At 62.9% G+C, this 57,671-nt stretch carries 34 protein-coding genes (2 of these 34 running past the window's edge); 9 read left to right on the plus strand and 25 right to left on the minus strand.

Annotated features, from left to right (window positions below):
• Positions 1-1,042: the 5' portion of an efflux RND transporter periplasmic adaptor subunit gene (locus C4S68_RS21750; RefSeq protein ID WP_235011782.1), read on the minus strand. Its footprint begins 89 nt before the window's first position; 1,042 of the gene's 1,131 nt are visible here — the first part of the coding sequence; its start codon is at positions 1,040-1,042; the stop codon falls past the left edge of the window.
• A 62-nt stretch (positions 1,043-1,104) separates the two neighbouring features.
• Positions 1,105-2,367 (minus strand): TolC family protein, encoded by a 1,263-nt coding sequence (locus C4S68_RS21755; protein ID WP_235011783.1) that lies wholly within the window; start codon positions 2,365-2,367, stop codon positions 1,105-1,107.
• Positions 2,368-2,692: 325 nt separating this feature from the next.
• On the opposite strand from C4S68_RS21755, the gene C4S68_RS21760 reads away from it, so the two are divergent.
• The 3 genes from C4S68_RS21760 to C4S68_RS21765 are packed head-to-tail and all read left to right on the plus strand — an operon-like array spanning position 2,693 to position 5,207.
• Positions 2,693-3,823, plus strand: coding sequence for a sensor histidine kinase (locus C4S68_RS21760; RefSeq protein ID WP_103935229.1), 1,131 nt, complete (start codon positions 2,693-2,695; stop codon positions 3,821-3,823).
• Positions 3,820-4,050, plus strand: a complete 231-nt coding sequence (locus C4S68_RS23725) for a response regulator (protein WP_235011784.1) — start codon at positions 3,820-3,822, stop codon at positions 4,048-4,050. The genes C4S68_RS21760 and C4S68_RS23725 overlap by 4 nt, the downstream gene beginning before the upstream one ends.
• The gene (locus tag C4S68_RS21765) at positions 4,047-5,207 is read left to right on the plus strand and encodes a sigma-54 dependent transcriptional regulator (RefSeq protein WP_235011785.1); all 1,161 of its coding nucleotides are present in this window, start codon (positions 4,047-4,049) and stop codon (positions 5,205-5,207) included. Before C4S68_RS23725 ends, C4S68_RS21765 begins: the two co-directional genes overlap by 4 nt.
• 44 nt (positions 5,208-5,251) lie before the next feature.
• On the opposite strand, the gene C4S68_RS21770 is transcribed toward C4S68_RS21765, so the two are convergent.
• The 6 genes from C4S68_RS21770 to C4S68_RS21795 form a co-directional block, all read right to left on the minus strand.
• Positions 5,252-6,601 (minus strand): alpha-L-fucosidase, encoded by a 1,350-nt coding sequence (locus tag C4S68_RS21770; protein ID WP_103935230.1) that lies wholly within the window; start codon positions 6,599-6,601, stop codon positions 5,252-5,254.
• 296 nt (positions 6,602-6,897) lie between these two features.
• Positions 6,898-7,962 (minus strand): hydrogenase expression/formation protein HypE, encoded by a 1,065-nt coding sequence (hypE, locus tag C4S68_RS21775; protein ID WP_103935231.1) that lies wholly within the window; start codon positions 7,960-7,962, stop codon positions 6,898-6,900.
• The gene (hypD, locus tag C4S68_RS21780) at positions 7,947-9,065 is read right to left on the minus strand and encodes a hydrogenase formation protein HypD (protein ID WP_103935232.1); all 1,119 of its coding nucleotides are present in this window, start codon (positions 9,063-9,065) and stop codon (positions 7,947-7,949) included. The genes hypE and hypD overlap by 16 nt, the downstream gene beginning before the upstream one ends.
• Positions 9,066-9,110: 45 nt before the next feature.
• On the minus strand, positions 9,111-9,377 hold the full coding sequence (locus tag C4S68_RS21785) for a HypC/HybG/HupF family hydrogenase formation chaperone (protein WP_103935233.1): 267 nt from the start codon (positions 9,375-9,377) through the stop codon (positions 9,111-9,113).
• 27 nt (positions 9,378-9,404) lie between these two features.
• Positions 9,405-10,118 carry a hydrogenase nickel incorporation protein HypB gene (gene hypB / locus C4S68_RS21790; RefSeq protein ID WP_103935286.1) on the minus strand — a complete coding sequence of 238 codons (714 nt, stop codon included), beginning with the start codon at positions 10,116-10,118 and terminating at the stop codon, positions 9,405-9,407.
• A gap of 20 nt (positions 10,119-10,138) precedes the next feature.
• A complete protein-coding gene (locus tag C4S68_RS21795) occupies positions 10,139-10,510 on the minus strand; it encodes a hydrogenase maturation nickel metallochaperone HypA/HybF (RefSeq protein ID WP_103935234.1) in 372 nt (123 codons plus the stop codon).
• Between the two features lie 66 nt (positions 10,511-10,576).
• Here C4S68_RS21795 and C4S68_RS21800 point away from each other — a divergent pair, with 66 nt between their 5' ends.
• On the plus strand, positions 10,577-12,934 hold the full coding sequence (locus C4S68_RS21800) for an arylsulfatase (protein WP_103935235.1): 2,358 nt from the start codon (positions 10,577-10,579) through the stop codon (positions 12,932-12,934).
• A gap of 87 nt (positions 12,935-13,021) precedes the next feature.
• Here C4S68_RS21800 and C4S68_RS21805 read toward each other — a convergent pair whose 3' ends face one another.
• The 3 genes from C4S68_RS21805 to C4S68_RS21815 form a co-directional block, all read right to left on the minus strand.
• A complete protein-coding gene (locus C4S68_RS21805) occupies positions 13,022-14,689 on the minus strand; it encodes a glycoside hydrolase family 28 protein (RefSeq protein ID WP_160115281.1) in 1,668 nt (555 codons plus the stop codon).
• A gap of 19 nt (positions 14,690-14,708) precedes the next feature.
• Positions 14,709-18,575 (minus strand): TonB-dependent receptor domain-containing protein, encoded by a 3,867-nt coding sequence (locus C4S68_RS21810; RefSeq protein ID WP_103935237.1) that lies wholly within the window; start codon positions 18,573-18,575, stop codon positions 14,709-14,711.
• Between the two features lie 167 nt (positions 18,576-18,742).
• Positions 18,743-21,004, minus strand: a complete 2,262-nt coding sequence (locus C4S68_RS21815; RefSeq protein WP_235011786.1) for a GH92 family glycosyl hydrolase — start codon at positions 21,002-21,004, stop codon at positions 18,743-18,745.
• Positions 21,005-21,192: 188 nt separating this feature from the next.
• Here C4S68_RS21815 and C4S68_RS21820 point away from each other — a divergent pair, with 188 nt between their 5' ends.
• The 4 genes from C4S68_RS21820 (at position 21,193) to C4S68_RS21835 (ending at position 28,410) form a co-directional block, all read left to right on the plus strand.
• Positions 21,193-22,584 carry a hypothetical protein gene (locus C4S68_RS21820; RefSeq protein ID WP_146072270.1) on the plus strand — a complete coding sequence of 464 codons (1,392 nt, stop codon included), beginning with the start codon at positions 21,193-21,195 and terminating at the stop codon, positions 22,582-22,584.
• A gap of 289 nt (positions 22,585-22,873) precedes the next feature.
• Positions 22,874-24,607: a zinc-binding metallopeptidase family protein gene (locus C4S68_RS21825; protein WP_200821617.1), complete on the plus strand. Its 1,734-nt coding sequence runs from the start codon at positions 22,874-22,876 to the stop codon at positions 24,605-24,607.
• Between the two features lie 160 nt (positions 24,608-24,767).
• Complete coding sequence (locus C4S68_RS21830; RefSeq protein ID WP_235011787.1) at positions 24,768-26,042, plus strand: dipeptidase; 1,275 nt, start codon at positions 24,768-24,770, stop codon at positions 26,040-26,042.
• Positions 26,043-26,148: 106 nt separating this feature from the next.
• Positions 26,149-28,410, plus strand: a complete 2,262-nt coding sequence (locus C4S68_RS21835; RefSeq protein ID WP_103935289.1) for a GH92 family glycosyl hydrolase — start codon at positions 26,149-26,151, stop codon at positions 28,408-28,410.
• 9 nt (positions 28,411-28,419) lie between these two features.
• Here the strand turns inward: C4S68_RS21835 and C4S68_RS21840 are convergent, their stop codons facing one another.
• From C4S68_RS21840 to C4S68_RS21880, 9 genes are all read right to left on the minus strand, one after another.
• On the minus strand, positions 28,420-29,439 hold the full coding sequence (locus C4S68_RS21840) for an acetamidase/formamidase family protein (RefSeq protein WP_103935239.1): 1,020 nt from the start codon (positions 29,437-29,439) through the stop codon (positions 28,420-28,422).
• Positions 29,440-29,523: 84 nt separating this feature from the next.
• Positions 29,524-30,171 carry a 7-carboxy-7-deazaguanine synthase gene (gene queE / locus C4S68_RS21845; protein ID WP_103935240.1) on the minus strand — a complete coding sequence of 216 codons (648 nt, stop codon included), beginning with the start codon at positions 30,169-30,171 and terminating at the stop codon, positions 29,524-29,526.
• 2 nt (positions 30,172-30,173) lie between these two features.
• Complete coding sequence (gene queC / locus C4S68_RS21850; RefSeq protein WP_103935241.1) at positions 30,174-30,881, minus strand: 7-cyano-7-deazaguanine synthase QueC; 708 nt, start codon at positions 30,879-30,881, stop codon at positions 30,174-30,176.
• Positions 30,882-30,978: 97 nt separating this feature from the next.
• The gene (locus C4S68_RS21855; RefSeq protein WP_103935242.1) at positions 30,979-32,478 is read right to left on the minus strand and encodes an alginate export family protein; all 1,500 of its coding nucleotides are present in this window, start codon (positions 32,476-32,478) and stop codon (positions 30,979-30,981) included.
• A gap of 107 nt (positions 32,479-32,585) precedes the next feature.
• Positions 32,586-33,854, minus strand: coding sequence for an MFS transporter (locus C4S68_RS21860; RefSeq protein WP_103935243.1), 1,269 nt, complete (start codon positions 33,852-33,854; stop codon positions 32,586-32,588).
• Between the two features lie 131 nt (positions 33,855-33,985).
• Entirely contained in the window at positions 33,986-36,238 is a 2,253-nt protein-coding gene (locus tag C4S68_RS21865) for a molybdopterin oxidoreductase family protein (protein WP_103935244.1), read from the minus strand.
• On the minus strand, positions 36,235-37,857 hold the full coding sequence (locus C4S68_RS21870; protein WP_103935245.1) for a DmsC/YnfH family molybdoenzyme membrane anchor subunit: 1,623 nt from the start codon (positions 37,855-37,857) through the stop codon (positions 36,235-36,237). Before C4S68_RS21870 ends, C4S68_RS21865 begins: the two co-directional genes overlap by 4 nt.
• Before the next feature lie 71 nt (positions 37,858-37,928).
• Complete coding sequence (locus C4S68_RS21875; RefSeq protein WP_103935246.1) at positions 37,929-39,704, minus strand: diflavin oxidoreductase; 1,776 nt, start codon at positions 39,702-39,704, stop codon at positions 37,929-37,931.
• Complete coding sequence (locus tag C4S68_RS21880) at positions 39,701-41,539, minus strand: NirA family protein (protein ID WP_235011788.1); 1,839 nt, start codon at positions 41,537-41,539, stop codon at positions 39,701-39,703. The genes C4S68_RS21875 and C4S68_RS21880 overlap by 4 nt, the downstream gene beginning before the upstream one ends.
• Positions 41,540-41,979: 440 nt before the next feature.
• On the opposite strand from C4S68_RS21880, the gene C4S68_RS21885 reads away from it, so the two are divergent.
• Positions 41,980-43,665 carry a uroporphyrinogen-III synthase gene (locus C4S68_RS21885; RefSeq protein WP_103935247.1) on the plus strand — a complete coding sequence of 562 codons (1,686 nt, stop codon included), beginning with the start codon at positions 41,980-41,982 and terminating at the stop codon, positions 43,663-43,665.
• Positions 43,666-43,692: 27 nt separating this feature from the next.
• Here the strand turns inward: C4S68_RS21885 and C4S68_RS21890 are convergent, their stop codons facing one another.
• The 5 genes from C4S68_RS21890 to C4S68_RS21910 form a co-directional block, all read right to left on the minus strand.
• A complete protein-coding gene (locus tag C4S68_RS21890; RefSeq protein WP_146072271.1) occupies positions 43,693-45,573 on the minus strand; it encodes a hypothetical protein in 1,881 nt (626 codons plus the stop codon).
• Positions 45,570-52,976 carry a tetratricopeptide repeat protein gene (locus tag C4S68_RS21895; RefSeq protein WP_103935249.1) on the minus strand — a complete coding sequence of 2,469 codons (7,407 nt, stop codon included), beginning with the start codon at positions 52,974-52,976 and terminating at the stop codon, positions 45,570-45,572. The genes C4S68_RS21890 and C4S68_RS21895 overlap by 4 nt, the downstream gene beginning before the upstream one ends.
• Entirely contained in the window at positions 52,963-55,362 is a 2,400-nt protein-coding gene (locus tag C4S68_RS21900) for a VIT domain-containing protein (protein WP_103935250.1), read from the minus strand. Before C4S68_RS21900 ends, C4S68_RS21895 begins: the two co-directional genes overlap by 14 nt.
• Positions 55,359-57,269: a two-component regulator propeller domain-containing protein gene (locus tag C4S68_RS21905; protein ID WP_103935251.1), complete on the minus strand. Its 1,911-nt coding sequence runs from the start codon at positions 57,267-57,269 to the stop codon at positions 55,359-55,361. Before C4S68_RS21905 ends, C4S68_RS21900 begins: the two co-directional genes overlap by 4 nt.
• Positions 57,270-57,588: 319 nt before the next feature.
• Positions 57,589-57,671, minus strand: the 3' end of a protein-coding gene (locus C4S68_RS21910; RefSeq protein WP_103935252.1) for a YceI family protein. 451 nt of this gene lie beyond the right edge of the window; only the last 83 of its 534 coding nucleotides appear in the window; the start codon falls outside the window, past its right edge — the gene reads right to left on this strand; it ends in the stop codon at positions 57,589-57,591.

Here is a 57,671-nt window from a genome sequence, read left to right on the forward strand (position 1 = left end):
CACCAAGGACGACGCGATGATCGTCCTGATCTTCACCAAGCGAGACCTCCCGCATGATGTACCTGTTCTGCCCTTCCGCGACGAAGATGTAGTCCTTGTTGGTCTCGCGAACGACCGCAGCATCGGGCACGGTGAGCTTGCGTTCCTTGTGGCCGGTGAAGGTCATATTGGCGAGTTGGTCTGGCTTAAGACTGCCGCGACTGTTGTTGTAGTCCATGCGAACCTCGACGGTACGTGTGGCCGGATCCACGATGGGGGAGACGTAAGATAACGTCCCGTGGATTTTCAGATCAGGCAGAGCTGGGATGAGTACATCTACGGCCATTCCCTTGTGCAGCACGCCCGCCTCTTCTTCCGGAACATTGGCTGTAATCCATACGGTGGAGAGGTTGGCGATCGTGAAGGCCGGGTCCGCGGGCTGCACTACCTGGCCGATGGTGACCTCGCGCTTGAGCAATGTGCCGGTCTTCGGCGCAATCACGGGATAGTCGGCGCTGAGTTTGCCGCTGACTTCAAGTTGGTGGATCTGGGTTTCGCTCATGCCGAGACCAAGCAACTGCGTGCGATAGGATGCGGCCTCGGTGGATGCCTGGACAAGCTCTGCTCGGCGTCGCTCCACCTCCGCTTTGCCGATCACATCGGCGCTGACGAGCTGACCGGCGCGAGACACGGCTGCTTCCGCGAGGTTGCACAGTGAGCTTGCCTTGACAAAGGCGAACTGCGTGTCCGAGAGGTCCGTGGTGTGGAGGACTGCAAGCGTGGCGCCGGCTCGGACCTGCTGCCCTTCAAAGACCAGCAGACGCATGATGCGACCTGTGACCGGTGAGCCAACGCGGGCGATGTTGCGGGCGTCGGTCTCGACGTGAGCCGCGACGTCGAGCATTCCGTGAACCTCACGGTACTCTGGGGTACCAACGCTGAGGTTTCCTGCGATTTCATTCGTCACGGTGACTTCATTGGGGTCCCAACTTTCGGCAACGGGCTTCACCGCGAGCTTCGATTTGCAGCCTGTCGCGATCAGGACCGAGAGGAGAGCGAGCATCGGCAGACTCGCGATGCGAGAGGCAGACGACGGGAATCGTCTGGATTGCAACGGGTGTTTCATCAGGGCCTCGCTTTGGGCGGCAGTGCGCCAAGTTCTTCAAGATCGACAAGCGCGGACTGTCTCGCGAACTGCGCATCGACAAGATCGCCACGCACGCTTTGCAGGACTCGCTGTGCGTCGAGGACCTCGACGATGCCACGCTCGCCGAAGCGATAGGCAGCCTTGGCGGCCTCGACTGCACTCTGCGCGGCGTGCAACGATCCAGACTCCAGCGCCGCGACCTGTTGGTCAGCAAGCTGGTACTGCTCCGCGGCACGTTCGAGTGCTCCGAGAAGCTCGAGGCGGCTCTGATCGAGACCAGCGTCAGCCCGTGTGACTGCAGCCTTCGCCGCTTCGATCTGGCCGCGTCTACGATCGAAGAGCGGGAGGGGCACAGTGACGCCGGCACGCCAGTAACGCAGGTCAGGTTGGTTCTCGAACTCGGCGAAGACGGTGGGCTGCGGGATGCGGGCGGCGCGCTCGCGTTCGAGCGAAGACTTTGCGGCGTCGATCTCTGCCTGCGATTGCGCGACTGCCGGATGGGTTCGCAACACATCGGCGCGGAGCTGCCCGGCGGGAGGCAGATCGATGCGTGCCTCAAGCGCCCCTTCCGGATCGAGCAGAGCATCGGGAGGCGCGGCGATCGCTACACGTAGCGCAGCAATCGCAGTGGCATACTCCAGTTCGGCGCTTCGCACATCAAAGTGGGCGCGAGCGAGTTCTGCTTCCGCGCGTGTGAGCTCGAGCCTGCCCTTTTCTCCGACGTTGACCTCGACTTCGACGCGACGTCGAAGATCCTCGACCAGGACAAGGTTCTCGCGAGCTTGCTGGATCTCTTCACGACGTCGAAGAGCGTCATAGAAGGCGTGACTGACGCGCGCAGTGACGGCCAGGGCCGTTCCCTGCTCCGCGAACCTTGCACTGGCGGCCAGTTGCTGCGCTCCATGCAGACGTGCTCTCCGTTCGGAGGGGATCTCGATGGGCTGATAGCCAGCGTAGTGCTGCAGAAGGCCCGGCACGGCGGGCGTCGAGATGGGCCGTGCATACTGATGGCCCTCGTAGATCTCTAGACTTGGATTGCTATACGCGCGTGCCGTCTGGATGCCGGCCTCATACTGCTGCACGAGCGCTTGTGACTGCTTGATGCGCGGGCTATTCCGCTCGGCCATGACGATGGCAACGTCCAGCGTCAGGGGCTGCAACGTTGGCCGCATGCGGAACTCAGCGGCACGAGGAATGGGAGACTGCGCGATGAGCACCAGGGGAGCGAGCGCAGAGCTCACAAGAAGAGAACACAGTATGGGAATTCGTCTCACGCCTTGGCATAGGCAATCGCAACGCCAAACGCGAATCGTGACGAATCCCGCTTATCCTGGCGATTCTCGTTGTTCGCGGACCATACAGGTGTTCCATATGGGACAGTGACTGCTGCAAAACGTGCAGTCGCGGTCACGCAGACCGGCAACTTCGATCGCAAGGACCACAGACGCGTGAATGGAAGGCTGATTGCTCTTCCTATGCGTGATGTCGCGGAGCCTGCCCAACACGAGTCCAACCAGCTACCTTATGCGAACACTTGCCACGAGACGAACGTGGGAGAATGAAGCGATGGTTGCCGTGCCCGTCAGTCTGCGCTCGCAGCGCGCCAAGGCCACAAGTGTGGTGCTGCTGGTGTTCCTGCTTGCGGGACTCACGTGGCTGACGCCGCCACGCGATGAGGTGCTGCACAATATCCTGCATCACCTGAACATCCTCCCCTTCATGCTGGCGGGACTCTTTTTTGGATGGAGGGGTGCAGCACGCACGCTGCTACTGGCGGCACTGCTGCAGACGCCTTCGATCTATCGCCACTGGCATGTGGACCGGCTGGATGCCGACGATCAGCTCGTGGAGCTGAGCATCTTTGGCGCAGCGGGCATCATCGCTGGACTACTTGCCGATCGCGAACGCATGCAGCGACTACAGGTCGAGGAGACCAAGGCTGAGCTCGAGCACGTGTACACGGAGCTGCGACAGAATATTGAACAGATGAAAAAGACGGAACGACTTACTGCAGCAGGCCAGCTCTCCGCGAGCCTAGCGCATGAGATTCGTAATCCTTTGGCGAGCATCAGCGGAGCTGCCGGGATCCTTGCGCGCGGGCAGGCTTCCGCTGAGTCACGGGGAGAGTGCCTGGAGATTCTGACCAAGGAGTCGCAGCGACTGAATAACCTGCTGACCAACTTCCTCGAGTTCGCGAGGCCTCGGCTGCCGAGGCCTCAGCCTACCGACCCTGCCGACCTGATCTATGCCGTAGCGGCACTGGCGCAGCACGTGGCGAGCGCGCGGCATGTCGCTGTGCGGATCGAGGCCGATCCCCGAGCACCTGAGATGCAATGCGATCCCGAGCAGATCAAGCAGCTTCTGCTGAACCTGTTGCTGAATGCCGTGCAGGCGACGCCGGAGCATGGCTCCGTAGTTGTGCGTTGCATCACGTTACCGAACGCAGTCACCATCGAGGTGCTGGATGAAGGGATGGGTGTCGCAGTGCAGGACCGCGAGCGTATCTTTGAACCCTTCTTCACAACGAAAGAGACCGGCACGGGGCTGGGGCTGGCTATCGCGGCAAACATTGCGGAACAGCATGGCGGAAGGCTTCAATGCATCGAAGGCGATGGCGGTGGTGCGGTGTTTCGCCTCGAGCTGCCGCGTCATACTGTCGCGATGCGGTGCCGTGGAACGGGGCAGGTGCTGGCATGAAGCGCAATCACATCCTGGTAGTCGATGACGACAGCAGCCTGCGGCGCGTGATGAAGATGCAGCTGGAAGAGGCAGGCTATGCTGTGTCCCTGGCCTCTGATGGCGAAGAGGGATGGAAGCTGCTGCGGTCGCTGGACCCGCATCTGGTCATCACCGATCTGCGTATGCCGACGACAGGGCTGCAGCTGCTGGAGCGCGTTTCGCACGAGGCCTGCAGACGACGGTGATCGTCGTGACCGCCTTTGGCACCGTCGAGAGCGCGGTGGAAGCGATGAAGATGGGGGCCTATGACTATGTCACGAAGCCGCTGGACTTCGAAGCACTGCTGCTGGTTGTCCATCGCGCCATGGAGCGACAAAACCTCATCGAGGAAGTTCGGGAGCTACGCACGGCGCTCGATGAGCGGTATGGGTTTGAGGGCATCGTCGGGCGGTCGAAGAGTCTGTTGCGGGTTCTTGATCAGGCCGCGCGTGTGGCGCAGCGTGACACCACCGTGTTGATTCAGGGCGAGACAGGCACGGGCAAAGAGCTGATCGCGCGCGCGATCCATCACAGCAGCCGTCGAAAGACGAAGCCCTTCGTGGCAATCAACTGCGGAGCGATTCCGGCAGAGCTCGTCGAGTCGGAGCTGTTTGGGTATGCACGCGGAGCGTTTACGGGAGCGGTCGCTCATCGGCAGGGGCGCATTGAAGCCGCGGATGGTGGCACGTTGTTTCTCGACGAGGTGGGCGAGCTACCGCTCGACGCGCAGGTAAAGCTGTTGCGCTTCCTGCAGGAGGGCGAGATCTCGAAGATTGGTGCGAATGAGCCACTGCATGTCGACGTACGGATCATCGCAGCGACGCACCGAAACCTTACGGCGATGGTGGAGGATGGATCGTTTCGCGAGGACTTGTACTACAGGCTGTCCGTGGTGCCTCTGCTGATCCCGCCGCTGCGGGAGCGGCGCGAGGATATTCCGGAGCTGATCGACACGCTGTTCCGCAGGGCCAAAGAACGTCATGGGATGCCGGAGTTGAAGCTTGCGCCGGCGGTGCTGCAACGGCTTGTGGCGTATCGCTGGCCAGGCAACGTGCGACAGATGGAGAATGTGCTTGAGAGGCTGGTGGTGCTCTCAAGTTCCGACGTGGTGATCGTCGACGATCTCCCCCTCGAATTGACGCCTGCGACGCCACAACAGCCGGCGTCACTCTGGGCGGAGCTTCCTGAAGACGGGATCAGCCTGGAGGCTGTGGAGCGCGAGTTGATTTCGCGCGCGCTGGAGCGGTTTCACGGCAACCAGACGCGGGCTGCGAGCTTCCTGGACATCAGCCGGCGAACGCTCATCTATCGGATGGAGAAGCATGGCCTGCTGCCGTCGGATGCGACACCACCAACAGACTGAGCCGCTGATGTCAGCGGCTCAGTCCTTACGATGGTCGGTTCCACTTAGATATTGACGCTGGGCCTGAGGCGATTCTTGCGGACAAAGTCCGTGTCCTGAGTCGGCTCTCCATCACATTCGATCGCGATGGTCGTGACGGGGGTATCGGGCGCGTCCATCGGGAGACCCGTGAGATGCAGACGGAACTCGTCCTGCGTGAATGTCACGGATTGACCGGTCTTGAGGAGCTTCGCGGACTTTGCCTTCACCATGAGACCCGCAATCGAGACATCTTCTCCGGGCCAGAAGTGTACGTGCATGAAGAGCGTGTTGCCGGTGCGCGTGAAGCTGGCGTAGTTGGAGCGACGCGGCAGACAGATATCGCTGGCGTAGATGGTGTGGCCGTTGGTGTCCATCCAGCGACCTACCTCGCTGAGCACACGAATGGTTTCGGGAGGGATGCCGCCGTCGGGCTGCGGCCCGATGTTGAGCAGGTAGTTGCCGCCATCGTGCGCGCAGGTGATGAGGTTGCGGACGATGGTCTTCGACGACTTCCAGTTATCGTCCGCGCGTTGAAAGCCCCAGCTGTCGTTGAGCGTCATGCAGCTCTCCCAGGCGCGTCCACCCTTTTCCGCGGTGATGTGCTGCTCCGGTGTGGAGAAGTCTCCCAGCAGGCCATTGCGGTTGTTGACGATGATGTCGGGCTGCAGCGAGAAGACCATCTTGTTCATCTTCTCGGACTCCCAGCCATCGGCTTTGAGGGGCCAGCTCACGTCGTACCAGAGCACGTCGATCTTGCCGTAGTTGGTGAGCAGCTCGCGGATGAGGCCGTGCGTGTAGTCGACGAAGCGGCGGCGTGCTGCCTCGTCGGTCGCGCACTTTGCGCCATCCGGATGGTGCCAGTCCATGAGCGAGTAGTAGAAGCCAACACGCAGGCCTTCGGCGCGTGCCGCGTCGACGTATTCGCGCACGAGATCGCGCTTCGGACCCTGCTTGACGGCGTTGTAGTTGGTGAGCTTCGTATCGAAGTTACAGAAGCCTTCATGATGCTTGGTGGTCATCACCATGTACTTCATGCCGGCAGCCTTGGCGAGCTTCGCCCACTGACGCTGCGAGCCGGGCGCAGGGTTGAAGACGGGCGCGAGCTTCTGGTACTCGGGAATGGGGATGGCCTCGTCTTCCATGGCCCACTCATGCCGCGCGTGCTGACTGTAGAGGCCGAAGTGGATGAACATGCCGAACTTGGCTTCATGCCACCACTTCATGCGACGCAGCTGGTCGGGCGTGGAGGCTGGCGGCGCATCGGGCTGCGCGCCCGGGGTCTGCGCGAGTGCTGTCCCGGCTACTCCCAACGAGGCCATGGCGGCGCCTCCTCCAAGAAGTACATCACGGCGGCTGAGCATTTTGGGATCCATCGAGTCTTTCCTTTGAGCGAGGTTTAGAGGAGCTGAAGAGGTCCGGGGCGATGAGTCTAAGGTGGCGCGGTGCGGGGGCACAGCGCTGCAGACCGGGACAACGCGTGACGAATCAGAGGCGCGAATCGGTGCCGACTATTTTTATCAGCAAAAGGTGTGTTTTAGATAGAGGCGGATGCAAATCGACCCGACAAGGGGAACGATCCCGGTGGGACCCGGGGCAGAAGTTGGGTTGCGTCCTGAATCAGGCTACGGATTGTGGGGTGTTTCCCGTGAGTCGCCTGGCACCCATCGACCTAGCAGATGCGCGGAAGCTGCTCGCCAATCTGGAGCGGAAGGATGCGCGTGGCGCCAAAGCGGGTGCGTTCGACCAGCGTGCCGCGATGGTCCGCGACGACCTCGCCGATGATTGCGGCAGCGTGTCCCAGAGGGTTCGCACGCATCACCTGGAGAACGCGCTCGGCGTCTTCGGGAGCGACGATCGCGACCAGCTTGCCCTCGTTCGCAATATAGACAGGATCCATACCAAGGATCTCGCAGGCGGACGCAACAGCGGGCCGCACCGGCAGCGCGGTCTCGTCGATGCGAATGCCGACGCGCGATGACTGGGCGATCTCATTGAGCGACGTAGCAAGGCCACCCCGCGTGGGATCGCGGAGCACATGCACCTGGCCGGAGGCTGCGAGCATCGCCTCGACCAAGGGATGGAGTGCTGCGGAGTCGCTCTCGAGCACTGTCTCGAAGGAGAGGTTTTCGCGGCGGCTCATCACGGTCATACCGTGGTCACCTAGTGTTCCGCTGACGAGAACGACATCGCCGACCTTGGCCTTCGAGGGGGCCGGCGGGTGATCCGTCATGACGACGCCGATGCCAGCGGTGGTGATATAACAGCCATCGGCGTGGCCACGTTCCACGACCTTGGTGTCGCCGGTAACGATGCGCACGCCCGCGTCACGCGCGGCCTGCGCCATGCGATCTACGATGGCGGCCAGGGTCTTCATCTCGAGACCTTCTTCGAGGATGAAGGACGCACTGAGGTAAAGAGGCCTGGCGCCGCTCATGGAGAGATCGTTGCAGGTACCGTGGACGGCGAGTTCGCCGATGCTGCCGCCGGGAAAGAAGAGCGGATGCACAACGTAGGCGTCGGTGGAGAAGGCGATGCGGCCGGCGGGAAGAGTCAGCACGGTGGAGTCGGCCATCGCTTCGAGATCGTCGTTGCGGAAGGCGGGGACAAAGAGATTCTCGATGAGCTCGGCCGAGAGGCTACCGCCGCCGCCGTGGCCCATGACGATGCGCGGATAGTCGCGCAGCGGGAGCGGGCAGCTCCATTGTTCGATCACAAACTCTACTTCGCTGAGCATAAGAGTTCCTCTGCGGCGATCAGCCGGCCGTAGTTGTAATAGGCGGAGCATGCGCCTTCATTGGAGACCATGGTCGCGCCGAGGGGTGTGCGTGGCGTGCACTGTTTCCCAAAGGCGGGGCACTGGTTGGGCTTGAGCAGGCCTTGCAGGACCTCGCCACTGTGGCAGAGCGGGGACTCGTTGGCGACGATGCCTCCGACGCTGAAGCGATGCTCGGCGTCGAAGTCGCGGTAGGCGTCACTCAGGGCCCAGCCGCTGCGAGGGATGACACCTATTCCTCGCCAGGCGCGATCGATGGTGGTGAAGACGCGCGAAAGCAGTGCCTGCGCTGGGAGGTTGCCCTGTTCGCTGACAGCCCGTTCGTAGGCATTCTCGACGCGAGCTTCGCCGCGCTCCAGCTGGCGCACGCAGGCGAGGATGCCGGCGAGCAGGTCGTAGGGCTCGAAGCCGGTAACGACGATGGGGACGTGGTACTTCTCGGCGAGCGGGGGGTACTCCCACGTGCCCATGACGCTGCATACATGGCCTGCAGCGAGGAAGGCATTGACGCGGGTTGCGGGCGAAGACAGGATGGCCTCGATGGCCGGTGGCACGAGGACATGCGAGACGAGTGCGGAGAAGTTGCGGATGCTCTGCTGGCGCGCGACCTCGATGGCCATGGCGTTCGCGGGCGCGGTGGTCTCGAAGCCGATGGCGAAGAAGACGACCTCTCGGCCGGGGTTCTCGCGGGCGATCTTCACGGCATCGAGCGGCGAGTAGACGATGCGGACGTCGCCACCTTCGCTCTTGATGCGGAAGAGATCCTTGTCCGAGCCGGGAACGCGGAGCATGTCGCCGAAGGAGCAGAAGATGACGCCGGGACGCGCGGCGATGGCCAGGGCGCGATCGATGGCGACGAGCGGCGTGACGCAGACCGGGCAGCCGGGGCCGTGGATGAGACGGATCTCCTTCGGGAGGAGTTGATCGAGGCCGTTGCGGAGGATGGAGTGTGTCTGGCCGCCGCAGACCTCCATGAGGCTCCACGGGCGGGTGACGGTCTCGCGTATCTCCGCGAGCAGCCGCTGCACGGCTCCCGAGTTACGAAACTCTTCCTGGTACTTCATACGAGCTGATCTCCTGCTGAACGCTGCGTCTCATGCCTCGCGGGCTTACGAGCTTTCGAATGCGCCGAGCTCGCCGAACTCTTCTTCAAAGAGCCCGAGGTCCTTGAAGGTGCGGATGCTCTTCATCGCGGCAGCTTCATCGAGCTTGTTGATGGCAAAGCCGACGTGGACGACGACGTACTCGCCGACGGCGATCTCCGGCAGGTAGGCCAGGCAGACCTCCTTGACGATGCCACCGAAGTTGACGCGGCCCATCTGCATGCCGTTCTCGCCGTAGATCTCTTTTACCTGTCCTGGTACAGCAAGGCACATCTCGAGCTCCTTATCCTTTGCCGCAAATTACGAGATCACAGCACGTCTGCCCGCGTCTGCGATGGCCATCACATACCTGGACTGAGGGCTTTGCAGCTCCAGAAGGAACGCCAGCCACTCCTCCATACCCACGCCACGCTTGGCGGAGACGGCGAAGATGGTCATACCGGGGCGTACTTCGTGGATGTTGGCCTCCGCCACCTCGCGGTCGAACTCGCACGCTTCCGCGATGTCCATCTTGGTGATGACGGCGACGTCCGCACTGTTGAAGATGCCGGGATACTTCAGCGGCTTGTCTTCGCCTTCTGTGACGGAGAGCAGAGCGACGCGAACCGCCTCGCCGAGATCGTAGTTGGACGGGCAGACGAGGTTGCCGACGTTTTCGATGAAGAGGATGTCCAGATCTTCGAGCGCCCAGCCTTCGAGGTGACGCTCGATCATGCCCGCGTCGAGATGGCAGCAGCCATGCGTGGTGATCTGGCGGACGGGAGCGCCACTCTCCATGAGGCGGTGAGCGTCGTTGTCGGTCTCGAGATCTCCGACGAGAGCGGCGACGCGGAGCCCATGTTCGCGCAGGGCAGTGAGGGTCTTCTTGAGGAACTCCGTCTTGCCGGTTCCGGGGCTGGAGACGAGGTTGAGCACCAGTAATTCTGCCTGCTGGAAGCGGGCGCGCAGGTTGCGGGCTAGTTCATCGTTCTTGTTGAGCACGTTCCTTCGCAGCTCAAGTACTCGCGTTTCCATGTGCGTCTCCTCCTGCCGCATCAGCACGGCGCCTGCTCTGACTGCGGTGTTTCGATCTCGACCGATTCAATTGCCAGCTCGCGGCCGCTGCGGAAGTCACCGCTGGGCCTGCCACAGACCGGGCAACGAAAGCTCTGGACTCCCACGAGCGTCTGCTCGCACGCGCAGGAGCTGCAGTAGATGCGGACGGGGACGTCTTCAATCTCCAGCACACTGCCGGCGAGCGGCGTTCCCTGGGTCGCGAGATCGTAGCCAAAGAGGAGCGAGTCGCGCTCCACCCCTGCGAGGGCGCCGACGCGCAGGCGGACGGAGATGACCTGCCCACCGCCCTGGTCGGCGACGGCCTTCGTTACGGTGCTGACGACGCTGTAGATGATCGAGAGCTCGTGCATATCGTTGTAGCGGAAGGGTCGGGTATCGTACTACCTGACAGCCACGTGTTCCAGACAGGAGTTGCCATGTCCCATTGCAGGCGTGCGAAGCGCGCAACGTATCAGCTTCTTCCGGCCCTTTGCTCGGTGGCTTCTTCCGTCCTCTTCGCACCAGTACACGCTCAGGAACCGGATCGGACGGTGTTGCCCGTCACACCACCTGCGTTCCGCGGGAAGATCGCTCCCGGAATTGCAGAGGCTGTTCCAGGTCGTCCGTGGCAGGTGCGGGCGCCGCAGGGCGCGCCGAACGTGCTGCTGGTGCTGATCGACGATGCGGGCTATGGCCAGTGCGGTACGTTCGGTGGGCTGATTCCCACGCCGACGCTGGACGCGCTGGCGGCGAACGGGCTGCGCTACAACCGATTTCACGTGGCGGCGCTGTGCTCGCCGACGCGCGCGGCGCTGCTGACCGGACGGAACAATCATGCGGTGGGTATGGGGACCATCACCAATCTTGCGACGGACTTTCCGGGCTACAACGCGAGCATTCCGAAGTCGGCAGCGCTGCTGCCGCAGGTACTGCAGATGAATGGATACGCGACCGCGGCGTTCGGGAAGTGGCACCTGATTCCTGAGGCCGAGGCGAAGGTGTCGGGGCCGTTCGACCACTGGCCGACGCATCAGGGGTTCGATCGCTTCTATGGCTTTCTGAACGGCGAGACGGACCAGTGGTATCCCGAACTGACCGACGGCACCAAGCCGGTGGAGATGGTAGCTCCGCAAGGGCGCAAGGCGGACTACACACTGAATGAGGACCTGGCCGACCACGCCATCCAGTGGATCAAGGAAGAAAAGTCGCTCGCGCCGGACAAGCCCTTCTTCGTCTACTTCGCGCCGGGTGCAACACACGAGCCGCTTCAGGCTCCGAAGGCTTACATCGAGCGCTTCCGCGGGAAGTTCGACATGGGCTGGGACCGCTACCGGGAGATCGTCTTCGAGCAGCAGAAGAAGCTGGGCGTGATTCCGGCGGATGCGAAGCTGACGCCCAGGCCGAAGGAGATTCCGGCGTGGGACTCGCTGACACCGGAGCAGAAGAAGGTGGAGGCGCGGCTGATGGAGGTCTTCGCCGGCTTCATGGCTCAGGCCGACCACGAGATCGGGAGAGTCATCACCGCGATTCACGACACGGGCCAGATGGACAACACGATGATCGTCTTTATCGCGGGCGATAACGGGGCGAGTCTTGAAGGCGGTGTGCAGGGAACGTCGAATGCGATGGCTTCGATCAACGGCGTTGGGCCGACGGCGGCCGAGATGCTGAAGGAGATCGATGAGCTGGGTGGACCCCACACCACACCGCACTATCCGGTGGGCTGGGCGTGGGCAGGCAACACTCCCTTTCAGTGGGGCAAGCGGATCGGATCGCATCTCGGAGGGACGCGCGACCCGATGGTGGTGACGTGGCCGGCGGGGATCAACGATCACGGGGGGTTGCGCACGCAGTTTGAGGACGTGACGGACGTTGCACCGACGATCCTGGATGCGGCGCACATCCCTGTTCCGACCGAGGTGAACGGCGTGAAGCAGCAGCGCATGGATGGCAGGAGCATGCTGGCGACGTTTGCCTCTGCGAGCGCTCCGGGGCTGCGGACGACGCAATACTTTGAGATGCTGGGCAACCGCGCGATCTACCACGATGGCTGGATGGCAGCGTCGCGCAGTGGCTCGCTGCCGTGGGTGTACTCGAGCGAACCGCCGGCGGATCCGAACAAGCTGCCATGGGAGCTCTATCACCTGAGCGAGGATTACTCCGAGGCAGACAACGTTGCGGCCGAACATCCGGAGAAGGTTACGGAGCTGGCGAAGGTCTTCGACGAACAGGCGCGCGAGAACAATGTCTACCCGATCGATCCGCGCTTCGGCGGGCGACAGCCGCGGCCCGAAGGTCATCACTTTACGTACTACACCGGCACCGGGCATCTGTATCTGTCACTAACGCCTGCATACGAAAACCACTCGCACACGATCACGGCTTACGTGGACATACCGAAGGGCGGAGCGAATGGCGTGCTGATGGCCGATGGCGGCGAAGGCGGTGGCTTCAGCCTTTTTCTGAAGGACGGCAAGCCGAGCTACACCTACAACTACTTCAAGCGGAAGATCACAACGGTCTCTGCGCAGGATGCCTTGCCGCCGGGACCAGCTAAGATCACGTTGCGTTTCGTGGAGGCCAGTAAGAGCGTCGGAGGTCCTGCGGACGTGGTGCTTGAGGTGAACGACAAGCGAGTGGCGTCGGCACATCTTCCTGACACAGTGCGCGTGGCGTTCTCCTTCGAAGAGACCTTCGATGTGGGAGAGGACAGTGCCTCAGCGGTGGGGCCTTATGAGAGCCCGTTTCCGTTCACCGGAACGATCGATCACATCGATCTCGACGTTGAGCCTTGAGCCTTGAGCGAGAAGACGGCTGGCGAAAAAAATGCGTGTCGCAGCAGGAAGCTACGACACGCCCGGAGAGTTCACCTGTAACGTCAGCTACGGAATGTTGTTCTGCAGCGTGACCACCGCCTTGTCGCTGCCGGGATCAAGCGCCTGCTTCGCCTTTCGCAAGTCGCAGCCGGAGAGCAGTACGTCGCTCGTACCTTCGCCACTCGCACGCAGGAAGCTCGCACAGTTCGCGGGCGCCTGCGTATCGCGGACCCACACGGCGGAGCTTGCATGCAGGGAGATTACCGGCTCTGCACCTCGGATCGGTGTTGTGCGAAGGTTTGAGATGCCGACCTCATGCACATCATCGAGCACGAAGGTGGGCCGCATCTCGGCTTCGGGGTTGCGGAACTCGATATCGCGCAGTTGTATGTTGCGTGCGTGACGGAGATACATACCTGAGGCAGGCAACATACCGAACATGCGCGCCTCGGGGTACTTGTCTTCCTTCTCGGGCACCTTGAGGTCAACCCACTCGGGCTTTGGCTCCAGCACGTTTTCGATGCGCACGTTGGAGATGGTGACATTCTCGACGAAGTGGCCGGGAATACCGACGATGGAGCCCGCGAGCAAAGCCTCCGAAGCTTCGATGTTGCTGATGGTTACATTGCGCACACCGTTCTGCGGGTAGTGATGCTTGTTCGCGCGATTCCCCAGGCGAAGGAAGATGGGCGTGCGGGTGCGCTGCATGCGGATGTTGGTGATGGTGACACCGTCGATCCAGCCACCATCCACCGTCTCCAGTGCAATACCGGCGATAACACGGTCCTTGTAGGGTCCGGGGGAGTTATAGATGACCGAGTTAGAGAATACGATGTTCTCGAAGCCGCCCTCTGTCGCTGTTCCAATCTTGAAGCCATTGCAGCAGGTCGTCAGCGTGCAGTTGGTCACGGTGACGTTGCTGGTCAGCCGCGGGGCCGTGCCGTAAGGATTCTCACTCTTGAAGCAGATCGCATCGTCTCCTGTGTCGATCGCACAGTCCGAGATGAAGACGTTCTGGCAACCGCAGATATCCATGCCATCTGTGTTGGAGCCGTAGTTCGGGTTCTTGATGTTGAGCCCATGGAGGACGACGTTGTCACAGTTGATAGGCCGCATCGTCCAGCCTGAGGCGTTTTCGATGCGGAGCCCTTCGATGCGCAGCCAGCGGCAGCTGACGAACTCGAGCATCGGACTGGGACGGCCGTTCGGATTCTTCTTGTAGGCGTGTGCGGTCACCTCGGCCCATTGGTCGTCCTCAGGGAGCGGCTTGCGTCCTGAAGGAAGCCAGAAGCTGGGGCCCTGGCCATCGATCCTTCCCGGGCCTGCAAGCGTCACGTTCTCCGCATCGCGAGCAAAGATGAGATGAAACTGATTGGCATCGCCCTTGAGCGAGGGACCCTTCATCCCTGTGTAATCGCTCATCTCGGTGCTGCCGAGGATGGTCGCGCCGGCCTCGACGTAGAGCGTGACGTTGCTCTTCAGTTCGACGGTGCCGGAGCGGTAGACGCCGGGCGGGAGGTAGACGATGCCACCGCCTGCCGCGGTGCAGGCATCGATGGCTTTGTTGATGGCAGGCGAATCGAGCGCCTTGCCATCGCCGCGTGCTCCGAACGCACGAGGATCGAAGAAAGTGGGCCGCTGACCATGCGCCGTCTCCTGCCCGGCGAAGGGCAGAGAGACGGCGGCAGCACCCGCTGCGGTCAACGAACGAAGGACACTGCGGCGATCAATCACGAACGAGGCTCCTGCAAGGTTAGAAGACAAACTCAGCGCCGATACGAATCACGCGCGAAAGGTTGGCGGTGTTGGGATTGAGCTTGCCGAAGGTCGTTGCCGCCGGCGTGGGCGTGATGATTGGCGTCGTGCCGTTTACGGTGTACGTCTCGCCGCTGGTCAGCGGATCATTGGCCGTGCTGTTCGCCGCGAAGTACACGGGATGGTTGAAGACGTTGTTGAAGGTACCGATGAGGTTGAGCTGGTAGCGCTCCTTGATGTAGAAGCCCTTCTTCACGCGCATATCGAAGAGGAACTCGCGCGGCGAGCGGGCGCCAGTGAGGGTACGAGGTGCGTTACCCAGCGTTGGGGCTCCGACCGTTCCGGGCGGCGTGCAGCTTACCGGCGTGCCCGTGGAGTTGACGGTGCAGCCAAAGGCTGCGGCGTTGAGATACGGCGTGAAGGTACCACCGTTCAGGCCGAAGGGATTGTCCTTCCAGTGCGGGTTGATGAGCGGCACACCCGGAATGAGGTTGGGCCGAAGGACGTAACCGCTGGGCAGCGCAGCACTGCTGCAGAAGTTCTTGGTGGTGCAGCCATTCGTTCCGTTCGGCGTAAACGACACGAAGTTACCGTTCGCACCTGAACTGTTGCCGAAGATGACGAAGTTGGGGTAGCCCGAAGCCACGGTCGCGATGCCGGCAGTGGAGATGTTGCCAACGATCTGGTTCAACAAGGTGTGGTGCAGATCGAAGCGCTCCCCTTTGCCGAAGGGAAGGTTGGCGTTATAGCCCACCTTGAGGCGGCTGGGCTGATCGTAGCTGGAGACGGCCCATTCGCCGAAGGCATTGCTCGGGTCCTGCGGTGCTGTCGTACCGAAGTTGCCGAGGCTGCCCGCGTTGGTGTCTGGCACGTTGTCCATCGACTTCGACCAGCTGTAATAGACAAGCGCCGTGAGGTTGTGGCCGATGCGCTCGATCGCCTTGAGATACAGCGCGTTGTACTCGTTGGTGCCGCGCCGGGCGTAGCTTTCGGTGATGCTCTGGTTGAAGAAGTTCTGGTACGGATTCAAGCGCTGCAGGTTGGTTTCGGAGACCAGCGAGCTGGTTCCCGGGGTCACGATGCCGTAGGTGTTCGTCGAAGAGGCCGCGAGGTTCTGGTGCTGGCTGATCGCATTGTCGATGGTGTTCAGCGAGGGCACATTGATAGCGCCGGCAAAGCTGCCAACCAGGTGCACGCCGTGCAGGCCCTGGTAGGTGCCTTCGAGCAGCGTATTGTGCAGCTCGTACTGCAGGGTGACGTTGTAGTTCTGCATGTAGGGCACAGCGGAGGTCTGCTGGATATACGTGGGCGTGAAGCCCTGCGCGGTGGAGATAGCCGTGCCGCGCTGTGCATTCAGGGCTGCATAGGCTCCGGTAAGCGGGCCAACTCCGTTGGTGATGTAGTCGGTGATGTTCGGCGCATTCACCGAGCCCACGTTGTACGTCACCTGCTGCGCCGAGATGTTGAAGTTAGGATCGGGCAGGTTCTCGTAGCCGGTAAGCGGAAGACGCATCATGCCATAAGCAGCACGCGCGGAAAGGTGCGGCGTGGGGGCATACTCCAGACCGATGCGAGGCTCAAACCCATGCCAGTTCGTGGGCCAGAGATTGCGGCCCAGGCCGCAGGTGCCGGAGAAGCAGAACGCTGCAGGTGAGTTGAGGGTGCCTACGGTGATGTTCTGATTCAGCAGGATCGTTCCCTGGTTGTTGTACTTCTCGGTGCGGGGCGTCTCCACCTCATAGCGCAGGCCGAGGTTGAGGGTCATGTGCGGCGTCACCCGCCAATCGTCCTGAAAGTAGCCGGCGTTGTAGTGCCAGCGATAGTAGCCAGGGACGTTCGTCGGTGCGGCGCTGTAGGTGTTGATCTCACCGAGGATGAAGGTTGCTTCCGCGTTGCCGCCGGTTCCGGCCGAGGTGCCGGTGGTGTTGGTCAGGGTCTGCGAGAAGTTGTAGGCTCCGCCGTAGGTCTTGGAGTAGTCATACTCGTTGGACTGGATCCAGCGCAGGTCCACGCCAAACTGGAAGAGGTGGCTGCCGTGGGTCCAGGTGAAGTCGCCGCCGCCGATGAAGTTCTGGTCGACATCGGTGTAGGGGGTGGAGGCGCCGAGCTGCAGCGTGGAGGTGCCAAGGGTGCCCAGCGCAGGGAAACCAACCCCAGCGGCCGCAGGCGTCAACCCGTACTTCGCGCCGAAGTCCTCGGTGAGCGCACCCGCCGGCGGGGTGCGCTTCTCGTTCACGCGCAGGAAGGAGTAGCGCAGCACGCCCACCAGGCTGGAGCTGAAGGTGTGCGTGTAGCCGATGGCGAGGTCGTTCGTGGCGATCACGTCCGTGGGAACCTGATTGATCGGGCTCGATTGGGACAGCGCGAAGAAGCGTGGTCCGGAGATGGGGACATCCGCATAGCGCACGTAGATCTGGTTGGAGTTGTTGAACTGATGGTCGATGCGGAAGCTCCAGCGGTTGTCAACGTCCGAGACACCACGCTTGTAGTTCGCATTGTTGCCCGAGTTGTCGTAGGTCCCGTCTGCGTGGTCGAAGGTGACATACGGCCCAGGATTGGAGGGCGTGGGGAGAAGCGACAGCACGTACTTCGCAAACGGATTAGCCGCAAGCTGGTTGGAGACATCATCCACGCCGTGGGGGCCCGTCGCCTGCGTGTGTGCCGAGCCGAGCGTGCTGATGGGGAAGCCCTGCGCGTTGGCGGTGCTGTTGATGTAGATGCCGCCGATGCGCGCGGCGTTAAGGGCCGCTGCGTAGCCGCTGGTCTTCAACACGGTCGGGTCCAGCAGTGTCAGCGAGTCATGCAGATAGCCGGTCAGGTCCTCTGGCGTGTTGAACGAGCCGCGATAGGACTGCGCATTCTGGATGCGGGCCGGCTCGCCGGCGGCGTAGAAGAAGGTCCTGTCCCTGCCGTTGTACAGCCCGGGGATGCGCACCGGGCCGCCGATGTAGAAGCCGTAGTAGTTCTCATGCTGGGCGTTGGGCGCCGTGTTTCCCAGCGGGAAGGCGTTGAAGAAGGGATCGGTGTGCCGCCAGGTGATGCGTCCGTGGTAGGCATTGGTGCCGCTGCGGGTGGCCTGTACGATGACGCCGCCGCCGGTGCGGCCGTAGCGCGCCGAGAGGCCGGAGGTGATGACTGTCGTCTCCTGCACGACCTCGTTGGAGAGATTGAGGCCGGTGCGGGCGTAGCTGGCCTGGGTGACGTCGGAGCCATCGACGAGGATCGACCCGGTTCCCGGAGGCGCGCCGGCGATGGAGATGCTTGCGCCGGGGACGACGGGGCCGGTGGTGATGACCGGGTTCTCGCCGAAGACACCGCCGGGGACCGAAGGATCGCCCGTGACGCCGGGGACGAGCAGCGCAGCGCCGAGGGAACTGCGGTCGGGATAGGGCAGGGCCTCGACGATCTGGTGGTCGACGGTGGTTGCGACGTCGGGGCTGGTGGTGGCTACCTGCAGTGCGTCTTCGGTGACGGTGACGGTCTCATTGACGCTACCGACCTTGAGCACGGGGTTGACCGTCGCGGTCTGGTCCGCGCTGACGACGATGTTGTGGACGATCTCGTTCTCGAAGCCGGTTCCGTTGACGGTCATGGTGTAGCTGCCGGGGTTCAGCGAACGGACGCTAAAGACACCGGACTGGTCGGAGCGGGTGGTGAGGCGAACCCCGGTCTCGTCGCCGACGATCGTCAGCTGCACGCCCGGAATGGCGGCGCCGTGGCCGTCCTTGATGACGCCGGAGAGAGCGCCCTGGCCGGTCTGAGCGAGAAGAGAGACAGAGTGCAGCGGGGGCAGCAGAAGGGCGGCGGCCAGAGCGAACCGCCACGCCGGGCGAGAGCAGGTGTTGCGAAACGAGAGTAGTGCCATGGGACTCCTGAAGGGACTTGCGGTATCGCCTGGAGCTTCCGCGACGCCTTTCGAGACGCGCTACGGTGCTCTTTTGCGGACCCCGAAGCATCCCCCAGGAACCCCATGCACTCGCAAGTCAATTCACTGGAAAGACCCACGTAAGGAGTTGTAAGGAGCTTTCCAGATCAATGCGAAGTGGCTTGTGGCCATGTAGTTACAGGCGTTGCGGACATGCGGAAGCGAAGCTCGCCTCCGGCGAGGATCTCGGCGTGAGAGATCCACGCTCGGGTGAGAGGCTTGCCGTTCAACGTCGCCGCAGCAATATATGGATGGCCCGGACCTGCGTTGTCGGCCACGATGCGGAAGGTTCCGCCGCCAGGCAGATGCAGCGTGACCGACGGGAAGAGCGGCGTACCGATGGCATAGCGTGGCAGCCCCGGCGTAACCGGATAGAAGCCCATGGCGCTGAAGACATACCAGGCCGACATCTGGCCGGAGTCGTCGTTGCCGATGAGCCCGTCGGGGCGATCGGTGTAGGAAGCGAAGAGGCCGGCGAGGTGCCGCTGCGCCTTCCAGGGAGCGCCCGCCTCGTCGTACAGGTAGGCGATGTGGTGGCTGGGCTCGTTGCTCTGATCGTAGGCGCCGTCGGCAAAGAGCTTGTCGAGCTTTGCGACGAAGGCCTCGCGACCGCCCTCCGCGGCGATCAGGCCGGGGACATCCTGCATGACGAAGAAGGTCTGCTGCGAGGCGAGGGCTTCGGTGAGCCAGCGGAACTGCTTGTTGGGGTCGAAGGGCGTCACCCAGGAGCCGTCTTCGTGGCGTCCACGAGCGTAGCCGGTGGAGGGGTCGAGGACGTTGCGCCAGTTCCCTGCCCGTTTCGCGAAGAGCTCGGCGTCGGTGGTGTGGCCGAGGTCGGCGGCGAAGCGCGAGACGAGGCCATCGTCGAAGGCGTACTCCATGGTGCGCGAGACCTGCTCCTCCTGGTGGGGCGAGAAAGCGTCGAGGACGTGGTCCTCGAGCGGGATGTAGCCAAACTTCAGGTAGGAGGCGAGGCCCCGGCGGCCCCGGCCATCGGCGGACTCGGCGGCGTTGGGAACGTCAGCGGCGTTGTGGCGCACGAGGCGGTAGGCCTCGGAGACGTCGAAGCCGCGAATGCCCTTGGCGAAGGCGTCGTAGATGATGGCGATGGCGTGGTCGCCGACCATCTCCGAGGTGTAGTTGTTCCAGGCCGGGAAGATGGGCAGGAACCCGCCTTGCTGCCCCTTGGCGACCAGCGAACGGACCATGTCCCGGTCGCGGTCAGGCGCGAGCAGGGTGAAGAGCGGATGCACGGCGCGGAAGGTATCCCAGGCGGAGAAGTCGTCGTAGTAGGTGAAGCCTTCGGCATGCATCAGCTTCGAGGGGTCGGCGAAGCGGGGATAGGCACCATCGGAGTCGGAGACGGTGCGAGGGTGCGCAAAGGAGTGATAAAGCGAGGTATAGAAGACCTCACGCTGGTCTTTGGGGGCGTCGGGATCGATTTCGACCTGCCCGAGGAGCTCGTTCCAGCGGGCGGCGGTATCGCGCTCGACGGCGGCGGCGTCCCAGCCCGGAATCTCGGCGACGAGGTTGCGCCGGGCCTCCTCGACGCTGACGAAGCTGGTGCCGATGCGGGCGAGGAGGGTCTCGCCGGGCCGAAGCTCGAAGCGGAGGTAAGCGCCGGTCTGGGCCGCTACGCCCTCCAGCGTGGGCTGATTCGCTGAGCCATCGTGCCTCCCGGTGGTATCCCAGGTGCCGCTGGATTTGATCGGGTGATCGAACTGGACGACGAAGTAGCCGGAGAACCCGGCGGGCTCCCCGGCTCGGGCGTACAGCCGGCGGGCAGGGTTGGAGCCGCTGATCTCGTTGTGGGCACGGTCGATGGTGGTAGATCCGCCGGCGGCCCAGGCATTGTTCTGAAGCACGACCCAGGCCGGTGCGTCGTGGCGGAAGGTGAAGCTCATGAGGCCGGAGCGGGTTCGCCCGGTCGCGACGATACCGATTCCCTGCTCGGGCAGGTCGAGCCGGTAGGCGGCGGGCGAAAGGTGCTCGTGGGCGTGGTCGAAGGGGACGGCGCGCGCCGCGGATTCGAGGCGGAGGTTGCCCGACTCGGGCATCAGGGTGAAGCTGCCGTAGTCTCGCACGCAGGAGCCCGAGATCCAGTGCGTCCCCCGGATGCCGCTGAAGGTCCGGTCGGTATCGTAGTAGGGTGCGATGCACTTGACCTCGCCGGCGCGGGTCTCGGGGCTCCAATAGGTCATGGCAAAGGGAGCGCCCACCCACGGAACGATCTGGCCCTGGCCAGCGGTGCCGATGCGAAGATTCAGGCTCTCCAGCGGGGAAAGCCTGGGGTGGGTGGAAGGTGTTTCCGACGGGTGCGGGGAGCTTTGGGAGGGTGCCGCGAAAGGAAAAGCCAGAGAGAGAGCCAAGGGTAGCAGTGCTATAGTGGACGCCGATGCCATCTGCATAGCGTCCCGATCCGGGGGGCGATGTGCAAGCAAATTAGCCGTAAAACGTGAGTCCTTACGTAAGAACTCACAGTGAAAACGTAGAGAATCCGGCAACTTTGGAGTTTTTTGACGAAGGCCCGGCATAGGCTTGTGAGGTTGGATTCGAAGTGTCAGTGACCCTGCAGCGCGAGACGAAGGGCCTTCGCGAGTCGCCGGGAACAGCTCGCTCGTCTGCGCCACTGGATCCTGAAGCTTGCCGGAGGGTGGTGGAGCGGATCTGTGAGTCTGCGGAGGTGCGTCGCGCGGCGCGGCTGCGCGACTTCCTCCACTACGTGAGCCGACGCACCCTTGAACAGCCGGAGGTTCCGGTCAGCGAGCAGGAGATCGGCGTTCATGTCTTCGAACGGCCGGCGGACTACGACACGGGCGTGGACAACATCGTCCGCGTCAATGCCTCGGAGCTTCGCAAGCGCATCACGGCGTACTTCGCGGCAGAGGGCGCACGCGAGCCGGTGTGGTTCGACATCCCGCGCGGCAGCTACGCGCCAAGGTTCTTCATTCCGGAGACGAGCGCACCCCCGACGCCGCCAACTACCGGCGTCTCGGTCCCCATCGAGCATGCGGTCATGGCCATCCAGGCGGACACGGCTCGAATCGAAGCGCATCCTCTGCCTGCATCGACCTCAAGCCCCAGCGGCGTTGAGAGAAGGTTGCTGTTCGCGCTCATCGGGGTGCTGCTTTGTGCCTGCATCGCACTCGCCATCGCGTGGCGCAGCGCGGCGGGTGCTGCAGCAGTTGGGCGCGGCGGGCCCACAGTACGTGCTTTCTGGTCACCCGTTCTCGAAAGCTCGCGGACTACGGACGTGGTGCTGGCGGACACCTCGTTTACCCAGGCCGAAGATGTGCTTGGGCACCAGATCCCGCTCGACCAGTACCTGAAGCACACCTATGTGACAGAGCTGAACCAGTCGCAGCTGGCGCCTGAGTTCAAGTCAGCGATCACCGCGCTGGTGGACAGGAACTATGGCAGCTTCGGCGACTTCCAGGTAGCGCGTCGGATCCTGTCGCTCGCACCGCGCTCGCCGAACCTCAACCTTGTGTACGCTCGCACGCTCGAACCACCGACGCTGAAGACGGACAACCTGGTGCTGATCGGCAGCAGCTACTCCAACCCATGGAGTTCGTTGTTCGAATCGCGGCTGAACTTCCTGGTCGTATCGAACGGCTTCCACCAGCTGATGTCGGTGACGAATCGGCAGCCGGGGAGTGGAGAACAGGCGAGTTATGAAGCTCCAGCGCAGGCGGGAGCCTCGGTGGGCTACAGCGTCGTCGCCTCGCTGCCGAGTGAGGATGGGCACGGTGAGGTGATCCTGCTCGAAGGGACCTCGGCCGAAGCCACGGAGGCAGCGGGTGAGTTCCTCACCTCCGAAGATCAGTTGCGTCACCTTCAAAGCGTGATGCATGAGCCTTCGCTGCGGCACTTTGAGGTGCTGCTTCGGACGACGAGGCTGGCAGCGACGCCGCTCTCGGCGGAGATCGTGGCCTGGCGCAAGCGCTAGGCGGTGTTCGGTCCCGCGGCTTGGGCTGCAGCTTTCTCCCCTGTTACACTTCCGCCAACACCCCTTTGTCTGGCCGCTGTTCCGGGCCATCTATGAAACGCCGCGGCCCTCGTCTCCGCAGCACGCTCGCTCTCGATCCAACGCCATACAACGGCGGGTCGTGAGTCGCCGCATCTGTTCCGGGACTTGATGAGCGCTGCATACCCTGCAATGTCTCCGGGCGAAACCGGAACGCCTCTCCTTTTCTCTGCTGCGCCCTTTCAACCTGCAATCACCAAGGAGCGAATCGATGTCCCCGAACAACTCACGCCGCCACAGAAGCTCTCCGGCACGACGCTGGGCTGCACTTGGCGCTGCCGCTGTACTGCTTGTCCCTTCTGCGATGGTCGCGCAGAGCAAAGCGATGTCCGCAGCGAAATCCACGACAGCCGCTGCCACGAAGCCTGACAGCAACGCAGCTCGCAAGCAGGCGTTGATTGCAGCGATCGACAAGCAGGCCAAGCAGGCGCAGGTGATGAACGACATGATCTTCAGCTTTGGCGAGCTGGGGTTCCAGGAGTTCGAGACGTCGAAGTATCTCGTCGACGTGCTGGAGAAGAACGGCTTCACGGTCGAGCGCGGGATCGACGGCATCCCCACGGCGTTCATGGCGACCTGGACCAACGGCACAGGTGGGCCAGTGATTGCGCTGGGATCGGACATCGACTGCATCCCGCAGGCCTCGCAGAAGCCTGGTGTGGCGTATCACGATCCCATCGTGCCGGGGGCTCCGGGGCATGGCGAGGGCCATAACTCGGGCAACGTGGTGAACATCCTCGCGGCGCTGGCCGTGAAGCAGATGATGATCGACCAGAAGATTCCGGGCACGCTGAAGATCTGGCCGGGCGTTGCTGAAGAGCTGCTGGGATCGAAGGCCTACTACGTGCGCGATGGCTACTTCAAGGGCGTCGATGCGGTGCTGTTCGCGCATGTGGGCGACAACCTCGGCACAGGCTGGGGTGGGCCTTCGTCGAACGGGCTGATCTCGGTGCTGTACAAGTTCCACGGCGAGAGCGCGCACTCGGCTGCAGCGCCATGGCGTGGGCGTTCGGCGCTCGATGCCGTCGAGCTGATGGATGTGGGCTGGAACTTCAAGCGCGAACACCTGCGCCTGCAGCAGCGTTCGCACAACGTGATCCCCGATGGCGCGGACCAGCCCAACGTGGTGCCGCAGCATGCGAGCGACTGGTACTACTTCCGCGAGGCTGACTACGAGCACATCAAGGGCCTGTGGGACACGGGCGACAAGATGGCGACCGGAGCGTCGATCATGACCGGCACCACGTGGGATAGCGAAGTGCTGGGCGCCGCATGGCCAGGCCACTTCAACAAGGCCATGGCGGAGGACTCTACCGAGAACGCGAAGCTCGTTGGGCTGCCGGTGTGGAGCGACGACGATCAGAAGCTCGCGAAGGCGATCCAGACGGAGCTGAAGCAGGAGCCGAAGGGCCTTGCGACCAAGCTCGATGAGCTGCGGCCTCCGCGGCCTGCAGAGCAGTTCACCGGCGGCGGATCGGATGACATCGGCGATGTGAGCTGGGTAGTGCCGACGATCGTGCTGCGGTATCCCTCGAACATTCCCGAGATGCCAGGCCACAACTGGGCCAACGCAATCTCGATGGCAACGCCCATCGCGCATAAGGGCATCATCGCGGGCGCCAAGGTGCAGGCGATGACGCTGCTGGACCTGCTGACCAAGCCTGACCTGATGGCCGCGGCGAAGGACTACTTCGTCAACGTGCAGACCAAGGACCAGAAGTACATTCCGTTGCTGCGTCCGGGCGATAAGCCTGCGATCTGGCTCAACGAGAAGACGATGGCGACTTACCGCGAGCAGATGAAGAAGTTCTACTACGACCCGAGTAAGTACGGGACGTACCTGGAGCAGCTCGGCATCAAGTACCCGACGGTGCGCACGGCTTCCACTCCCAAAGGCCCAGCCGCAGCCAGCGACGACGAGGATGACGACAGCTCGATCCAGTAGGCAACAGCGGTAAAACGCGGCCGGCCAATGCTTTCTTGCGTGGCCGGCCGTTGCCTTTGCTTTGGGCCGGTACTCCACGCAGATGCTACAAAAGAAGAGTCCGCACCTCAACAGAAGCCATACCCAGCCAGAAGCCACATCCGCCCTGAAAGGTTTGCCTGTGTCCCCGTCCGCACGTTCTGTTCTCTCCGCCATTGCAGTTACGCTCACGATTGCATCGCCACTGATGGCGCAGACGCCGCGCACCAAGCCTGTTACGCAGGCCGAGGTCGACAAGATCACGCGCGAAGCGATCCTGATCGACACGCACGATGATGTGACCTCGCAGACCGTGGAGGGCTATGACATCGCCACGCCCAACAAGCGCGGGCAGACGGATCTTCCGCGCATGAAGGGCTTCCTGGGTGCGGAGTTCTTCGCGGTGTTCGTTGATGCGAGCTATGACAAGGATCATCATTCGGCGAACCGCACACTGGAGATGATCGACACGGTGCGGACCGATGTGGTCCTGAAGCATCCGAATGACTTTGTCTTCTCGACGACCGCAGCGGACATCGAGCGAGCGCACAAGGAGAAGAAGATCGCCGCGCTGATGGGCATCGAAGGCGGCCATGCGATTGAGGATTCGCTGCGCCTGCTGCGCGACTACTACGCGCTGGGTATTCGCTACATGACGCTGACGCACTTCAACACCAACAACTGGGCGGACGCGCAGGGCGACATCACGAATGAGAGCGTAAAGCATCATGGCGGACTGACGCCTTTCGGTGTGGATGTGGTCCACGAGATGAATCGCCTGGGCATGATGGTGGACATCTCGCACACCGCCGACGACACATTCTATGCAGCGATCAAAGCTTCGAGCGCACCCATCATCGCTTCGCACTCGTCGTGCCGCGCGATCTCGTCGAACACGCGCAATATGACGGATGACATGATCGTTGCGCTGGCGAAGAATGGCGGCACGATGCAGATCAACTTCGATTGCGGCTACCTGTCGCAGCGTTACGATGACGAATCCAAGCCGCTGCAGACCGCGATGCGCGCGCAGTATGGCGAGATCATGAAGATCCAGGACCCCGCCGCGAAGGAGGCAGCGATCGAGAAGATGCGCGCCGAGTTCGCCAGCAAAGTTCCGCCACCGACGCTGCAGGATGTCGTCGCGCAGATCGACCATGCGGTGAAGATCGGTGGCATCGACCATGTGGGCATCGGCACCGACTTCGATGGCGTAGCGTGCGTGCCATCGGACCTCGACTCCTACAACAAGTTCCCTGCGCTGACCCGCGCGTTGCTGGAGAAGGGATACAGCGCCGAGGACATCAAGAAGATCTACGGCGGCAACCTGCTGCGCGTGATGCGGGCGGTGGAGAAGCGGGCGGAGGAGCTGAAGAACGAGGCGCCGATCGAGACAACGATCGCTACTGCAAAGTAAATTCGCGGCTGTCAGGCGAGGCCCGCTCCTGGAGCGGGCCTTTTCTGTTTGCGCTATCAGAAATCGCTTGCCTTCGTCTCATGGGAGGCTCGTATACTTGGCGGCTGTGAAGACTGCTGCCCTCTCGCTCGCGCTCTGCTCTCTCCTCGCACCGGCGATTTCCGCCCAGCGTGGCGATGCCGTCTCTTACGTGAACCCACTGGTTGGTACGCAGCGAAGCGCGATTGGCTACGGAGGCACGATGCCGTTCGTTGCGCCTCCGTTCGCGATGACGGACTGGACGCCGCAGACGCGGCAGAACAAGATCAGCGTGACGAGTTACAACTATGACGATCCGCAGATCACGGGATTCATGGGCACGCATCAGCCTGCGATCTGGATGGGGGACTACGGCTACGTCACGCTGATGCCGCAGACTGGCCCCTTGCGCGTGTTGCCGCAGGAGCGCGGGCTTGCGTACGACCATCGCGAAGAAGAGGCGAGCCCGGACCGCTACAGTGTGTGGCTGCGCACACCTGATGGCCAGCGCATTCACGCCGAGATGACGGCAACCGATCGCTGCGCTCTCTTGCGCTTCACCTTCCCCAAAGGCGTAGCTGGGCGTGTGCTCGTGGAGACGGCGCGGGCAGGCATCGAGGGGCATGTTGCCATCGATGGCACAACGCATGACATCGTCGGCGACAATCCCGACCGCATGGACAAACACCTTGGGCCGCTGGCCCTGCCGAACTTTCGTGGTTACTCCGTTGTGGAGTTTGAGCAGGCGCCAACGAACGAGAGGACTTTCGACGGCGAAGACAAGACGTTGCCGCACGGTGCGTATGCGGAGTTCGCTGCCGGCGAGACGGTACTTGTGCGCGTGGGCACATCCTTCCTGAGCGCAGAACAGGCGCGTGACAATCTTCGACGGGAGCTTCCCGACTGGGACTTTGAACGTGCGCGGGCGAAGCTGCATGCGACGTGGGAGGAGAAGCTTGGGCGGTTGAAGATCGATGGTGCGACGGATGCGGAAAAGACGCGGCTCTATACGGCGCTCTATCACTCGCTGCTGTATCCGCGCGAGTTCTCCGAATATGGCCGCTACTACAGCGCCTATGACGACGCTGTGCACAATGGAGCGAGCTACACCTCGTTCTCTATCTGGGATACGTTTCGTGCCGAGAACAGCCTGCTGACGCTGGTGGCTCCAGAGCGCGTGGATGGCATGATCACCGCGCTGCTGCAGGACTTTCGCGAAGGCGGATGGATGCCGAAGTGGCCGAACCCGAGTTACACGAACATCATGATTGCGACGCATGCGGACTCGCTGGTTGCCGAGGCCGTACGCAAGGGCTTCCATGGCTTCGATCGCGAGACGGCCTGGGCTGCGGTGTACAAGGATGCGATGACGCCGCCGGACGGCGACCTCACGAGGCGATGGTCCGACCGCGAACCGCACACACCCTACGAAGCCCGGGCAGGCCTGACGCTATACAAGCAGCTCGGATACATCCCGGTGGACAAGACCGATGAGGCCGCGTCTTCGACACTGGAGGACAGCTACGACGACTGGTGCGTAGCGCAGATTGCGAAGGCTTTTGGCCGCACGAAGGACTACGGGTTCTTCCTGAGCCGCTCGCTGAACGATCGCAACCTCTACAACCCGAAGTATGGGCTGATGGACGGACGCAGGTCCGATGGCAGCTGGGCGCCGATTGGCGGCGAGCGCGATAACCCGGGCAACCGGTCGGAGTCGGGATGGACCGAGGGCAGCTCGTGGGTGTACACGTGGGCTCCGTTCCATGATCAGGCTGGGATACTCGACCTGATGGGCGGTGCGGACAACTACGCCGCGAAGCTCGACCAGCACTTCGCCGGCGGTCACAACGTGCACTCCAACGAGCCCAGCCATCACTACCCATACCTCTATGACTTCGCGGGCCAACCGTGGAAGACGCAGGCCAAGGTGCGCGAGATCGCGGCGAAGGAGTATGGCTTCGGCCCGGGTGGCCTGGATGGCGATGACGACTGCGGACAGATGTCCGCGTGGTTGCTGTTCACGGCCTTCGGCTTCTATTCCGTGAACCCGGCGAGCGGCGAATATATGATCGGAAGCCCGATGTACGGCCGCATGTCGCTGAAGCTGGCTAACGGGAAGACATTCAGCGTGGATGCGGAGAACAACTCCGCTGAGAACATGTATATCCAGAGCGCGACGATCAACGGCAGGCCGCTGAACATCCCGGTGATTACATGGGAGCAGATCCAGGCGGGATCGCATCTACGATTTGTGATGGGCGCGAAGCCCTCGCAGTGGGCCGCGCAGTGGAGGCCTACGCCGATTGCCGCGAAGCCGCTGATTGCGGTGCGTTCGTCCACACCGCAATGAGCGACTGGCCTACTTAAAGAGACTCTTCGCGCAGGTGACGTGAACTCCATCGTTGGTGTCCACGAGCTGCGTGATGCTGAGATTGCAGGCCACGCTGATCAACATGTAGGAGTCGGCTTCGGTCATGTGCTTGTTCTCGACGAGGAACTTGATCATGTTGCGAGTCGCCATCTCGGCGGCTGTCTTCAGGTCAGGCGAGAAGCCCATGGCGATATAAGACGTTGGCGTCTCTGCACGCGGCCAGCGCAAGTGCATGTCCTTGTGCACGATGAAGCGGAAGGTGCCGGTGAGGTTCGTCTCGAGCGCGGTGATGTCGACCTCGCCATCGCCCTGGCCTGCGTGCCCGTCGCCTGCTTCGAAGAGTGCGCCCTTCGAGAGCACGGGATAGTAGATGGTGGTGCCCGCGACGAGATCCTTGTTGTCCATGTTGCCGCCGTGCATCCACGGAGGAGCGCTGCTGATGCGCATGCGACCGGGCGCGACTCCCATGCTGCCAAAGAAGGGATGCAGCGGGATATCGATATTGGGCGCGAAGTGGCCAATCATCTTCTCGCGATCGAGGGGGATGATCTTGTCTCCGGAGTAGGGGAAGTCGTCCTGCAGAAAGCCGGCGCCGGGGCGAAAGTGGTTGCAGGCCCACGGTGTATCGATGTTGATCTTGACGACCTGCACCTCGAGCACATCGCCAATCTCCGCGCCTTCAATCGCGACAGGGCCGGTGAGGATGTGGCCTCCGGGGCCCTTGTCCTTGACCTCATCGTAGATCGGCTTCACGTAGGCGGGGATCTGATCTTCCGGCACGCCATCTCGCTTCAGAGCATCGACGTTGCCGCAGGTGGAGAGCGTCTGCATGATGACGGTGTCGCCAGAGTGAACTGTGAGAGCAGGCTTGGCCGAGCCGGAGTAGTAGCCCCAGGCGACGGTCGATGGCGTGGCGAGCAGGGTCTGCGGCGCGGACTGCGCGGTGGATGTCGAGACGACAAACAGTGGAAGGCCCAGTACAGCGGCGATGGCTGCAAGGCGATGCATTCTCACACGGAGCTCCGGGGAAGCTGAGATATCAGTTGCGGTGAGTTCATCCTACCGCAGCATCTCGCAGTTGCCTCGGGATAGTTAGCGAATGCCGATGATCTTATGCGTCTGCAGGCTCAGCCGCCAGGCAGGATGAGCTCGGCAGTAGTCTATGGTCGCGGCGAGGGAAGCTGCGGCGTCTGGACCATCCTTGGGCTGGAGGTAGAAGTTCTCGAAGTCGAGCTTGAGGAAGTCATCAGGATCAACCTCTTGTGGGTACACGAGCTTGAGCTCCTGACCGCGCTCGACGATGAACTTCGACCCGATCTTGGGGCTGACGCAGACCCAGTCGATGCCGTCGGGCACGGCGACGGTGCCGTTGGTCTCGACGGCGATGACGAAGCCTTCTTCGTGAAGCGCGGCGATGAGGGCGGCATCGAGTTGCAGCAGCGGCTCGCCGCCGGTGCAGACGACGAAGCGCTGAGACTTTCCGCGTTGGCTCTCTGTACTTGCGGGCCACCTGGCTGCGACGGCCTGCGCGAGCTCGCGTGCTGTGGCGAACTTGCCGCCGCCATCGCCATCGGTGCCGATGAAGTCGGTATCGCAGAACTTACAGATTGCGGAGGCGCGGTCCTCTTCGCGACCGGTCCACAGGTTGCAGCCAGCGAAGCGGCAGAAGACGGAGGGACGACCAGCGTTCGCGCCTTCGCCCTGCAGCGTGTAGAAGATCTCTTTGACGGAGTAGGCCATGGCTATTCCGTAAGCCCGCGGTAGAGCGTGGGGTCGGCGATGCCGCCCTCTTCGAAGCCGCGCCGGCGCAGGAGGCAGGCATCGCAGGAACCGCAGGCCGCGCCATCATCGGAGGCGTCGTAGCAGGTCGTGGTGATGCTGTAGTCCACGCCGAGCGCGATGCCCGCCTGCACGATCTGCGCCTTGGTCATCGAGATGAGGGGCGTGTGGATGGTGATGCGCTGGCCGTCGGTGCCGATCTTTGTAGCGAGGTTCGCCATGGTCTCGAAGGCGTGGATGAACTCAGGGCGGCAGTCGGGATAGCCGGAGTAGTCGAGCGCATTGACTCCGATGAAGATGTCGGTGGCTCCGAGGCTTTCTGCCCATGCGAGTGCGAGGGACAGGAAGACCGTGTTGCGCGCGGGCACGTAGGTGACGGGCACACCTTCGCCAATCTCTTCCAGCGAACGATCCTTGGGCACGTCGCCTTTGCCGGTGAGCGCCGAGTGAGCAAGCGCCGCGAGGTCGAGCTTGATGATCGCGTGCTGCGCCACGTTCTGGCTCTTTGCGACACGCGCCGCGGCATGAAGCTCGGCCTTGTGGACCTGGCCGTAGTCAAAGCTTAGAGCGTAGACCGCATAGCCCTGGGCGTGCGCCATCGCCACGACGGTGGTGGAATCAAGACCGCCGCTGAGCAGCACGATCGCCTTTTTGCCGGTTCCTTCAGACATCTCCTTAAGTCTAGCTGATTGGCCGCCACAAACGACGAATCCCCGCCCGGCATGATGCCTGGCGGGGATTCGTCATGTAGCACCTGCGGGATTAGGACTAAAGCTTCTTCTGCAGCTTGTAGGTCAGCTCGAAGTAGCCATAGTTGGCGTTGCGGTTGGTGGTGTAGATGTTGCCGACGACCGTCTTGCCGAAGGCGTGCGCGTAGTACATGCCGAGCGACAGCTGCGAGGTCATGGCGTAGTCGCCGCTGATGTCATACAGCGAGCTGAAGCTACCCGAGGTGCCGACACCGCTGCCTGGCCGTCCGGTGAAGCCGAAGACCTTGTTATCGAAGGCGCCGCCGCCCTGGTACCAGAAGTCGCCCGGCGCGGTGAGCTTGAGGAAGTGCATGTCGGTACGGAGATCGAGCTTCTTCGATGGCTTGTCGACGATCTGCACGAAGGAGTCGGTGGAGTTCATGAGGTTGTAGAACGGGAAGCGAGCGTAAACGCGCGGCGTGGGAGCGATCTGGAAGAAGGTGTTGTGCACGCCATCGGTGTTGTTGTTGTCGCCGGTGGAGCGCCAGTAGCCGCCGCGCAGCCAGGGACTGGTGCGGATCGTATCCATACGCAGACCGCCTTCAACAGCAACCGCTCCGGCGCGGTGGTCGATGAGTCCCCAGGTACCGAACTGCCCTGCGCCCCAGACGACGAAGTCGATGGTGTTGCCGCCTGCGGGAAGAGCGGCCACGAGATCTCCGCCATAGGTGCCGATGCGGATGTTCTTGTGGTCGAGCGCGCGGGCTGCGGCAGTGCGGTTGTCGGTCTTGGTGAGGCCGGTGCGGCCGTCGTGATACCCAATGCCAAAGCCACGCACGATGATCCGCTGCTTCGCGAGCATCCGCGTGTAGCCAAGGTACTGGACATCCACGTTGAGTTCGGGGTTGGCATTCATGTTGAAGACGCCCTGCACGGCGCGGCCACCGAATGCAGTGAGGTTCCAGTCTTTGCCGCCGAGGCGGCCCTCGATGCCATCGAAGGAGCGTTGCCCGTTCGAGAAGCCGAAGTTGCCGACGAGCCGCTGTGCGACGCGGTTGGTCTGCAGCCAGGCGAGGGCTGAGTTCTTCTGCGTCATCTCCTGCCCTTCGAAGAACTCAAAGCGGCCGATGCGGAGCGTGTCTGCATCGCCCTTAAAGTGGTAGCGCGCATAGCCCTGGCGGAAAGACGCTGCGGCGGGGTACTGGTTGTTGCTGTTGGAGGCGTAGTAGGTGCCGCCCAGCCCTAGCTGTCCCTGGGCGGAGACGATGGATACAGCATCGGTGGGGAGGCCAAGCTCAGCACTCTGTCCAAGCTCGAGCATGTAGTCCCAGGCTTTGATCTTCTGGGCGATGCCGAGGCGAAGCATGGAGTCCTGGTGGCCGTAGGTCTCGGGGTTCGGAGTCGCGGCGAACCACTCGGTGGCATTGGTGCGCTCACGAAGGAAGAGGCTGAAGGTGACGGGATTGGAAGCGGCGGGGGCGGACGAAAGAGTGGACGAAGGGGTGGAAACGGGCGCTGTCTGCGCAGCAAGACCCGAAGCACACACCAATGCGGTGAGTGCAAGCAATGCACTTCTCATGAGGCTCTCCTAAATTTTGAAAACACCCAGCCCGGCTGCGACGGAATGCCGCAGCCGTGGCGAACGAACCGGATCAGTGCGAGTGTCCGGCTTCTATGTGGCGAGACCTACGCGGCGTCGGGAATCTGCTCCGGCAACACGTCGGCATCGGTGCGCACCACACTATCCGATGCAGAGAGCACACGTCCACCAGCGCCGATCCACGTGCCCGCCCACTTGCGCGAGACGGCGGCCAGCATCACGACAACGCACGCCGCGAAGGCTGCATAGGCGGCGAAGCCAGGGCCGAAGGAACCCAGGTGCTGCTTGCTCTGCCCAAGGATGTTTGGGAGGATGCCGCCACCGAGCGCGCCGATCTCACCGATCATGCTGCCGGCGATGGCCGTGGTGAGCGGCCAGCGATGGGGCACGAGCTGGAAGGTCGCGCCGTTCCCTGCTCCGAGTGCCGCGAAGGCGACCATGAACAGAGCCGTCGTGGCTCCAAGAGCGGGCGAGAAGGAGAGCCCGATGAGAGCGCCGATCACAATGAGGAAGACGCCATAGAGAGCGTTCACGCCGCCAAGTTTATCGGCGAGCCAGCCGCCCACGACGCGGGTCAAGCTGCCGAGCAGCGTCGCGAACATGGTCAGCGTGCCGGCCTGAGTCTTCGCGATGTGGAACTGCGCTACGTAGAGCGAAGGCAGGAAGGTGGCGAGCCCGAGGAAGCCGCCGAAGGTGATGATGTAGACGAAGTTGAAGTACCAGCCATCGGCGTCCGTGAGGCACTTGAGGTGCTGACGCAGCGTCTGATGCTGGGTATCCGGTGGCTCTTTTGCGAAGACGATCATGACGATGATCGGCAGCAGCATGAAGAGGGCCGCGATGCCATACACGTGAGACCAGCCATAGGCCCTGGCGAGACGCGGAGCGAAGAAGGCAGCGAGCGCCGTGCCCGAGTTTCCAGCGCCTGCGATGCCCATGGCAAGGCCTTTGTACTCCCTGGGGAACCAGCCGGAGCCAAGCGAGAGCGCAACGCCGAAGCTGGCGCCGGCGGTGCCGAGCAGCACGCCCATGGCGAGAACGTTCGAGAACGAGTGCACGAAGAAGTAACCGAAGAGCAGAGCGACGATGATGGTGCTCATCTCGACGATGGCAGCGTTCTTGCGGCCGATGTACTGACTGAGCACACCAAGCGGAAAACGCATCAGCGCACCTGCGAGCGTGGGGATCGATACCATCAGGCCGATCTGCGCTGGAGACAGATGGAACTGTTGCGAGATGAATGGGCCCATCGCGCCATTCAGCACCCAGACAGCGAACGTGAAGTCGAAGTAGAGGAAGGACGCGAACAGCGTGCCCGGATGTCCGGACTTGAGAAACGCTTTGGTGTTGGCCACGAAAGACTCCTGAGAGACACAAGATGAGATCACTGCGGACTGCGGTGGTACGGAGTGAGCGAACGTCCTGGTTCGGCTCGGGGTATCCTCGCGGCGGCCATGGGCACGAGGAGAAGTTGATGCGAAACCTGTCAGTTCCAGCTGGTGCGCTCAATCCGCACCGCACACTGCTTGTAGTTGGGCTCGCGGCTGATGGGATCGAAGTCGCCCAGCGTGACGAGATTGCTGTTGTGCTCCGCAAAGTGGAAGGGCATGAAGACCTGCCCGGGAGCAACGATGCCCGTGATGCGAAGCTCCACATCCGGCACGCTGGCGCGGCGAGAGGTCACGGTGATGCGATCGTGCTGACGGAGCGAGAGGCGCTCGGCGTCAATGGGGTTCATCTCGAGCCAGGCATTCGGCACCATGGCATCGAGCAACTTCACCTGCCCGGTCTTGGTGCGCGTGTGCCAGTGCTCGACGGTGCGACCGGTATTGAGAATGAAGTTGAACTCGGCGTCGGGCTGCTCGGCGAAGGGGATGCAAGGCACGCAGTGCAGGAGTGCGCGTCCGTTGGCGCGTGGGAAGATGCCATCGCGATAGAGGCGTTCGCCACCCCACTGAATGCCACCTGCGTCCTCCACCTGTTGCCAGGTGAAGCCGCTGTAGTCGCACATGCGGCCGGCGGAGACACGCTGCCACTCGAGCCATGCATCGTGCGTTGAGGTCCAGCCCGGATAGATTCGATCGCGCACACCAAGACGTTCCGCGATGGCGACAAAGATGTCGAAGTCAGCACGGGCCTCGCCGGGAGGAACGGCGAAGGCATTCACCTTGCTCACGCGGCGCTCGGAGTTCGTATACGTGCCTTCCTTCTCACCCCAGATGGCAGCAGGCAACACGAGGTCTGCGTACTCCATCGTGGGCGTGGGATAGAAGCCATCCTGCACGACGATGAACTCGGCCGAGTCAAAGGCCTGTTTGAGCAGGTTGTGATTCGGGAAGGAGACGACCGGGTTGGTCGCGATGATCCACAGCGCCTTCACCTCGCCGCGCACGGAAGCTTCGACGATGTCGGGGTAGGCGAAGCCACGCCTCGTCGGAAGGTCATTTGGGGCGACGTTCCACAATGCCGCAAGCTGGTTGCGATCTTCTTCGCTCTCGAACTTGCGATAGCCGGGTAACGAAGAGGTGAAGCTGGCCTCGCGTGAGCCCATCGCATTGCACTGGCCGGTGATGGAAAACGGTGCGCCGCCGGGGCGGCCGATGTTGCCCGTCAACAGCGAGAGGTTGTTGATCGCCGCGACCGTCATCGCACCTTGCGTCGAGTGATTCACGCCCATGGTCCAACCGATGAACGCAGACTTTGCGTGACCATAGAGGCTTGCAACGGACTCCAGCACAGCGACGCTCAGGCCTGTGGTCTTGCTGACAGCTTCAGGGGTATAGTCTGCGACGAAGCTGATGAAGTCATCAAGGCCATCTGCGTGATGCGCGAGGTAACTGCGATCGATGAGCCCATCGCGCAGAAGGATATGCGCGATGCCATTGATCAGTGCGATGTCGGAGCGTGGCTTGACCGGCAGGTGCATGTCGGCCATCATCGCGGTCTTGGTCACGCGCGGGTCGACGACAATCAATAGTTGCCCGGGCCGCTTGCGCAGGCGGTTGCAGAGGATCGGATGGTTGTCCGCGATGTTGGCGCCGATCAGCAGCACAACATCGGCCGACTCCATGTCGGCATACGCGCCGGGAGGTCCGTCGCTGCCGAAGCTCAGCTTATAGCCGGAGACTGCACTGGCCATGCAGAGCGTGGTGTTGCCGTCGTAGTTGCTGGTGCGGAATCCCAGCTGAACCAGCTTGCCCAGCGTGTAGAACTCCTCGGTGAGGAGCTGGCCGGTGCTGATAACGCCGAGCGATTCTCTCCCGTGCTCTTGCTGGATGGAACCGATGCGACTCACCATCACATCGAGCGCTTCGTCCCAGCTGACAGGCTCCAGCGGAGAGGTGCGGCCATTGCGGCGGAGCATAGGCTGCTTCGCGCGGCCAGGCGCTTCCACGATGAGGTGTTCGCTGAGCCCTTTGGGGCAGAGCTTGCCGAGGTTCACAGGATGATCAGGGTTTCCGCGTGCAGCAACAGGCTTTCCATCCTTTGTGCCGACCAACATGCCGCAGCCGACTGAGCAGTAGCCGCAGGTGGTCTTCGTCCACTTGTCCGCAACGCGCGATTCCGAGATATAGCCGAAGCGCGGATCGTGCGCGTAACGATAGAGACTGCTCTTGTTGTCGAGGCCAAGCCAACGCGTGATGCGCTGCAGCAGCGTGGGCTTGGCGAGAGCGATGCGCTCTTCGGATGTAGCGTTGGCGCGCTGGGTCGCCGTATTTTTCTTCGCGATGAAGCTCATGCGGCTGCCCTCCCATGGGTTCCGCGGTCGCGGATGAAGGTGAGGCCCATGCTGAGCGGAACCACCGACACGAAGAAGAGGTAACGATTGAGCAGGACGGCAGCGGTCGCCGCCAATAGCGAAAGCAGCGCCATCCAATGGAGTGGCGCAAACAGGAAGAGGACTGCCTGAAGGGCACAGATCCAGGAGAGAGCGACACACCACCAGAGCTGTTCCCCGCGGAGATGGTGGAAGCTGGCGCGGTGCTCGAAGATGGCTGAGGCACGCAGGCGGGCGACGCGAACCATCTGGTTGAGTATCCACACGCCGGCAGTGAGCGCGAGCAGGCGTGGATAGAGCGTGAAGTGAGGCCGCGCTACTTCAAAGCCGTGGCGATGCAGGAACGCCGTAATGATCAACGCAGGCCGGGCGAGCACGGAGAGGAGTGGAATACCCACGAGAGCCGACGAGAGGAAGAAGTCCAGCGGCGTGTGGACCATGTTCCAGGAGGGGCGCGCCTTGACGAGATAGATCGATGCGCTCGCATAGGTGCCTGCCACACCGGAGGCGATTGCCGCCCATGCGAGCGGGGCAACGAGCCGTTGCAGCTGGAGATGCCACGGCAGCAGAGGTGTCCAGGCGCACAAGGTTGCGGCGGTGACAAAGCCGAAGAACAACGTGAAGCAGAGAACCTCGCGGCTTAGCCAGGAGCGACGCCACATCTTCAGTGCGCGCCATGCGTATGCCGGGCGACCGAGATGGAAGACCGAGACATTGAGTGCGGCTGCGGTGACGAGCAGGAGAAGCAGCAGGCTTACCGCATCCAGGTTGCGAACGAGGGCAAGACCGCACAACAGTCCGAAGGACGCTTGCATCGCGGTCGTCATCACGACCAGCGAAGAGTGAGCGTGCTCCAGAGCGATAGCGCCGGTGTCCACCCTTTCGAGCCAGGCTGTTGCCGCAGTGCTGCTCTGCGGGAGCGTGATGCGGGTCGTCGAGATGGTCTGCCCCGCGGCCGGCATGCCGGGAGACTCTGCGAGAGAATAGTCCTCGGTCCACGCGATCTTGTTCACGATCTCGATCTGGATGGCGTTCTCGGGACAAGCGTTGGCACAGGCGGGCTCGCGGTTGTCGATGAGCCGCTCGCGGCACATGTCACACTTGCCCACGACGCCGCGCTCGGGATTGAACTGTGGCACGCTGTAGGGGCAGTTCCAGACGCAGTACTGGCAGCCAATACACGCGTCGGCGGAGTGCATCACGATGCCGGTGAGTGGGTCCTTTTTGTACGCGTCCACAGGGCAGCCCTTCAGGCAGTCCGCGCTGATGCAATGGTTGCAGCCCATGGAAAGATAGGTGCGGCTTACCTGCGGATAGACACCGCCTTCGAGTTCGCCCACGCGACGCCACTTGATGTCTGCGGGATTGCCGTTCTGCTCATTGCACGCAACCTCGCAGGAGCGGCAGCCGATACACTTCGTCATGTCGAAGTGGAAGCGATATTGTTCGCCTTCCTCGAGCGGACGGCTGGGGATGAGCGAAGCGACCAGCTGCGGAGAAGCACCACCCTCAAGAAGCGTGAGCCGCACCAGCTCGGCGCTGTCGGTGTCCATCGCGCGATCATGTAGTGGAAGTGCCACGCTTGCTTCGCTCCGGTCGAGGTGCAGGTGCTGGTGCTATTGCGCATTGGGCTTGCAGCGTTGCTGCGGGCTTAGTAGACGTCCTTGTGATAACGGCCGTCGTCGTGCATCTGCGATACGTACTCTTTCGCGGCATCCGCGCTCATCGCGCCGTGCGTTTCGATGAGACTATGCAACGCCTGGTCGACATCCCTGGCCATGCGCGAAGCGTCGCCGCAGACGTACACGCGAGCGCCCTCGGCGAGCCAGCTCCAGAACATCGAGCCATGCTCGATCATGCGGTCCTGCACGTAAATCTTGTGCGCCTGGTCGCGCGAGAAGGCGGTATCGAGCCGCGTGAGATGGCCGCTGGCCGCCATGGAAGTCAGCTCCTGCTCGTAGAGGAAGTCCGTGCTTGCGCTGCGCTCACCGAAGAAGAGCCAGTTGCGTCCCTTGTGGCCGAGCGCTTCACGCTCATGCAGAAAGGAACGGAATGGAGCGATGCCGGTGCCGGGGCCGATCATGATGATCGGTGTGCTGCTTTCCTGCGGAAGACGGAAGCGCTTGTTGGGCTGGATGTACATGGGGACGCGCTCGCCCATCGCAATGCGCTCCGACAACATCGTGGAGGCGACGCCGCCGCGCTCGCGATTGTGAGAGCGATAGCGAACCACCGCGATGGTGCAGTTGAGTTCGTTGCCATGCTTCGCGGGGCTGGACGAGATGGAGTAGAGGCGCGGCGCCAGGCGTGGCAGCATTGCGAGCAGCTCCTGCGGCGATTCGATCGCGCCCGGATACTCGAGGACGAGGTCGATGAGCCCGCGATCCCAAAGGAAGGAGTCGAGGTGCGCGCCCTGCTCGGCAGGAAGCAGCGCGGCTAGGGTCTTGCATTGTGTCTTCTCGGCGAAGGCCTGCACGATCTTTCGCGTCAGGCGGGTGTGCTGATAGTGATGCGACAGCGCCTGCTGCAGCGTGCAGGAACCGAACTTCGGAACTTCGACTGGAGCATCCGGGACGAAACCGAGCTTCGCGATGGTCTCATCGACCAACGCAGGATCGTTCTCGGCAAGCACACCGCAGGCATCCCCGGCTTCATACTTCACCGATTCATCGAGCTGCAGTCCGAGATGGATGGTGAGCTTGCTTGAGATGTCATTGGTCAGGGCATGACGGGCGACGATCTCTGCGTGAAACGGGTTATCGCGCGTGTAACGCGGGGCCTCGGTCGAGGGGCTCGCCGGCGCAGTGACGGCGGTGCTGCCTGAAAGTGCAGGAGCCTTCTCCGTGTCGATCGCGGAGAGGCGAGCCAGCGTTACATCCTTCCATGCGGCGAACGGCGGATCGACATCGACGTCGCTTTCGACACGAGCTTCGATACGCTGCGCACCAAGCTCCGCGAGACGCTCATCGAGCTCCACACCGAAGCGGCAGAACTGTTCATAGCTGCTGTCGCCCAAAGCGAAGACGGTGTACTTGAGCTTGTTGAGGACGATGGACTCGGCCAGCAGCGACTCACGGAAGCTCTTCACGGAGTCAGGTGCTTCGCCATCTCCATAGGTGCTGGCGAAGATCACGGCATGCGTCTGCTTCGCGAGATCGGCCGGCGCGATGGAAGACAGGCAGGCGAGCTGGGGCTGATGCCCGTGCGTCTTCAGCTCCTTCGCGAACTTCTTCGCAAGGCGCTCTGCGGTGCCGCTCTGCGAGGCGAAGTACACCGCTACGCTGTGTGACGCGCGTGCTGGAAGCGCCGGGAGACCCGGCACAGGTGATGCGGAGAACATGCCGGCAAGCAGACCGTTGAGCCATGCGCGCTGCGCAGGCGAGAAGGGAGCGTTCTCGGGAATGTATGGAACCGGTGTGTGGCTCATGCCATCACCTCCGTGGATTTTTCTGAGCAGATGGAGCGCAGCTGCTCCACGCTATGGCGACGCGTAAAGGTGAGGAAGCTCTCACCGGTGTGCCGCGTCGCCAGGTAGAAAGTGAAGAGGCGCTGGAGCATGGGCAGCACCTCGGTGTACTTCATGGCGGGAAAGAGCTGCCGGGCGATGGCCTGGTCGTTGTCTGCGCCGCCGCCGAGGTTAACCTGGTAACCCTCCTCGCCGCCTACCTTCACGCCCATCAAGCCGATATCGCCGATGTAATGCTGCGCGCAGGAGTTGGGGCAGCCGGTGACGTGCAGGTTGACCGGTTGGTCGAGGATGAAGAGCTTGTCGAGCGAGCGAGCGATTTCGAGCGCATGGGTCTTGGTGTCGGCCTGCGCAAACTTGCAGCCCTGGCTTCCGGTACAGGCCACGGTGCCGCTCATCACGTGGCCTGCTGAGGTCTCGAGCCCGGCAGAGGCCAGGGTCTCGCAGAGATCGACGGCGCGCTGCGACGAGACGTTGGGGATCAGCAGGTTCTGCCATACCGTGAGACGCACTTCGCGCGAGCCGAACGAATCTACGGCATCGGCGATGGCGCGAGCCTGTTCGATGGGGAGCCAGCCAACGGGCGTGCATACGCCAACGTAGCTGAGCCCGGGCTGCGACTGCGCGTGCACGCCGAGGTGTCCGGCGCGATCGATGGGGCCACGCGGCTCGCACTCGTCCGCGGCGATACGCAGGATGGGGAATGCGAGCTTCGTCTCGGTCTCGGCGAGAAAACGCTCTACCCCTTGCTTACCGGGCCCCCACTTGTCAATGAGGTACTTGAGCCGCGCCTTCCTGCGATCGGTACGGTCGCCATGTTCGGCGAAGACACGCACCATCGCCGCAGCGACAGCCACCAGTTGATTGGGCTCCAGCAACAGGCCGCAGTCCGTTGCAAACTGCTTGTGCCCGGTGATGCCGCAGAGCAGCACGCGGAAGTACACGCCCGCGGGAACGCTGCGTCCTTCGCCCACCCGCACGGCGACGAAGCCGATGTCGTTAGTGTCCGCGAGTGCGCTGATGGCGCCGCCGTTGTCGAAGGCGATATTGAACTTGCGGGGAAGGCCGAACATGTCGCGCGAGTTCGAGATGTAATTCTGCAGCGCCTCGGCAAACGGCTGTACGTCGATGAGCTCCTGCGGGTCGAAGCCGGAGATGGGCGACGCTGTAATGTTGCGGATGTTGTCAGCACCGGAGCCATGCGAGGACATACCGAGCTTCCGCACCGCATTCAGGACGTTGACGACGTCCTTCGGCGCGAACTCACGCATCTGGATGTTGGCGCGGGTGGTGAGGTCGAGACGCCCGTTGCCATAGCGCTCGGCGATATCACAGAGGCCGCGCAGCTGGGTGCTGGTGAGAACACCGCCCGGGACGCGCATGCGAAGCATGAAGGAATCCTGCGCGGGCGCTACATGGAAGAGGCCATGAAACTTCATACGATAGCGTCGCTCGGGGTTCGGCGCGGCGTTCGTCGACGAGCACTCCAGCAGCTCATCCCACAGATCCAGGGGATTGCGCTGGTACTTCCAGAGTTCTTCCTGGCAGAGATCCGAGATCGGAGTGCCAAAGAAGCTGGGCTCTTCCACTGGCGCGGCTAGATTCACGCCGGCCTGCGTGGGATCAACGGTCAAGGAGCCGGATGCCGTCTGTCCAACAAAGGGCAACCGGTTCGCGACACCGGCAAAGAAGCCACGGAGATATTGCTCCTGCTCGGCAGTGAAACCCGAGCCCGTGCGCTGCAGAGCATGCTGCAACGGATTCGCGTGCGTCGAGTTGGACGGCGTCGACATCATCAACCTTCCCTGTGGGTGCGGCGACCAATGAGACGACGAGCCTGGCGGGAATCACGGAACGAGTTGATGACGGAGCTGCACGAAGACGAGCGCAGTCACACAACACATACGTGAAGGTGTCAGGCTCGTCGTGGAGCGGGCAAAACTTTCTGAGTATCGGATGGCGAGCGCGTCAGGGGGCTCAACCAGAGAGAACACCGTTGCGGTCAGGGCTGCGGTGTAATAGCGCGAGTATAGGGGCAAATCCGCCTGCCGCGCAACTGGAGATTTATATTGCCTCCAGGGCTGGCCCACTCTGGAGCAGCCTCACGCGACGCGCGGAGGCGCTATGGCGGAGCAAACTTTGGTGCGTCACTCGCGAACCAGCTAGAATCGAAATATTCACGACTTTTCAATGTATCTTCGCTTCGAAGGCCGCCAACCTCCACCGGGAGAGACTCATGCCTCACGCCAGCTTTGATGGACTTCGAGTGCTTTCGCTCGAGTCCCGGCGTGCCCGCGAGGTCGAAAAGCTGATCCGCACCTACAACGGCGAAGCCATCGTTGTGCCGTCGATGCGTGAGATCTCCCTCACCTCGAATACGGTTGCGCTCGAGTTTGGACGCCGACTGCTGGCAGGTGAGTTCGACGCCATCGTGTTCATGACGGGAGTCGGCGTCGCCAAGCTCGTAGAAACACTCTCGAGCACCTTCGACAAAGAGAGCATTCTTGCCGAACTGCGCAAACGAGAGATCATCGCACGCGGCGTGAAGCCACTGCAGGTGCTGCGCGAACTGAACGTCTCCGCTGCTGTGACGACCGCCGAGCCGAGTACGTGGCGCGAGGTCGTCGCGCAGATGGAGAAGAAGTACGGCGAACGCCTGAGCGCGATGAGCGTCGCGGTGCAGGAGTATGGTGCGACCAACCCCGAGCTCATTGCAGAGCTGGTGGCACGCTGCGACGAAGTGATGAAGGTCCCTTTGTATCAGTGGGGGCTGCCGCTGGACATCGCTCCTCTGCAGCAGACGGTGCGTGATCTCATCGATGGCAACATCGATGTCGTGCTGTTTATGACGGCGGTGCAGGTGATTCATCTGTTTCAGGTGGCAACCGAGATGGGCGTCGCCACCGAGCTCCGCAGCGCCCTGAATGCCACGGCCGTGATTTCAGTGGGACCGACGACGACCGAAGAGATCCTGCACTACGGCTTCAAGCCGGACTTCGAACCTTCGCGCCCACGCATGGGCTTCATGATCAATGAAGCCGCGCAGTACTCGGGCAAGGTGCTCGCTGCCAAGCGCAGCCGCGTGCCGGAGGACGAGGTCTCTTCCCTGCTCGATGTGCCGCGACCGAATCTTCCCGCAGAGTCAGCTCCGCTTGCAGTGCAACATACGCATGCCGTGCCGCAGGTCGCGTACTCCACACCCACGATGGCGGGCTTTCGCGATGGCCTGGCTCCGTTGGATGTACTGGAGCAGGTTTCCAGCAGCCTCACGTCTTCCGATCCGCTGCATGTGGTGCTCTCGCGCATCGTCGCCTGCGTCTGCGCGATCGTGCCGTGCGACTCATGCTTCATCTACACGCTGGAAGAGGACAAGCTGGTGCTGCGCGCATCGCGCAACCCTCATGTCGGGGATATCGACCAGTTTCGCATCGCTGTTGGCCAGGGTGTGACTGGTTGGGTTGCCGAGCATCGCGAGCCGGTTGCAATCTCAGAGCGTGCCAGCGACGATCCTCGCTTTGCGGCGTTCATGCAGATTCCTGAAGATACCTTCGAAGCGATGCTGTGCGTTCCTGTGCTATGCGCGGGCGGCGTCGTAGGTGTGCTGAATCTGCAGCACCGCAAGCCGTACCACCATACCGAGCTGGAGCGGCGGCTTCTGGCTACGATCGGCGTACTGGTGGGTGCGGAGATCGAGCGTGCAAGGCTCGAGACGGTGAACCTGCAGCTTACCGATCGGCTCGAATCGCGCAAGGTCATCGACCGCGCGAAGGGGCTGCTGCAGCGCGATCTGAAGATCAGCGAAGACGAAGCGTATCGCATGATGCAGAAGGAGAGCCGGCAGCGTCGCCGCTCGATGCGCGAGGTCGCGGAGGCCATCCTTCTCTCCGAAAGCATGCGCAACCCGCGTGCCTCTGCCACCTGAGTACGGACGAAGATCCAGACCTCACGCTCAGTGTGCCGGCACGCTGCTTGTTGGCGTCACCCACATATAGAGAACCGTCTGATGGACTCGATCGCCATCGCGCCGCTCAAGGAATCGCTCCGTATTGAGCGAAGAGAAGCTGCGGCTCAGTCCTCCCATCGTGTCGTGAAAGAAGGCTGGCTGGGACGATCCGGCAGGTTGATCGGCTGAGGACGTAGCCGAAGCAACCTCGCCTGCGGCTTGCGAACCGGCGTCCTGCGCGCTGCCATCCTGCGCCGAGCTTGTTCCGGAGGCAGCAGCGAAACGAGAGCTGCCGCCCGTCGCACGATCCAGCGTGGAGGTGAGCTGCATGAAGGCCGGCCGCACCTGAGGCGGGCGGAACTCGGCGATGGTTGCAGCGGCGGCATGATGGCCGGAGCTCTTCGGCATAAGAGCCACGATGGACCTCACGATCTCTGCGTCGGTGCCCACTACCGCCGTGTTGCCACTGATCCCAAGAGCGACAGGAGTAGCCCCGGTCGCAACCAACATCGTGCCTCCCTCAACGGCCTGCTTCGACCACGAGACTCCGACTCCACCAACGGTCATGCGACTGCGCAAGCCATCGAGCACCGCGCGAGAGAGAGTGGCTTCATCCCACGGCCCGCTGCGACGAAGTACCACCGCGGAGTGAATGGGTAGGAACAGCGAAGTGGGCTGCGCCATTGAGCGGCTCACACTAAGCATCGCCGTGAGTGGTGCGGCCTTGAGCGCCTGTTGCAGTGGCGCGAGCCACGTGTCGGGAGATTCCTTCGGCGGCTGTATAGCGTCGATGCGAGTTTCGAGATCGGTCACGTCCCCGGACGGCGCTACCTCCAGCTCGGCTTCGGGCGCATATTCACTCTGCGTTTGCTGGGCAGCGGAGCGCTCCAGCACCTTGTCGCGAAGCTCGGTGATTGCCTGCTCCACGGTTGGATTGGAGCTTGCGCGGAAGGTTCCTGCATCCTGAGGTACAAGCTCAGCCAAGGCAGACGTGTCTTCGCTGTCGTAACTAAGGTTCGTTCCTGTTGCAGGCAGGAGCACGCGCTCTTCACGAAACTGTCCCGCCTCGCGGTAGAGGTCGATCTCGGCAGCACGATAGCGCCGCGTGTCCGAGATGTTGCGCTGGATCCAGTAGCTTTCGAACTGCGGCGTGTGTGCGATGCGAGCGAGATCGAGCTGCATGTGCAGGTCGCCATGCTGCGCAGGTGAGGCCTTCGCCGCAGCGTCATACCAGCCCTCCTCGACGAGGCTCGGCGCCTTCGTGGTGCCCTGCATCAACACCAGGGCATTGGCCAGAAGATCCTCGCGAGTGGCGATCAGCAGCCATTCTCCGCGCTGCGCAAACGCCACGGTGCGCTGTTGCCCGTTTGATCCGGAGTCCGAGCTCGCGAGGCCTCCGCTACGAACATAGAAGGTGGTGTCACCGGCCTTGCGCGCAGTGAAACGGGAGCGGTTCGCGAGCAGTTCGATGCCTTCACTCTGCCCGGACTTCAGATGCGTGATGTACACAAACTCGAGGTTGCCGATGTCATACCAGGCGAAGATGCTTTGCGTTCCGGCAACGGACTTGAGGAAAGGCGAGCCGAATTCGGTGCCAGCCGCAGCTCCGGCGAACTCCTGTTCGGCATCGGTGAGGCGGCCCCATAGACGCGAGTTGGAGAAGACGTTATAACTCGCGCTTCGCATCCACGCGGCCTGCTCCTGCGAGCTGTTCCAATCCGCGAGCAGCTTTGAGAAGTCCGGCGACTCGATGGTGAGCAGCGCGCCGGGAGGCAGATCCGCGGCTAGCCCTCGCGATGCGGACGCCCGCTGCTGTGCTGCCCAGATCCATGCCGAGGCCGCCAGCGTTGCCAGGCCAACTGCCACTATCACTCGTGACGTTTTCATGGCTGATCCTCTCTGCTCGATACAGCGACGTCATCCTCTGGAGGCTGCTCTAACCGCACTCGCACCACTGCCGCCTGTGCCAGTTCGCGATGAATCAACGGGCGCCTTGCGGCGTTCGCAGCATCGCGCCGCGTGAGGTCCTGGAGTTGCTCTATCTGCGCGAGCACCGGCTTCGCTGCGGGAACATCCCCCAGCACCGAGGCCTCGCGTTGCAGGGCGTTGATGGCCTGAGCGCGATCGTTGGTCGCGAGATATACCTCGGCCATTGCTTTGTCCAGATCCGCGTCCGCTGTGGAACTTGCCGTGGCACGGCCGCTCGATATAACCGAATCGTCCTGCGCATCAGCATTCATGGCATCCGCGCCGGCGTCGTTCGAACTCCACGGCTGCGCCGCCGGGGTCGAGCTGCGGACTGCCATCCACTCATCGAGCACCGTGCGAGCTTCACGCATCTGCCTGGTCGAGTACTCCGCAAGGAAGAGCTGCTGCCGCATCGCGTCGGCCCCCGGACCGAACGGTGCTATAGCGATTGCATCCTGGAGCAGGGTTCTCTTTGTCGCGGGATCGGATGTGTGTTCTGCCGCAGCGGCACGCGCGAGCGTGAAGTATGGTTGCGCGCTGGCAGACGCATCGAGGGTGTCCGAGGCGAGCAGATCAAGTTCCCCGCTACCGAGCCCATGACCGTCAGCATGAAGTGAGCGAAGATCTCGCGCAGCCCGCACACGGAGCGCATATGGAGCACTGTTGTCAGATGCGACGGCATGCAGAGCCGTAGCGGGCTGGCCCGCGTGAGCCTTGCTCTGCGCTTCCGCGAGCCGCACGGTGTAACTCATCTCCCAGGGAACGCTTGCCGCGAGACGCGTCAGGAACGGCAGTGCTTCCGCCAGATGATCGTTGCGTTCGAGAAGGCTCGCCGCACTATCGAGATTGCCCGCAGCATCTCCGCCACTCCGGATGAGAGCTTCGAGGGTCGCGACGGCATCGCTCACATCATCTGTCTTCAACCTGGCTTCGGCGAGGAGCAGATATTCCTTTGGAGTAAGTTCGTGTGCGCTCTGGGCGCGCGTGAAGACGAACTCCAGCACGGAGCGGGCAGGCTGGTACTCCTTCGCGGTTGACAGCTGTGCGGCCGCTGCCTCCAAGGCCGTCACGCCTGGCGCAGTCTCATCGTCAGCCGCATACGAAGCAAGCAACGCCGGCAAGCCACCGGAGCGCGCGGCAATGACGACCGCCGCCTGTTGAAAGGCGTCTTCGGCGCGCTCCTTGTCTGTAAGGGATTGCAACAGGCCATGCGCTTCGGAGGTCTGGCCATCCGCAAGATACAACGTGAGCAGGTTGCTGAGAATTCCGCTCCGCTTGTACTGCCAGGATGCGTAGTCTTCCGCGCGTGCAGGGTCCTTGCTCGCGGCACGGAGCAACTGCAGCTCGCGTTCCAGCACAGCGACTCGAGCCCGATCGACAAGCCACGGCTCCGCGTCGAGCCCATTGAGCACGTCGAACTCGGCTTTGGCGCTCGATGCCAGCGCGAAGAGATGCGAGAGGGCGACCTTCTGATCGGCCCACGCGCTGTACTCTGCGTGTAGCAGTTCCGTGGAACGGTACGATCCGTTACGCGCGAGGTAGGTGCGTAAGACATCCTCGCGTGCAGACTGTAGCTCCTGCGTGAGCCCGCGACGTGACGTATGCTGCGTGATCGCCGCGAAGTCGATCCAGAAGCTTTCAGGGACAGCTCCGCCCTTGTCTTCGAGGACGCGAAGATCACTATAGGCACGGCGCCATGCGGTGATCGCATCGGGCTTTCGGTTCATGTTCCACAACAGCGTTGCCGCGGCATCGTCGAGCTCGGCATTCTCGGGTGAGAGCTCGCGGGCATGGGCGATCTGCAACAATGCGGCCTCGGGATGACCGGCCTCTGCATAGGACGTCGCGAGTGTGCGGTAGCTATCGACGTCCGCCGATGACTCGAGGTCCGCTGCCATCGCGCTCTCGTAGTCAGCGTGCGTTCCTGGCAGTGACATCCACTGGCCATAGCGCGCGGCCAGATAGAACCACGGCACGCCCGTGAGCTCTTGAGTTGCATCAGGCTTGCGTTGAACTCGCTCGCCGATGCTGCGATCCCATGCGAGCGCGGAGCGGAAGGCTGCTCCGGCAGGGGGTGTTGCATCACCGACATAGAGCGACGCGAGGCCGTGATACTCCGCGCCCCAGATGGGCTCGAGCTTGCTGCCGCGGGCTGCGACGACCTGGAGAGACAACGGTGGCTGGACCTCTGCCAGCGCCGTGTTTGCGACGGTATCGGCAAAGGCGTCGTTGCTGCTCGATGCCAGTGCGATCAACTGCTGCGGGGCTCGCTGCACGATCTCACGTAAGACGATCTGCTGCGCACTCGCGTCGGTCTCGATGAGCGCGACCTGCTGATGCACCATCCGCAGGAGGGCGTCGGTGTCTCCCGTCGCCGCGGTTACACGCAGCATCTCGACCAGCGCATCTTCGCGTGTACCGGGCTTTGGCGCAGGACCAACGTACGTCGTCAGCGTCTGCAGGAGATCCTTGAAGCGAAGGCGCGCGTGCTGCAGCGAGATGAGAGGACGCAGCTGATCGCCGGACTGCTGATCCGCACTCAACAGGATATGTGTGCGCCAATGCTCTTGAAGCTCAGCCAGATGTGCCGTCTCGGCAGCGGGTATCCAACGCTGGCGGAGATCCTGGTTGCTCGCGCGTGAGCCCTGCGCCTGGAGCATCGCGGCAAAGGATGCGCGTTCCTCCGGCGTGTCATAGGCATCGGCGGTCCTGCACATCTCCTGCAGAGCATTGGTGAACGCAGCCGCGGCCTCCTGCTTTCGCATGGCGGTGTAGCGCGCACGCCATTCGGCGTCCGTTACGCCCAGCGGTCCCTGCTGCTTCAACTGAGCGAGCATGGCGTCGACGACCGGCGATGCCGTGGCCTCGTCGAGTGAGGCCTGCAGCGCTGTCATTGCTGCGGGAGCAGCCTGCGCCCGGGTCATGATGCGAGCGTAAGACGCTGCATCCGACTCCTCAATGCGACGGCCCTCCGCATGCAGAAGCTCAGCGCCGGCCATGCGCGCACCGAGCTCCGCATCATGCTGTGCCTGCGGAATCATGTTCCAAAGCTCAAGCTGCGCGGCGAGTGCGATGTAGTCGTGCGGCGTCGTCTGTGCGCCATGGAGGAAAGCGAGTTCGAGTGCAGCAATGGCGTCTGCGGTGCGACCTTGTCTAGCGCGTGTGCGAGCCGCGGCGATCATCCACTGCGGGTCCTGATAACTGAGCTGGTAGAGGCGTGTATCGTCAGCCACTTCATCGTCGAAGCGGCCGAGCGTGTCGTCGAGCGAAGCCTTCGCGGCATACCAGTCCGCACGATCTCGGCGGATCGCAATCGCATGCGCGTAGGCATCGACTGCCGCTGATGGATCGCTGAAGATGACCTGGCTGATCGCAAGCGCCACAAAGAATCGCGAGTCCCGTGGAGAGGCTTTTGTCGTGGTGGTGAGGAAGTCGAGCCACTGCTGCTTGCGGTCGTACCGGAGTGCATAGAGCGCTGCCTCGTTGATGAGGCCATCGTCTTCTGGATAGGCGCTGAGCAGAGCGATGTACTGATCCACTGCACCGGCGTAGCCCTTCGATCGTGTGAGCGCGGGGATCAGTCCGCGACGCAGCAATGCAGTGCGGGCCTTGCGATCCTCCGCCGGCATGGTGTCCGCGTGAAGTGCGTCGAGTCGTGCGTGATAGAAGCTGGCGAGCCCCGCGGGATCGTTGACGTAGGTGGCTGCCACCAGTGCGAGATCGCGGGTGTTGTAGGGATCATGCGCCAGCAAGGACTCCGCGATGCTCCGAGCCTGCACGGTGTCGCCTGCGCTGTTGGCCTTCTCCGATGCCTCGGCGAGGAACTGCTGCGAGAGCTCGGGCTGCGCTGCGTGGGCCGCTTCAAGCAGGACCTTCACAGCTTCCTGCTGGCGCTTCAACCGCCAATCGAAGTCGACCGTCGCACGCACCACACCGAGGATCTTTGGCTCATCGTGATAGACCGCATCGACGACGCGCGCGGCGTTTGCGTTGTCCCCCTGACCTTCATAAACGCCTGCAAGTGAATAGCGAAGCTGCAGGCGTTCCACGGGATCGGTGGCGAGCGATGCCTGGCGATCCAACGCGGCCTCCTGTACCGCAGGCTGGTCGTGCGCACCCGCGTAGCTCGCGATCTCTGCCGCTTCATCCTCCGTGGTAACGCGAGCCAGGGCCTGCGTGAGCAGGGGGCCGACCTCCTTCGCACGCTGCTGCTCTTCGAGCACGGCGATGCGCAGGCGAAGTGCAGCGACGCTCGGGTGCGAGGCCAGAGCCGCCGCAGTTGCGCTGTCGGCAAGCTTCGCCGTCGCGGGTCGATGGGCCAGTGTGAGCAGGCGCGTGCGCGCGGGACTGTAGGTGTCTTCCTCGGGACCACTCTCCAGCGACGCCGCAACATACTCTGTGATGGCTGCGGAGGAATCGTTCTTCGCTTCCGCGATGGCACCGGCTTCGTAACCAAACAGGGCTGGCCGAGCGAAGTGGGTGCGGCCCAGTTGAATTTCATGCAGGGCGTCGTCGAACTGGAAGTAGTCCCAGAAGACGGTCGCGGCTTCGAGGTAGGGCTGTGTCTCGCCGGGAGCGATCGCGGGGATACGACGCCAGTAGGCGGCTGAGGCAGCAAGGCTCTGCGGATTTCCGTCGGCATGATCAGCAAGGATGTCGCCGATGCGTTCGAGGCGCGCGGTGTCGCCCGGGTTGCTGGCCAGCAGACGATTTTCGATTGCGACCGCACTCGCGATCTTCGCAGCTGGCCCCATGGGATCGAGCCACGCCAGAGAGCGCTGCAGATCAGCGGCGCGGGTGCCCGTCTCTTCATCGGCAGGATACTGCTCCGCGAGCGACACGTAGAGAGGAGCGCTCTGCTCGAAGTGAGACCTCCACATCTCGGCTGTCGCGAGCTCGCGCACGGCAGCAGGATTCGACGGCGCGTCGCCCAGCTTCGCGACCTCGGCGTCGAGCTTGCCGCTCGAGCTGAGGAACTCGAAGTAGCGCTGCGTCAGCTCGGGCGACTCCCACCAGGTGTGACGCAGCAACGCCTCCCATGCAGCATCGTCACGCGTCGGCTTCGCCTGGTAGTCGTTCAGCAGGTTGTCGATGAAGACGGTGTCATGCGGGAAGCGGTCATGCGCGAAGAGATTGAGTTGCAGTGCGAGTTGCGGGCCTCCTCCGGACACAGTGCGGAACCATGTGTCGACCTGTGTGCCGTTGAAGATGCGGGTCACATTGCGTGTGAGCGTGGCATAGTCGTTGGTCCTCTTGTGGCGCAGGTAGAAGCGCGCGAGTTTGGAGTACCAGTCTTCGCCCTTGAAGCGCGCTATCGCGGTGCGGTACAGCTCTTCCGTCTGCGCGGAGAGATTGTTGCCCTCAAGGAATTGCGCGAGCCGATCGTAGATCGCGGGATCATCGGGTGAGCGATCGAGCTCATGCCGGAGCACGGCCAGAGCCTGCGGAAGTTGGCGGAGCTCCGTGAGGCGCGCGAGGTATCGCTCCAGCACCTGGCTATATTCAGAGGCGGCCTCGTTGGTCGGCAGCTGCGGGTCAGAGACGTTGAGTTCGAAGGCGGAGGATCGCTCGGCCTTTGACTTTGGAGTTGCAGGCGCATCCTGCTCCGATGGATTGAACTGTACGCGCGGGCCCGAGGAGAATCGCGGCGAGGCCGAGGTCAATGGCCTGGCGCCGGCCTGTTGCGAGAGCTCCGAGAGCAGGCGGTCATACAGTGCGAACTCGGCAGTGCTGTTCTTCTGGCGCGCATAGACGTCAGCCAACGCAAACGCAACACGAACGCGATCGTCTGCTTTGGGGAACGCGTCGAGGAATGCAGTTCCTTCCCGAATGACAGCAGGATCGTCACCATAGGCCACGTAGGCATCCAGCAACTTCGCATGCAGCGCCGGCCGGTCGGGAGATTGCGGCGCATCATGGTCAAGCTGCGCGAGTAACTCGGCGGCCTTGGCGCGATGGAAGTACGGTTGGGCCTTCGCATCCTCCTGCGCGTACTCGCTCTCAGGAGACTGCCCGTTGAGCCAGAGTGAGAGCACACCATTCCAGTAGCCGGGCCCCTGATCCAGCGTTGCGATGTCGCGATACATGCTGAGATTTCCTGCGCCGAGAGACGTACCAGCCTCAGGCGCAGAGAGCAGCACGTTCACCATGCCGGCGAGACCAGCTTCGTGCGCGCTGCGGCCATCGGTGAGCTGCCCCTTGGTCTCCGCGAGGGCGAAGTTGTAGCGGGCAGCTTCGGGATAGCTCGCCGTCAGGGTCGTGAGTTGAGCGAAGGTGTAGAGCTCCTGAGCGCTCCACGCTGCGTGACGCTGCTCTTTGCCCGCGCGATAGGAGTCGAGGCTGTCGAGCGCCTGTTGCAGCCTGCCCTGCTCGCGGTAGTAGGTGAAGACCCGCGCTTCGGCCTCGTAGTCATCCGGCTTCGCCTGGAGGCGGGCGTTAGCCTGCGAGAGGAAGTCGCGCGTGCGGTGAATGTCCGCGAGGAGTGCAAAGTAACTCTTCTGCAGGTCTTCAGGCCAAAGCGGCTGGAAGGCCGAGTCGTAGACCTCGAGCGCCTTCGCAGGCGCATCTTTACCGCCGGTGCGCAATGCGAGGAGAGCTTCAGCCTTTACGGGAAAGACCAACTCGTGCGGGAAGGTCGTGCGGTATCTCTGGATCCATTGTTCCGCTTCCGTGGCATGTGCGTGGTCGAGCTCCCACACGAAGGCATGCTGGTAGACGGGCTGCAGCGGATAACGTGCTGCCCAGCGCTGCAAGGCTGCACGCACGACCGCATCATCGAAGGCCTGCTCGTTGGCGAGCTCCATCGCGCGCTCGAACGCGTGCCAGCTGCGCTGGTTTGTGGGCGGAGTGGTCGCGTCACTTCGCGCGGGAGCGGACTCGCCGATCTTCAGCTGCTCTTCGAACTCGGCCTTGACCTGATGACGCCGCTGGTAGAAGTCAGCGAGCTCCACCATCGCAGCTGGCTGATCGGTGCTCTTTGCAACGTAGCTCTTCCAATCGGCCTCGGCACGATCGAACTGCTGCGCGGCCTCCTCCTGGCGGGCGCGCAGGCTATAGAGCGCGGGTGTGGGCTTCGCCGCTACGAGCTTGTCCAGCTCCGCAACGCTCTCTTTGGGCGGACGCGGGAAGAGCACCTCGACACCGGGCAGGGACATCGCGCGGTAGAGTGCAGCTTCGACCGGGGTATTCGCGATTGCGTGTTCCAGCCACTCCGACGTGGCCCCCGCGCGCAGACCTGCAAGAGCAGCTGCCGCGACGACGATGCCTGCACCGATGCGATACGAGGGACGATGGAAGAACCGAATGCTGTTAGGGGACGACATCGACTGTCACCTCCTGCGTTCCGAGGTTGTGGGCCACGTCCTCGGCTGTAACGGTGAGCTTGTACGTCCCCAGCGGCATATCTGCGGGCACGGTGAGGCGCGCTGCATTGGTGGCGAGCTGCGGGCTCCATCGCAACGTAACCGGGAGTGCGCCGGGCAATCGCGCTGTCAGCGTGCGGGTGCTCTGCGAAGCGTTGGCACGCAGGAGCACCGTCTCGCCGCGATGCAGGCGATTGGAAGCGAGCAGGACCTTCACCGTCGGCGGCGTGCTTGCGATGACGAAGCTCTTGTTCTCGCGATAGGTATTGCCACTACCATCGCGCAGGATGAGCCGCACGTCGTAGGTGCCATCGCGCATGTCCTCGGGGGCGAGGAAACGCGTCTCCCAGGCAAGGCCGCCAGTACCGTCGCGGTCCGGCGTGTCTTCGCCGGCAAGATGGCGTAGTTCTTTGGTGAGGCCGAAGGGGAAGATGGCGACGACCGAAGTAATAGCCGGATCGGTGCGCACGCGGAGGACAGGATCACCTGGCCGGATGACGCGCGGCCGCAGGAGCGAGCGTGGCACAGCGAGGAACGAGGTATACGGCGTGACGAGCTTGTAACGGCGAGCGAGGCGGATGATCTCGTCAATCGCGGCGCGCGATTCGCCGTCGCGGTTGATCTGCTCCAGCAGCGCATCGACGCGAGCCTGCGCCCAGAGACGCGGCAGCTGCAGATGGGCGGGCTCTGCGGCCGGCAGTTCCGCGCTGGCGTGCAGCGTGAAGATCTTGCCATCGCGGGAGCCGTGCGCGTCCATCGTCACCGAGGAGGGCCTGGCATACTGCCCGACCCAGGTTGCGGTCGAGCCGGGATAGACGCTCGACTCCAGCGGATAGACCATCTGCACAGCAGCGTTCGGCGAGACATCGAAAGCGAGGCCCGTTACCGGAGCGCGGGTGAGCTTGGCGAGGAAGGCCCGCAGGTGCAGATCGAGCGGCTCAGTCGATAGCGTGTGCTCGAGGAAGCCACCGTTCTTCGCGAGAAGTTGCAGCAGGCCGAGCTTCGCATCGTCGCCCACCGCGAAGACATCCGTGTGCGGTGGTTGCTTCATCGCCTTCCACTGCTTCGTGTAGTTCGCAGCGATGCGGCTAGTGAGGATCGTGTCGCCAAGATCGCTGCCACCATCGCTGAAAAGTACGAGCGAGCTGTTGGGCTGGGTGCATTGGGCCAGGCCATCATGCAGCGCCAAGCCCAGGTCGGTGCCTCCGCGCAGGTGGCTGGCACGAAGAAAGTCGAGCGCTTCGTTGACATGCTTTGCATCGGCGGAGACAGGCTGCTTCTGCCAGCGCTGTGTCTGCTGGTTGAAGAGGATGAGGTTGAAGTGGTCCGCTGGCGTGAGGGTGTGCAGCAGCGCCTCGGTGGCGGCATAGCTGCGCTCCAGCTTCTCCCATTGCATGGAGAGCGAGGTATCGAAGAGCACAACGATATTGCGCGGAGGTCCGACTGGCGCGGTGCCAGAGGATGCTGCGGAGTCAGCGAGCAGCGCGCTGGCCTGGAAGAAGCCGGGCTCGGGTCCAGCAGGTGGTCTTGGGGACGTCTCGTCGACTTGTGGGGCAGGCGGTGCAGGATCTCGATGCGTGATGACGGTGAGGGCATCAGTTCCGGAGGAAGCGAAGGTCCACGCGGCGCCCATGTCTTCACCAAGCGAAAGGTTCTCCGCTGCGAGGTCAGCGGTGAGGCCGTGGTCATCCTGCTGCGCGATCTTGAAGCCGTAGCCGCCCGTGAGCGCGAGCTTGGACAACGGGTGTGACGAGTGAATCACCATGTGCGCATGGAAGTGGTGCACGCTCTGCGTCCCCGCGGCGTCCGGCTTGATGGGCAGCACGAATCCCTGAGCGAGAGCGGTGGCCTCAAGGCGCTGGTGGTATTCGAGCTCCAGCCGCTTGGTTCCCCACGCGGGGATGGGCACGATCTTTGCGGTGAAGAGCGTGCGCTCGGCGGGGTCTGCGCCGGAGCGCTCGCCCATCTGCAGCAGGCCGGGGTCGATGGCCTGCGCCTTGGCCTCGGCGTAGACCTCCTGCGCGCGTTTGCGCTCCAGCACCACGGCGGGGATGCGCACGGCACCGTCCCACACGGCGAAGTCCGAGACGGTGGCCTCCGACGGCAACGGGAAGCGGTAGACGCCCTCCTGCGCAAGGCCGGTGTGGTTGAGGAAGATCTGCGTCATGAAGATGCGGGCGTCGCCGTCGTCGATGGTGATGTCGACGGTCATCTCTTCGAGCGAGAGCACCTTCGGGTCGGGCGTGTCCTTGTCGCCGGGGAGGAGGACACCCGTCTGCGCGAGAGCGGGCAGCAACGTCATAGGCAGCAGAGCAGCGAGCAGCAATCGTGAGAGGTGGTGGCTCATTGGATCAACTTCTCTTCCTGGATGCGAACAAGTCCGTTTTCCGTCCCAACGTACAACTCTCCGTTGTGGCTGGCCAGAGCCGTAACGTTCAGCGAGGGCAGACCCGCGGTCACCTGCGACCACCGCGCCGCACCCGCGGAGTAGACCCAAAGGCCGTGATCGAGCGAGCCTGCATACACCCGCCCACCTGAAACCAGCAGGGCGTTGGGATTGACGATGAGGTCCCGCGGCGCGCCGTCCATCGGCTGCACCTTGCCTGCCGCGTCCATCCGCTGGAGCCCGCCGCCATAGGTGCCGATGACGTAGCTGTCCCCCACCGGCGCGATCGCTGTAATCCAGTTGTGATGCAGTCCCGAGTTGGAGACGGTGAGATTGTGTTCGACCGCGTCGCGGCGCAGCACCGAGATCCCGCCCAGCGTACCCGCGAGCAGCGTGTCGCCAGTGCTTGCGAGCGCGTAGACGTGGTTGTTGACGAGCCCCTGGAAGGCATAGACGCTATCGATGCCGCTCTCGCGGACGAAGCTTAGGCCAGCAGGGGTCGCCACGGTCATGCCTGCGGTGGTGAAGGCGATATCGTTAACGTGATCGCTGAGCAGGCCATCGCGGCGGCCGAGAACCTGGCGCGGCTTGCCGCTGCGGTCGAAGAGGACGAGGCCGTTGGCGGTGGCGACGTCCATCGTTCCGCGCAAGGGATCCGCGACGATGCGGTTGATGCAGAAGAGATGATCGTTCTCAAAATGATGCGCGCTGGCCAGCGCGGGATCGAGCACATCGAGCCCGTGGTCGAAGCTGCCGACCCACAAGCGGCCGTCGGCGTCGAAAGCCAGCGCCGCGACGTTGCGGTCGGCGAGCGTGGCAGTGGCAGCCGTTGCGATGGGAAGCCACGCTGCGCCGTGGTGCTCAAAGACCCCACTGGGGCGCACGGCGTAGAGCGTGCCATCGGGCGTGGCGAAGAACTGGGCGTCGTGAGCGTCCGCGGCTGCAAGCGATGCGGGACGGATCCGCGCGCGAGCTTCGCCCAGCGGGAGCTGCACCGTCCCTTCGCCATAGGCCGCGAGCGTCAGCGTATCTGCGTCGGCGTGGAGCGCGTGGGCGAAGGTGCCGCGGGCCAGCACGCGCTTGGGGCGTCCGTTCTCAAACTCGGCAACACCCACGGGTGTTGCCGCGAAGACGTGATCGCCACTGGCCGTCAACGCAGCCACATGCGGATCCGGGAGCTCGGCCTCGTAGTGATCGGTCACGCCGGCGTGGGTGTGCAGGACGCCGTGCTCCTCGGTGCCAGCCCAAACGTCCTCGCCCACCGCGGCCAGGGAGGTGATCGCAGCGGCCGCGTACTCGGGCCGATAGAGCTGCAGTGAGCCGCCGTCGAAGAGCAACACCCCGCGATCGTGAGTTCCGATCAGGAGATCGCCGCTGTCCAGCGTCGCCAGCGCGGTCACATCGCGCAGCGCGGCTTCCTCTGGCAGTATCTGGCGAAAGGTCGCTGAGTGGGGGTCGTAGATCAACAAGCCGGCGCCGTGCGTTGCGATGAGCAACTGCGTGTGCTCGGCGCCGCGCAGCCTGGCTGCGACGACACTGACGAGCGGCGCGGCGGGAAGCTCCTGCCCGACGCGGAACGTCCGCTTCGCTTCGCCGTTCTGGTACTCGACGAGACCGCCGGAGCCTGCGACGTAGAGGCTTTCGCCGATCACCGCGGCTGAACGGAAGGCTGGGGGTGCGGCGAGGGCCTCGAAGCCGGGATTTGCTGCAGGCTGCAGCGGACCGAGACGGTAGCGCAGAGAGTGAGTGGCCTGCACCTGCTGCTCGCTTTGCCGCAGGACGTGCCGCATGTGCAGGAAGAACGCAGCTCCGCCGGTGAGCAGCACCGCTGCGGTCGTGAGTGAGATCGATTGTCGAGAGACGCGCATGGTGGACGGAAGGTCCGGGTCGAGGTGAGTGGAACTGTACCACGAGGCTTGCTTGTGGCAAGTGAGGAGTCAAAGAAAGACTCGCAGTTGCCCCATGTGACGCAGCGTCTCACGAAAGGGCAGCGTAAGTGTGAAGAAATATTTGCGAGTGACTTATCCGGCATCAACGGTGGCATGATGCGGAGCTGAGTTTCAGCGGCCAGAGGTGCGGCCGGGGGTTGGAAGCCGGCTTGGGTGAGGTGAGTGTTCCACTCTGCTCAGCAACACAAAAGGCGCGAGCTGATTGCTCGCGCCTCTTGTATATCGCTTACATGATCGCTTATGCCTGCAGGAACTGCACATCCAGCGTGATCGTGACGTCTTCCCCGATCAGGATGCCACCCGTTTCGAGCGCTGCGTTCC

The organism is Bryocella elongata (genome assembly GCF_900108185.1).
Lineage (GTDB): Bacteria > Acidobacteriota > Terriglobia > Terriglobales > Acidobacteriaceae > Granulicella > Granulicella elongata.

Excerpts from the sequence above, each read along its gene's own strand:
- C4S68_RS21760 (WP_103935229.1), top strand. The coding sequence starts at position 2,693 with ATGGTTGCCGTGCCCGTCAGTCTGCGCTCGCAGCGCGCCAAGGCCACA.
- C4S68_RS23725 (WP_235011784.1), top strand. The coding sequence starts at position 3,820 with ATGAAGCGCAATCACATCCTGGTAGTCGATGACGACAGCAGCCTGCGG.
- C4S68_RS21770 (WP_103935230.1), bottom strand. The coding sequence starts at position 6,601 with ATGGATCCCAAAATGCTCAGCCGCCGTGATGTACTTCTTGGAGGAGGC.
- hypE (WP_103935231.1), bottom strand. The coding sequence starts at position 7,962 with ATGCTCAGCGAAGTAGAGTTTGTGATCGAACAATGGAGCTGCCCGCTC.
- hypD (WP_103935232.1), bottom strand. The coding sequence starts at position 9,065 with ATGAAGTACCAGGAAGAGTTTCGTAACTCGGGAGCCGTGCAGCGGCTG.
- C4S68_RS21785 (WP_103935233.1), bottom strand. The coding sequence starts at position 9,377 with ATGTGCCTTGCTGTACCAGGACAGGTAAAAGAGATCTACGGCGAGAAC.
- hypB (WP_103935286.1), bottom strand. The coding sequence starts at position 10,118 with ATGGAAACGCGAGTACTTGAGCTGCGAAGGAACGTGCTCAACAAGAAC.
- C4S68_RS21795 (WP_103935234.1), bottom strand. The coding sequence starts at position 10,510 with ATGCACGAGCTCTCGATCATCTACAGCGTCGTCAGCACCGTAACGAAG.
- C4S68_RS21800 (WP_103935235.1), top strand. The coding sequence starts at position 10,577 with ATGTCCCATTGCAGGCGTGCGAAGCGCGCAACGTATCAGCTTCTTCCG.
- C4S68_RS21810 (WP_103935237.1), bottom strand. The coding sequence starts at position 18,575 with ATGGCACTACTCTCGTTTCGCAACACCTGCTCTCGCCCGGCGTGGCGG.
- C4S68_RS21825 (WP_200821617.1), top strand. The coding sequence starts at position 22,874 with ATGTCCCCGAACAACTCACGCCGCCACAGAAGCTCTCCGGCACGACGC.
- C4S68_RS21840 (WP_103935239.1), bottom strand. The coding sequence starts at position 29,439 with ATGCATCGCCTTGCAGCCATCGCCGCTGTACTGGGCCTTCCACTGTTT.
- queE (WP_103935240.1), bottom strand. The coding sequence starts at position 30,171 with ATGGCCTACTCCGTCAAAGAGATCTTCTACACGCTGCAGGGCGAAGGC.
- queC (WP_103935241.1), bottom strand. The coding sequence starts at position 30,881 with ATGTCTGAAGGAACCGGCAAAAAGGCGATCGTGCTGCTCAGCGGCGGT.
- C4S68_RS21855 (WP_103935242.1), bottom strand. The coding sequence starts at position 32,478 with ATGAGAAGTGCATTGCTTGCACTCACCGCATTGGTGTGTGCTTCGGGT.
- C4S68_RS21865 (WP_103935244.1), bottom strand. The coding sequence starts at position 36,238 with ATGAGCTTCATCGCGAAGAAAAATACGGCGACCCAGCGCGCCAACGCT.
- C4S68_RS21875 (WP_103935246.1), bottom strand. The coding sequence starts at position 39,704 with ATGAGCCACACACCGGTTCCATACATTCCCGAGAACGCTCCCTTCTCG.
- C4S68_RS21880 (WP_235011788.1), bottom strand. The coding sequence starts at position 41,539 with ATGATGTCGACGCCGTCCAACTCGACGCACGCGAATCCGTTGCAGCAT.
- C4S68_RS21885 (WP_103935247.1), top strand. The coding sequence starts at position 41,980 with ATGCCTCACGCCAGCTTTGATGGACTTCGAGTGCTTTCGCTCGAGTCC.
- C4S68_RS21890 (WP_146072271.1), bottom strand. The coding sequence starts at position 45,573 with ATGAAAACGTCACGAGTGATAGTGGCAGTTGGCCTGGCAACGCTGGCG.
- C4S68_RS21895 (WP_103935249.1), bottom strand. The coding sequence starts at position 52,976 with ATGTCGTCCCCTAACAGCATTCGGTTCTTCCATCGTCCCTCGTATCGC.
- C4S68_RS21900 (WP_103935250.1), bottom strand. The coding sequence starts at position 55,362 with ATGAGCCACCACCTCTCACGATTGCTGCTCGCTGCTCTGCTGCCTATG.
- C4S68_RS21905 (WP_103935251.1), bottom strand. The coding sequence starts at position 57,269 with ATGCGCGTCTCTCGACAATCGATCTCACTCACGACCGCAGCGGTGCTG.